We start from the raw sequence: 49,216 nt of genomic DNA on the forward strand, positions 1-49,216 counted from the left end.
ACCCTCGCCTCCTATAATGCCGGCCTCGGTCATGTATACGATGCGCAGGATCTGGCGGAAGAAAAGGGCTGGGATCGCAGGGTCTGGTTCGACAACGTCGAGAAGGCGATGCTGTTGCTGTCGGAAAAGAAATATTATGAAAAAGCCCGCTACGGTTATGCCCGGGGGCAAGAGCCATACGATTACGTGCGCAAGATTCAGGCGCGTTTCCGCACTTATGTCGCGCTACTGGAGGACTATAAGCGCAGAGACGCCATCGAAACCGGATACCTGCTGGATTTCCTTTACCCGGAATTCCTGCAAACCGCGCCCCGGTTTACGGTTATACAGCTTCCGGGCAACACCTGACGGATAAAACCCGAATGCTGACAGGTTAAGAGGCGGGCGGTGCACAGGCACCACCCGCCCATCCATCAGCTGCAGTTACCGGGCATGGAGGCAATCCAGGCTTTCAACAGCTCGGTGCCCTCCTCATGGGTAAGACTGCGTCCGAGCTCCGGCATCATCGCGCCGGGATCCTTCGACTCCACACGGAAGTTCAGGATCGACTCTTCCGGGCTACCCGGCACAATGGCAAACAGGCGATCACCCGAGCCAGTACCCGCAGCCACCGGGGGCTTGCAGACCCCGAGTTTACGCATATCCTCTTCCGCGCTGTACAGCATCAACCCTGAGGTATCCGCTGCCCCACTTGGGTTGTGGCAGTGTCCGCAATTGATATCCAGATAGGAGCGCGCACGCTCGTCCAGGGATGCACTGGCATCGTTATAGCTGGCATTGTGTGGCACGTCCGCCAGTTCCGGCAAACCACTCAGGTAGCCGACCTGTTGCCAGTAGGCCAGCTGGTTTTCGCTGCCACCTTCATAGGCGTATGACTTGTTCAGGTGACGGGCGCGCGGGCCAATGGGGCGTACGGCTTTTTGTGTGTGGTTGTCCGCATGGCAACCGGCACACTGGTTTGAATCTGGCACCACATAGGTGAAGGCTTCACTGGAGCCATCGTCACTGACCAGTTGCAGTCGTTTTGCCTCGCCTGCGATTTCCAGTACCGCATCGGTCTGGGCGTCGTTCCAGACATAGGGAAGCGCCTGCCAGCCATCCGCACGTTTGACCAGTATACGGGTCTCGATCAGCTTAACCTTGCTCAGGTTCAGGCCACTGCCGGCGAAGTCCCGGGAGTAGTCATCGGTACGCAAAACAGAACCGTCTTCAGCCAATGGATAGTAGAAGGTCTTGCTGATTACGGTACCCACCGGGTAATTGAAATCTTCATCCCCGTATTCGGCACTGGTACCTTGCGGCATCCATACCGTTCGCAGCTTGTGGGCATAGTCGGTAAACAGCGCGGTGTTGAGGTCGTAGGGTACGACGCCGTCGTTCAGCGAGAGCTCGCCGTTGAGAGCTTCGACCACATGCCACTGACTCAGGTTATCCGGTACCGAACTTCTTTCGTGCAGGGTGACCGGTTCGCGGGATGTACCACAGCCCGCGAGGGTAAGGGCCACCGCGGCGGCCCCCAACCATTTGGACAAAAACAGCTTACGCATCGACTACCTCATTGATTGCGTGTTGCTCTTCCTGAGGTTTCTCCTGTTCGCCGTCAAAGTCCAGGACGATTTGCGGCAGCTTTTTCAGGCTGCAACTGTGTGCAGCAATGTCCGTCGAGATATTCTTGAAATCGTTCTGGACATCGATATTGATGATGCCAACCCCTTCGTTCTCGATACACAGCTTGAGTGCTTCTGGCAGTTCGCCATCCACCATTTTCTTGCTGTCGATAGCGCCGTCCCACAACACATCCGGCAGGCTGCCGGTCAACCCGAACTTCGCGACCTTCAGGGCCTTCAGCTCCAGGTGATCCGGCGAAGAGCCGCCACCGGTGAAGGTGTTATCGTAGATATAAATACCTTCCGGGTAAGGGTCGAAGTTTTCCTGGGTGGATTTGTCGCTGTAATAGCCGGCTGCGAAATAGCTGCTGACGATCACGTTCGCGGTATCGTTATCCGAGATTTCGTTGTTGAAGATCTCCACGAAATCATTCGAGTTGATCACCACACCAGAGCCCGCAGGTACCGCTGCCACCGGGGTGCCCTCGTGGCCAAAGTTCTCGGTATTGTTCTTGTACACCTTGTTGTTATACACCCGGGTGCTGTGGCCCGGTTGCGGCAGGTTCGGCATGTTGAATACTAGGATACCGCCGGTGTTGTTGGTCGCCACGTTGTCGTACACATCGGCACCAATGGTGTTCTCGATCTCAATGCCCGCCACATTGAATTCCGCACGGTTGTTCCGCACGATCACATTGCGAGACTGCCCGACATAGATGCCGGCGTCGGATGCGCCGATGGCAACGGTACCTTCCACCAGGGTATTTTCCGTCTGTACCGGGTAAATCCCATAAGCGCCATTTTCTGTGGCCGGCCCATTGGTCCACTCCACGCGAATGTCGCGGATGATGATGTTCTTGCCTTCGTTCACCTTCAGCGCATCGCCGATCGTGTCTTCGATCGCGAGACCTTCAATGGTGAAATCGCTGGCGTTGACCAGCAGGCCTTCCGCGCCCTGAATCTGGTTTTTGAACGACAGGATGGTTTTGTCCATACCCGCACCACGGATGGTAACGCCATCGACATTCAGCGAAAGACTGCGATTCAACTCGTAGCGCCCTGCCGGAATTTCAATGACATCGCCGGACTGCGCCTGAATCAGCTGCTTGAGGAGTTGCTTTTGAAAATCCGCGGTAGCCGCCGCGGTCTCCGCGCTGGCACCGGCATCGTGACTGTTTGGGGCATTGTCCTGGGAACAGGCGGCTGCCATCGCGGCAAGTAAAAATACACCCAGTTTGGCTGGTGTTTTCATGGAATCTCCCGATTTCCTTTGTCGTTTTTATCGCGGTTTTTAGTTATTCAACCTCGGCCCCAACCTCGCACTACAACGGCCTGTATCAAGGTCAGCACTGTCAGATAGAGCCTGAAGATCGGTATTGGAATCGAATATAAGGTGACCCAAAATCCCAAACCGTTATTAATTGGTACGCTTGTACCAACTATAAAGCGCAGATTACGTCGACTGGCTTTGGCTGGATAGTATCCAATGCCCCGCGGTGGAACAACGGGAAAAATGGAATTGTGTCTCGTATTAACCAGTTAATAGATGACCTGGCGGTCGCAGTTTCGAATAAATCTCACGCATCACAGACTGCGGCGAGTCACCGCAGGTAATACAGAGGAATAACGTCTCGAAGCACTGTCGCAGGATTGAGGTGCGAAACAGGGACAGGAAATGGAAGGAATAATTTTGGGGGGACCCAGCCTGCCGCCCGCTGGACGTTAACCACAGTTGGCGGCAGGCGAGGAATGCTAGCGCTGATTACTCCTGGCTGAGCTGCGCTATGCCGCTGCTCAATGTTGGAATACCGGAGCCGCGACATAGCTCCAGAAAAGCACGGTTGCCACCATCACGACCACGGCCATTACCAGACAGACGGTAACTACGGCACTGGCGAACAGGAAGCCGCGCTCTTCATTAACATCCAGCACAATGGGAATACCCACATACAGCAGGTATACCGCGTATGCCACGGCCAGGGTGGCAAGCAGAATATCCAGCCAAAGGATCGGGTAAAGACCGGCAGCACCGGCGACAAAAATCGGCGTGGCGGTAAAGCTCGCAATCACTATGCCCTTCATCGGGTGCGTCTTGGCGCCGTAGGTTTTTGCCATCCAGTGAATAAAATAACCGACAGCGACCACCGCCAGGATCATGGTGACGTAGAACACGGCAACCAGTGAAAGGGCACTGTTACTGGTCAGGGTGCGTACTTGACCGCCACTGCCAATATTCCAGCCGATTTCTGTTGTCCCGAAGTACCAGCAGAGCGCCGGTAACAGAGCCAGAACAACGACGTAAGGGATCTGACGGTTGAATCCTTTTTCAGACAAACCGGCAATTTCATGCCACTGCCTGCGCGGTTGTACCATCAGGCCGTAGAGATGATTCAGCATTCCCATTCTCCTCACTCGCGAGGAACCGCACGGCTTGTGACCGTGGGGGAGAGCCTTCTAAGGAGTCACAGACGTAACCCGACTCCTGTGTCTCAAATTGATCTGGATACTACTTGTCAAAGTGAGGGATACCGCCAAAGGCTTTTCCCAAAAGTTCCAGTTTCTTATTGTTGACACTGCCGGTAACAAACCGCCAGCGTATTGCCCGCGCAGGGCGCGAACTCCAGCCGAGAAACCTGCGGTACTGCGTTCATTGCAGCGCTAGCAGGTTTTTTTCAGGGCACCCTAACGTTGTAACACCCCGGTCATTCAAGTCAACGCAACCGTAGTAATTTACGCAAAAAAAAAGCGGCCGTTTCCACAGGAAACAACCGCATTTCTGCGAGTGCTACTTAAACACTCGATCGCCCGAGATTGACACTTCCAGACTCTGAAAGAAAAGGAATCCCGCCAGGCTGATTTCCCTCCCAAAGAAAATCGCGTCAGTAAGCCGCCACCTGCACCATTTGCATCCAGCCAAAACGATCTTCCGCCCTCCCCTCCTGGATATCCAGTAACGCGCGCCGCAGTTGCTCAGCGACTGGCCCCGGAGCCTGGTCTAAGCGGTAACGCTTATCGCCATCCCCAAGCTCGCTGATAGGGCTGACAATGGCAGCAGTACCGCAAGCGAAAGCCTCACTGCAGGTCCCGGATGCCACGAGCGCCAACAGGTCATCAATGTCCATTTCCCGCTCATGTACCTCGAGTCCCATATCGCGGGCCAGGGTCAGCATGGAATCCCGGGTAACCCCTTCGAGGATGGAACCGTTCAACGCGGGTGTATGCAGACTACCATCCATTACAGCAAAGAAGTTCATCCCGGACAGTTCATCAATGGAGTGACGGTTGCCCGGGTTGAGCCACAAGGACTGGTCATATCCCCGTTCCTTGAGGCGGGCAATACTGAGCAATGACGCCGCGTAGTTGCCCCCCACCTTGGCATCGCCGGTGCCGCCCACAGCCGCGCGACTGTCTTCACGCTCCACCCACAGGCGCATGTTGCCCGCATGGTAGGCCTCGGAGGGGCTGGCAATCACGTAGAATTCGTAATCTCGGCTAGCGGTAACCGAGAGGTCCGGCTGGGTGCCCATCAGGAAGGGGCGAATATACAGGGACTCACCGCTGTTGCCCGGAATCAGGGTTGCACAATGCGCCGCCACGGTACGAACCGCGTCCATAAATAGTGCTTCAGGCACCGGAGGCATGCACAGGCGACGTGCTGAGTGTGCCATGCGCTGGGCATTGCGTTCGGGGCGGAACAGACCGACGCCACTGCCACAGCGATAGGCCTTGAGTCCCTCAAAGCAGGACTGGGCGTAGTGCAGCACCTTAGCCGCGGGATCCAGGGCCAGGGGGCCATAGGGGACCAGTTCGCCGTCGCTCCAGCGCCCGTCCTGATAGCGGGCTCGGAACATCACCGGGGCCATGACGGTGCCAAAACCAAGGCGCTCCGGCATTTCAAATCCCCGCAGGCTGGCGATGGCTTCAGGTTGTATTGTTATGCTCACAAAGCGCTCCCACTGAAATTCCACAGTTACGGTCAATCCAGCGGATTATGGCTCTATCCGCCGCACTTTCCAAATGTCACAACCAATATATCGTTAGACTGCGCAATAAATAAGCCATTTCAAACTCACCCTTAGGACAGAAATCTCGCCACCAGGCTATTCGTCCACGGAACCGACCGGAGCACCTTCCCCGTAAAGATCCGCACTCACGGCGGCAGCAAGGAAGCCTCAACCGACAAGCTAGCCCTCCCCCAGCGGTACAGGAGTCACCAGCCGACAGAATTTTCCCCACTACGAAATTTTTGGCACCCGCTTTTGTGAGAATTCCCCCCCACCTCACCCCCTGCTGCCAGACTCAAGAAACCTCTGAACAGGTCGTCTTTGCGCCTAACTTCTCCACTGGGTACACAACGTCTTCAACGGTAAAAATCTTTTGACGCATCAGCGAACAGCGCCGACAAGACAGTACAAATCGCCGCTGGCGCGCCACCCCACCCGGGGAAGCAAAGGACGAAAATTCGTTGGCTATACTCAAAATACATGGACGGTGAACAGCAAATGCAAGGGAAACCAATGCCTTTTTTCGGCTTGAGAAATTCCCTCTTCACCAGAGTCCAGTGTCGATATAGACAACACACCGGGTAACCGGCAGGAAAGCAGACGAACCACACGTCAGGGAGAGAAGTCTCGCGCAACCGGGGTTGCAGTGGCCACAAATTGGCCTGTCTAACAACCCCATCTGATCGCGGGTTTCGAGCTCGGCGGCACCTGTTTTTTAACAGTCGCCGGCGAGTCAGGCACAACATGGAATGGAAGTGGTTCAACCGTGACACAGACAGATACCAGCAACACTTTTGCTATCGGCTTGATGTTTACAGCCTCAGCTCTGCTGTGTGGCTCTGTTGCGGCGGAGGAAATCTCCGCACTCGACAATGCCAAGGCTCCTCCAGCGGCTTATATAGAAGCGGCCTCAAAACCACTGGAAAAACCCAAACGACAGCTACGCCCGTCAAAAGCCGCCGATGACTACCGCCAGCGCATCGAGGAGATGGAAGCAGAATTCGGTGCTTACGGTGCCGGACTGGATGAACAGCTGATGGGGCTAGGATCTGCCCTACAACGCAGCGGCGCACATGAGTTAGCGATTTCAGAGTTTCGCCGCGCCATGCTGATTAATCGCGTGAACGAAGGGCTTTATTCCCTCAACCAGGTACCGATGATCGAGCGCATGATCGAAAGCCAGATAGCGCTCAACCAGTGGGAAGAAGCCAATGACAACCACGAGTACCTTTTCTGGCTGCATGTAAAAAATTATGGGGAAAAAGACCCTCGCATGCTGCCGATCATCAATCAATTGAGCAACTGGCACCTGCAGGCCTACATCGACGAAAAAGGAGCCACCCTTTTCGAGCATCTGATCAATGCCACCAACCTGTATGCTCTCGCGGTAGATATCATTTCGCAAAACTTCGGCGCCAATGACTTGCGACTGGTTGAAGCCCTGCGCGGCCTCAAGGCCACTAACTACTACCTCGCCACTTATTCCGGCGAGCCTCAGGAAGCCATTGTGGTGAACACCAGCTTCGGCGGAGGCAATATGGACCAGCAGCGCCGTGCGCAACTGGACCACTACCGTATCAACAGTTTCAGTTCAGGTAAAACCGCGATCACCAAGATCATGGATGTTTACCAGAAAAACCCGAGTTCGCCACCGGCCGCTTCTGCGAAAGCAAAAGTGGAACTGGGCGACTGGTACATGATGTTCAACAAGTGGCACTCCGCGCGTGAAACCTACGGTGAGGCCTACCAGGCGCTATGGGACAACGGCGCTACCAATCAGGAGATCGATGAGATCTTCGGTCGTCCTGCGGCACTGCCAACTCTGCCGCTGTTGGATGAAGACCGAGAAGCGCTCGCGAATAGCTATGTAACCGTGTCGTATGACGTCACCGCATTCGGTAAGGCGCGCAATATCCAGATCCTGAGTGCGCGCCCGGAAAGTAAGGTAAGCATCCGTTCTCGGGTACGCAATGTTCTTAAAAAGGCGAAGTTCCGGCCGCGGTTTGAGAACGGCGAGCCGGTGGAAACTACCGGCATCGTGCAGAGATTTGTATTCGACTGAAGACAGCAGGAAGGAAAGAGGAATTATCGTGTTCGACTGATGTAGCGAGGTTGGTTTGCGTCCGCCGGGACTCAGGAAATGTTTCAGGTAGCCACAATACGCAGTGTAAAAACTGGCACCAGAAATACTCAATTCTGCAAACCCCGAGGGACAAAAACTGTCGAACAGACAAGGAGCAAAACGGGTCGCCGCGATTTCGCTGCGGCCCGTGAACGCATCAGGAGAAAGCTCATGGCATTACGGAAGATTGCACACTACTTTAACCGCAACGCGGCACACAAATCGGCATCCGATTTTTTCGGCCTGCGCTGGCAAGCCCTCGCCTCTGTCGTGGTTCTGGCCGCGGTAATCAGTGGCTGCAAAAACCAGCAGACACAACAGCAGCCACCGGCACAACCGCAGCAGAAATCCCCGTCGAGCCCGTCCAGTTCGTCGCAATCCCAATCCCAGTCGCAATCATCCAGCTCATCGTCGAGCCAGTCGAAGTCCAGTCCTTCGACAGCCAGCAGTATGCCGTCACCCAGCTCGCCCAGCAGCAGCCGGAGCAGTCCGAGCATATCGACGTCGAGCAGTCCTTCACAGCCGAACACCTCCATGCCGAGTATCGAGTCTGGTGACCGCTCCAGCCAACAAGCATCCACCGCGTCCAACAGCGGCCCGGAATCCGAGCGGCGTTCGCGCTCGTCCAGCAGCAGCGCACAGGACCCCAGCGCCAGCGGCAATCCGTCGACCCCGGTATACAGCGATTCCGACCAGCGCCCGGAAGATTCCCGCATGCCACCGGATCCATCATCCAATAGCGAGGGCGAGCCACCAGATGAAATCGACTTCTCGGAGGAGGAAAAGACCGCGAGCGCCTCTTCGTCCAGCAGCTCTTCCTCTAGCAGCTCTTCGTCCAGTAGTGCCTCTTCGAGCAGCAGTGCCAGCGCTTCGGCGAGTGCTTCCAGCAGTGCACCAAGTAGCGCATCCAGCAGTTCACCGTCGAGCAGTTCTCCTGCCGGGGCCCAGGGCGGCGGAGGTCAGAGCGGGGGGCAACAGAGTACCGCGCAAGCCAGTACTGCCGCCGGTGGCCAGCCGGGCGGGGGCAATCAGGCGCCCAACGAAGCCCCGATGGGCTCTGCCGAGCGTGTTGCCGAGCTTGAGGGCCAGTTCGAATCCACCATGGCCAGTTATGACGGCATGATCCTGCGCGAGCGGGATTACGTCCGTAATCGCCCTGCTTCGCCGGAAGAGGAAGCAGCGGCGGAAGACGAGGTCCCCGCGGGTGAATCTCTGGAGGACCTGATCAAAACCGCCGAAGAAGAGTTCGGTGGTGCCCCACCCGCTGGCAGCGGTGAGGAAGGCAGCGGGCCAGAACAGAATAACTCCAGCGGCCAGGCGACCGGCCCCGGGCTGCCTACCAAGGGACGCAAGGGAGAGTACAACCACACCGGATCATCCGCAGTGGTTCCCGCAGATATCCCCAGTGGCGATGACGATGATGTGGTCGCCCGGCAGATTCGCGAAGCTGCCATGCGCGAGTCCGATCCCGAATTACAGGAGCGACTCTGGGAAGAGTACCGGAAATATAAAAAATCACAGAAATGAAGATGAGTATTCATCAGGGAGAGTAGTGATATGTTTTTCTCGCACACACGCACAACCCTGTGCAGCCTGGCACTGAGTTTACTGGTGCTTGCCGGCTGTACCACAACCGAGGTCCGCACTACCGCCTACACCCCGCTGACGGTAGAGGACGCGGCGATCGCGGAAAATCGCCTGCTGGATGTGGGCATCGTGCAATTCAATGCGGGCCTCGAACAGGACGAGGAGCCCGAAGAAGACGAGCTGGTATTCCCGGAATTGCGCCGCGCAGAATCCCGCTATATCGCGGTTACACTGGCGGACGCACTTCAATCCAGCCAAGGCTGGGGCGCTGTCCGGGTAATCCCCAGTGAACGCACCAATATTGACGTGACCGTGACCGGAACCATTGTTCAGTCCGACGGCGAGACGCTGACCGTGGAAGTCACCGTCACCGACTCCCGCGGCCAGTTATGGTTTACCAGGGAATACACCGAGCAGGCTTCCCACTATGCGTACGACCGCAAGCATCCCACCGAAGGAGACGCTTTCCAGGGAATCTATAACCGGGTTTCCAACGACATGCTCACATACCGACAAGGCCTGTCGAGTGAATACATCGCAGAGCTGCGCACCATTTCCGAAATCAAATTTGCGCGTAGTTTCTCTCCCGGTGCCTTCGATCGGTATCTGGTGCAGGACGATCAGGGGTTATACCAGCTCACCGCCCTGCCCGCCGCCAACGATCCGATGCTGATGCGGGTACGCCAGATTCGCGAGCGCGATTACCTGTTCGTGGATACCCTCCAGGGCTACTACGACACCTTCGTCAAAACCATGGAAACGCCCTATCAGGAGTGGCGCGCCATGAGCTATGAAGAGGTGAAACAGATGCGCGAGCTGAAGCGCAAAGCGCGTAATAACACCATCATGGGAGTCGCAGCCATTGTCGGCGGTATCGCTGCCGCTGGCGCCGGCGGCGGTGCCGCCCGCCAGGCGGGTAATGTGGCAGTGGCCGGCGGCGGCTATCTTGTAAAAAGCGGTTTTGATCGACGCTCCGAAGCCAAGATGCATATCGAGGCACTGCAAGAACTGGGGGATTCCATGGAGGCGGAAGTGGAGCCCCGGATCGTGGAACTGGAAGACCGCACCGTAACCCTGTCGGGATCGGTGGAAAACCAGTACCGCCAGTGGCGCGAACTACTCAAGGAAATTTACGAGGTAGAAACCGGTGGCATGAGTGACATCTGAGTCGCCGGCCAGCCAGTAACTTGTCCGACCGGCCTGCGGGAGCCAGACACTGCGGGTCGGCGAGCGAAAATAACAGCGAATATAGCGGGAATACTATGCAACACCGCGATCCATCATCGGACGATCAGTCATTCATTCAGCCCGCCGATTTTTCATTCGGTGGCGAATCCTCAAACGGCGACGCCGTCAAAGCCGGCCCGCACCCGAATACAACAGCAGAAAAAAAAACCGGCAATGGAAAACTGGTTCCGGTCCTGCTGGGCAGCGGTATGCTCGCCGCCCTGGTGGGCGTATTCTGGGTGTTGCCGCAAGTCGTTGAAAAGCCGACGGTAGCCAGGGTCGCCAGCCCGGTACAGCAGGAGCGTGCATCGAAAACCGCGGTACCAAAGGTCACAGAATCCCCGTATACCGAAGCGGAGATCACCGCACAGCGCCGGGAAGTGCAGCAAGTTCTTCAGGAAATATTGCAACTGCAAGAGGAATTGCTGGAACGGAAAGTGGAGACCTGGGCTGCGGAAGAATACTTTGCCGCACGCACCCTGGCCGAAGAAGCGGACGGTATCTATCGTCAGCGAAAATTCATGCAGGCACTGGAGCAGTATCGGCAGGCCCTGGCCGGGATGCAGCAGCTTCGAGACAGTATTCCCCAGCGAATTGAGCAACATCTCGCGGAAGGGAACAATGCCCTCGATAGCGGAGATGCCGAAGCGGCAAACAAGGCTTTTGATCTGGTACTCACCATATCCGAAGAACATCCACGCGGGCTAAAGGGAAAGGCGCGTGCCGAGCTGTTACCTGAAGTGTGGCCACACTTTACCGCGGGTAAGGAAGCTTTCGGGGAAAACGTCCTGGATACAGCAAAGACCGAACTGGAAAAAGCCCTGGAGCTGGATGGAGACACGACACCCGCCAAAACTTTACTGCCGGAAGTGAATGCCGCAATTCTGGAACGAGACTACAGCGAGGCGATGTCGGCAGGGTATGCGGCCATTGCCAAAGATGACTTTGACAAGGCCAAGTCATTCTTCGTAACGGCGCGAAAACTCAAGCCGAATGCGTCCGACCCTGGTGTGGGCATTGCACAGGCAGAGAACGGTATCGCGCAGGCCCGCATCGATCGTTTGTTCGCAAGTGCCGGCGATAGCGAACGACAGGAACAGTGGCACAAGGCTGTAGAAAAATACGCAAAACTGGTTGCGGAAGACAGCAGTCTGGTAGAGGCCATCACTGGCAAGGCGCGCTCACAGGCGCGCGCCAAACTGGATGATCAGCTGCAGGAATTACTCGGTGACCCACTACTCCTTGGTCAAAGCAAGCGCAATCAGTATGCCCGCAAGGTGCTCGCAGAAGCGCGCGCGTTAAACACCAGCACACCTAGGTTACAGGGGCAGATAGAACAGCTGGAAACCGCACTCACCAAATCCCTGATTCCGATCACTGTATTGTTACAGTCGGATGCCAGTACCCATGTCACCATTTATCATGTGGGCAAACTAGGGAACTTTTCCGAGCGTGAGATCGCGCTAAAGCCCGGGCGCTACACCGCAGTCGGCACCCGCCACGGGTACCGCGATGTGCGCCAGGAGTTTATTGTCGACCCATCTGCCGAATCGCCAGTGGTTACCATCGAGTGCGCAGAGAAAATTAACAGCGCCAATAAATCCTGAAACCTGAAACCCTTTTTCCGCGGGCAGATCAAAAGCTGTAGGACATTGAAGTCACCCAGATTTTGACGTAACTGCCCGCGGGCCCTCTCAGAATTTCTGACTGCCCGCCCATTTCCTGAAGCTAAATACCGCGCCAATAGAGGCCCTGAGCGATCGCCCTGGGGATGGACGAAATTGTCGTCCTGGTGTCGGCAAAACAGGAAAACGCACGCCAAAAACGCCGGACCACAGCCTGCAACCCTCAGAGCGGACTAAGCTGAAATGCGCGGCTTTGTCTCTGGTAGCAAGCCCGGTGCCGAAAGGAGATTGGCATCAAGACCGCGATCCGGAAGGCAATCAAGCAGCGTCGTTAAAATCAATAAGTACGCAGTAACAGGAAATCATAAATGACAGCCAAGGAAGCGGTACCCGTTCGTGATAGCGAACCGGAGAATGAAGATGTATCGGTCATCCAGCCGATCGGATTCACCCCGGCCCCGGTTTCCTCCGGCGGCAAGAAACTACTGCTTTCTCCCAAGGCCATCACCATCGCCGTCTGCTTGCTAGTCGGTGCTTTGATGCTGGTTTATCTACTGGTGGCCCGATCCCTGATTTTCGAAACGCAACCCGCAGATGCGGATGTATCCGTCAGCGGCCTGGCCCTCCCCCTTGGCGACGGCCACCTGGTACTACCCGGGCATTACAACTACACCATCAGCGCAACCGGTTATATCCCGCAGAGCGGAAAGGTGGAAGTCAGCAGTGACAGCAATAGCCGACACGCGGTCAATCTCGAACGCCTACCAGGCCACCTGCAGGTAGTTACCGATCCCCAGGTGCCTGTGCGGGTACTCGTGAATGGAACCGAAGTCACCAGTAGTGGCGGTCTCGCCGAGTCCATACCGGCGGGTCGCAAGCGCATCACTATCCTCACCGATCGCTACCTGCCATTCAGCAAGGAAATCGAAATCGAGGGACTGGATAATACCCAGACGCTCACTGCCAAGTTGCGCCCTGCCTGGGCAAACGTACACATCACCAGTAATCCGGCAGGCGCGACGGTGAGTGTCGAAGGAAAAATTCTGGGTACCACCCCGCTTACTGCAGAACTGGTGCAGGGAGATCGGCTGGTAGATATTTCGCTGCCGCAATACAAAAGCGCGCAGGTACCAGTGCCGGTAACCGCGGGGGTCGACCAGACACTGGAGACCGTGGACCTGAACGCTGCCGACGGCACCGTGCGTGTGGTGAGCACCCCCCCCGGAGCCAGTGTTACTGTCAACGGCGAGTACCGTGGCCAAACCCCCATGGATCTCGAACTGGCATCCAACAGTCGCCACGAATTGCGCTTTTTTCTGGACGGTTACAGTACAGTGGAGCGCAGCGTGGATGTGCGCGCTGGAGACCTGCGGGATATGAACGTGCAGCTCACTGCGGTATTCGGCAAGGTCTCCATCTCCAGCAGTCCTGAGGATGCCCAGGTATTCATCGATGGCAAACTCGCCGGCAGAGCCGGCCAGACCTTCACCCTGCCGACCCGCAGCCACACGATTACGGTACGCAAATCCGGCTACGAGGATTACCAGACCACCATTGTGCCCTCGAGCAAACTCAAGCAGACAGTGCGCGCGGTGTTACTGACGGGTGAACAGGCGCGCTGGAGCAATGTCGCAGCGGAAATCACCCACGGCGCCGGCGGGAAGATGCTGCTAATGCGGCCAAATGCACAGTTCACAATGGGTTCCTCCCGTCGAGAGCAGGGCCGCCGCGCCAACGAGGTACTGCGCAAGATCGCTCTCACGCGCCCGTTTTATATCGGTGCTACCGAAGTGACCAATCGCGAGTTTCGCCGTTACAAACGCATGCACAGCTCCAGCCATACCAACGGCATCAGTCTCGATAACGATAGCCTCCCGGTGGTAAACATCAGCTGGAATGATGCGGCACTCTTCTGCAATTGGCTCAGCGCACGCGACGGCCTCAAAGAGGTGTATCGCAGCGAGCGCGGCCGGGTGGTCGGATTCGATGCAAGCGCCAACGGCTACCGCATGCCTACCGAGGCGGAATGGGCCTGGGCCGCCCGCTACGAACGCGGTGCGATGCGCAAATTCCCCTGGGGAGATTCTCTACCAGTGGGTAAAAACTCAGGTAACTACGCCGATAGCAGTGCCGGTCAGATTGTTCCCGCAGTACTACGCACTTACAACGACCGTTATGCCGCAACCGCGCCCGTAGGCAGCTTCGGTGCCAATCACATAGGTGTGTTTGACATGGGCGGCAACGTGTCCGAGTGGATTCACGATCTCTATACCATAGGCACGGGTCTCTCGCTGAAGCGGGAAGAAAACCCGGTGGGACCTCAGGACGGGGACTACCACGTGGTGCGAGGTTCCAGCTGGAAACACGCGGGACTTACCGAACTGCGGCTTTCCTACCGGGACTATGGCTCCGAGGCTCGTGACGACATCGGGTTTCGTGTGGCGCGCTGGGTAAACTGAGTAACTGCGAAAAAAGCGAAGGGATAATCATTGAGGCAGTGTTATGTACACACAAGAAATCAGTGAAAAGGCGAATAAACCGGTGATAACGCTAATCCGTGCTGGTGCAATTGCATCCTTGGTACTGGCGGTCATGGCGGCGCCCGGCTTTGCACAGACCACAGAAACTGAAAGCTCCGCCGAGGCGGAGACATCACAACAAGCCGAACAACCGTCACAAGTAAAAAGTAACGCTGCGGTCAGTGAAAAATCGACACCGGCCAAGCCGACCAAGATAAGGGCGCAGAGCGCACAGAGCGCGGATAACTACGAGGCGTCGGAAGAAATTTCAGAGGACCTTTCGGTCTCCTATCCAGTGGATATTTAACAGGTCACCACAGAACGCAAGCAACACGCGATTGAACGGACACAATCAGAGCACTACCCGGGCCCTTTGCCAAAGGAATGGCCCCACAAAAAACGGGAACACCCATGAAATTCAAGTCTTCAGATTTTGTATTCCAGCTGTTTGCCCTACTTGGGGCGATCATTCTGGTCCACGCAATTTATGTGGCCATCATCCGACCCAACGCCGACGCGCTGATCGAAGAACAGATGGCCCGCGAAGAGGCCGGGGAGACCTACATCCAGCAGCGATCCATTTACATCGTGATGCGCGACTACGAACAGGAAGCCTGTTTCGTACTGATGCTGTGGGCCATGGCCATCATGGGCCTGAAGGCGCGACGCAGTATGCGCGAACGAAAGCTACTGGACCAGGCGCTGCTGAATGTCAGCGAGGGCACCCCAATCCTGCCTGAGGATGCGCGGGATTTATCCCGCCCGATACAGGCGTTACCAGAGGAAGAGCGCAACTTCCTGCTTCCCCGTGCATTGCTCACTGCACTGCAACGCTTTGGATCGACCCGCAACGTGGCCGCCGTATCCAACTCGGTAAAAGAAGTGTGTGAAACGGAAGGTGATCGACTGGATTCTGAACTGGCCATGGTGCGCTATATCACCTGGGCGATTCCCTCGATCGGGTTTATCGGCACGGTGCGCGGTATCGGTGAAGCACTGGCGCAGGCGCATCGCGCCGTGGAAGGCGATATCGCAGGGGTAACGGTAAGCCTGGGTGTGGCCTTCAACTCCACGTTTATCGCACTGGTGATCAGTATCGTAATCATGTTCTTCACCCACCAGCTACAGCTGATGCAGGAACGACTGGTACTGGACACACAGAATTATTGCGACAACAAATTATTGCGCTTCCTGAAAGTCAGCTGAGTCTATCAGGCTCCCGACCAACCGGAATAATCAGCGGGCAGCCAGGGAAACGGCTACCCGAAAAGAGAAAACAGGAGCTCCCATGAGCAAAGGTGTACTGGAAATCAACGATTGTGGCCTGCGTGTTTTCGATGGCAATAATGAGGTACTGGAAAGCCCTGGGGTCGCTATCATCAACACTCGAGAGATTCTCACCGGCACCGGCGCGCTGATGCGAGCGCGCAGTCATCCTACCCAGGTCAACCATCAGTTCTGGCGTCGGCTCAGCCTGGAGTCAGTGAAATCAGACAACCCCGGATGTCGCCACCACGCGGATCTCGCATTCTGCCACCTTCAACATATCGCGGAACTTTGCGACTTACCGGATGAAGTCGTACTCGCCGTACCGGGAAATTTCACCCGCGAGCAGCTCGCGCTGCTACTCGGGGTGATCAAGGAAAGTCCTTTCAACGCCGTATCATTGATAGATTCTGCCGCCGCCTGTATCAGCAGCTGTGCGCCGCGTGGGGTACATCTGCACATCGACCTGCACCGCCATCAGACCCTGGTAAGTCGCGTGGTGGTACACGAACAGGCCGAACTGGATATAGCGGAAACCGTTACCGATGCCGGGCTGCAGCATTTCCAGGAAGCCTGGGCACGGATATTTACCGACGCCTTCATCATGCAGTGTCGGTTTGACCCGCTGCACTCTGCCGAAGCGGAGCAGCAGCTCTACGACATGCTGCCCCAGTGGATAGCCAAGGCCATGCGCCAGGGCGAGGTCATGGCGGAACTCGATGACCGTACGGCCAAAGTCAGCCTTCGACAGCTTCAGGATGCCAGTACCCCGATTCTGTCGCGGGTGCGCGCCATGATTGAAAACCTCGGTGAAGCGAACAGTGTTGTTTTCGTATCCCACCGCTGGGCGGAGATTCCCGGTGGCGCCCAACTTGCCGAACGCATCCACCTTTTGCCGCACAACGCCGTGGCGCAATCAGCGGAAAAGCGCTGGCAGGAAATTCACAGCGACAGCGGCAACCTGCGCCTGATTACCAGCATGAGCGCCGCCCCGGCAACCGAAGTGGCAGTACAGGTCAACGCAGCGGCCGAGGCTGGCGCTACCCACTTGCTCTATGGACATCGCGCTCTGGCAGCACAGCAACCACTGTTTGTTAGCTGGCAGGAAGGCAAACTCAATGTTACCCCCACCCCGCCCAGCCACCCGGCAGCCACTATTACCAACCACGCCGGTCGTCTGGCCCTGCGGGTGGATGCAGGTGCACAACTGATGTTGAACGGTGAGGAAATTTCCGCACCGGTCAATCTCACCGCCGGCGACCGTATTGGCGCGGCCAACTTTGACGATGTAATCACTGCGATCAGCGTGGAGCATTATGGCGCGTAAAAAACGGCGGTTTACAGCTTTCAGCCTGTCGTTTCTGGACATCATGTCCTGCGGCTTCGGCGCCGTTGCATTGATCTTCCTGATCATTAAACACGGTTCCGATAACGACATTCAGGCAGAGAACGAGGACCTGTCAGCGGAAGTGAACCTGCTACAGGAAGAGGTCCAGTTTGGGCGCGAACACCTGGTGCTGGCGCGTAACACTCTGGATACCACCAGTGATGATCTCGCCAAAGCCCAGGGCCTCGCGCGGCGTATCATGGAACAGATAGAGGAGGTAAAGGGCAATATTGCCGAGGTCGACAGCAGCACCGATGAGATGGATATCGCGCGCCTGCAGGAAAAGCTGAAGAAACTCGAGCAAGCCAAGAAGCAACTGGAAGAGGAGAACAAGAAGCTTGGCAACAACGTGCGCAAGTTCGTCGGTGACGGCGATCGACAATACCTTACCGGGCTGCGCCTTGGCGGTGATCGCATTCTTATTTTGCTGGATTCTTCCGCCAGTATGCTGGGCGACGAACTGATCAAAGTCATCCGCACCCGCAATATGTCCGATGCGGTGAAGCGTGACACGGAAAAATGGCGTCGGGCTAAACAGACGGTGTCCTGGCTGGTGTCGCAGTTCCCCCAGGATAGCCAGTACCAGATCTACACTTTCAACACCGGCTTTCGAGCGGCCATTGTGGGTACCGAAGACCGCTGGCTGAATGTGGATGATCGGGATCAGATGGACGACGCGATGAAGGAGCTGGACGCCATAGTGCCGCAAAACGGCACCAGCCTGGAGCGCATTTTCAACGCGGTAAACAATATGTCGCCTCTGCCTGACAACATCATTTTGATCACCGATGGGCTGCCCACCCAGGGGATGAAGTCGCCGCGGGGCAACACGATCTCCGGCAAGGAGCGCCTGAAACTGTTCCGTAAAGCGGTGGATGCCCTGCCCAAGAGTATCCCGGTGAATGTGGTCCTGGCCCCCATGGAAGGTGACCCCTTCGCCGCCAGCGAGTTCTGGAAGCTGGCCATGGAAACCCAGGGGTCTTTCCTCGCACCATCTAAGGACTGGCCATGAGCAGACGTAACAAACGACAACAGGAAGAGTTCAGCATCTCATTTCTTGACGTAATCTGCTGCGGGTTCGGCGCCATTGTACTGCTGCTGATGATTGCGAAGACGGTGGAACCGGTCGTCCTCGAAGAAGCCGAACTCGACCTGGATGGACAGGTGCAGGAACTTCAGCAACAACTGGCGGAAATTCGCGGTGAAACCTCGGTATTGAACCGCGATCTCAATGCCAAGAAAGAGCAGCTGGATATCGAGACCAAACGTATCGCCAAGCTGAAAGGTGAACTGGAAACACTGCACGCACAGTACGCCAGAAAAACCGAAGGTGAATCCGAGGAAGGCAAGCTCAAGGGAGAGTTGACCATTGCACTGCAGAGCATGACGGATGAAATGAAGCGGCTGCTGGGAGAAAACTACCAGCGCAAGAACAATGTTATCGGGGGTATCCCGGTGGACAGCGAATACATCCTGTTCATCATCGACACCTCCGGCAGTATGTTCAATTACGGCTGGGACCGCATGATCGACGAAATGGTCAACACCCTGAATCTATATCCCAACGTAAAAGGTATCCAGGTCATGAACGATATGGGGGACTACATGTTCTCCAACTATCGCAACCGCTGGATTCCGGACACGCCGGGGCGCCGTAAAGCGGTACTTGATCGCCTGCGCTCCTGGAACCCGTTCAGTAACTCAAGCCCGGTCGAAGGTATCCAGAAAGCGGTGCGCACCTTTTACGATCCGAAAAAGAAAATCAGTATCTATGTACTCGGCGATGAATTTACCGGCAAATCCATCCGCAACGTGATGATGGCGGTAGACCGGGTCAACGCCCAACGTGGTGAGGACCAGCGGATGGTGCGGATCCACGCTATCGGCTTCCCGATCCAGTTCTCTCGTCCACTACATCTGCAGACCACCGGTCTCCGCTTTGCGGCCCTGATGCGAGAACTCACTTATAGAAATGGCGGCACGTTTGTCGGCCTGAACGACTTCCGCTGATACAGCAATGGATATGCAGAGGGTTGAGAGAAACCCGGGAGCAGCACATGAATCGGATGTTCAATGGAATCGGCGCGCTCAGGAAATTGACGCTATTCGCTACGGCTATCCTCATGACGGCCTGTGCCCACACCGTCTCGGTGGATGGAGAGTTTCCGGCTCCGGTGGGTAATCCCCACCCGCTGACGGTAGGGGTCTACCTGAGCGATGACTTTAGCGATTTTACTTACAGCGAGAATCGAGACGACCGCGACGAGTGGAATATCAATACCGGACGCGCGCAGAAAAACCTGTTTGAGACGGTACTCGGTTCCATGTTTACCGAAACGATCAACCTGGCGCAGTACCCGACTAACCTTCCCAAGGGACTCGATCTGGTGATTGTACCGGAGGTACGTGAACTCCAGTTCACCATGCCGCGGGAAACCCGGGTGAATATCTTCGAGGTATGGATCAAGTACGACATGCACGCCTATAACCAGCAGGGCGATGCAGTGGCGGAGTGGGTAATTACTGCCTATGGCAAAACTCCTACCGCGTTTCTGAAGTCACAGGAGGCCGCACTGGCCCAGGCCATCAACGTGGCACTACGCGATGCTGGCGCCACGCTGTATACCGGCTTTGAGCGGGTGCCGGAACTACAGGCTTTCATAGACAACAAGCAACGCGCCCTGAGCATGAAGCAGACGGGTGGCAATGAATAAGTTTCCTTTGCAAGTAAGGAAACCAGGTAACAGGGAAATAGGAGATTCCAGTCGCGGGGGGTTCTCAGCCGAGACACTCGCTAGAATCACAAGGAGGATGTACCGGTGAAATTCCTGAGTGTGTTTTTTTCGGTTTCTGTACTGACATTACTTTCCAGTGGCTGCACCACGGTAGTGATCGATGAGTATCGCCGCAGTACCGGTGAGCTGGCCATGGGCGATTCGGTAGTGATTCTCGGGCGGCGACACTCCAGTGACTACGAAACTGAGCCGGACCTGATCGATTGCGTGGGTAAGACACTGCATAACCCCAAGGCCGGGGTTAACGTGATTCCTGAACGCCAGTTTGTGGATGCACTCTATCCCTGGTTCGAACCGCGTACTGCGCCCATGCATATCAAGTCACTGGACCGTCTGATGGACATCCCCGATGTGCGCGACCGCATGGAAAAGTACGGAGTTAAATACATCGTGTGGATCGACGGCTCCACCGAGACCACGTCCAGTGCTGGCTCCATCGGCTGCTCTATCGGCACTGCTGGTGCGGGCTGCTTTGGCTTCGGCACCTGGGACAAAGAATCTGATTACGAGGCATCCGTGTGGGATTTCCGCGATCAGGAGCTATCCGGGAAGATCAGCGCGGACGCCCAGGGTACATCCTACATGCCCGCAATCGTGGTACCGATTCCTTTGATCGCACGCGTTCAGAATAACGCCTGTAAAGGTATGGCCGCACAGCTGCAGGAATTCCTGTTGCCGCCGCAGTCCGCCAGCCGCTGAGCGCACAACACTCGACTGCAAACAATAACGACAGGAGATCCAGATGCACACTATCAATAAACTACTGGCAGCGATCCTGCTGGCCACTGCAACCGGCTGTGCTTTCAATCCGGCCACCAACCGGCCGGACCTGGTTTTGATGTCGGAAGAAAAAGAAATCAAGATCGGGCGAGAAATGCACGAGAAGCTCGTTGCCAGCACCCCAATCTACAATGATCCGATACTCAATGCTTATGTCGAGCATGTCGGACAGAAGATCGCCAAAGCCAGCGACCGGCCCGATCTCACCTATCACTTTACCGTGATCGACAGCCAGGACATCAATGCTTTTGCCCTGCCCGGCGGTTATGTGTATATCAACCGTGGACTGCTCACCTATCTGCAGTCGGAAGCAGAAATGGCTGCAGTACTCGCACACGAAGTGGGCCATATCACAGCACGCCACGCGGTTCGGCAGAAAACAGCGGCTACCGGCGCGGGAGTGGCTTCGGTGCTCTCGGTACTGGTAACCGGCAGTGGTGTGGTCGGCGATGTCACCAACTTGTGGAGCACTGCCGCGGTAAAAGGCTACGGCCGAGACATGGAATTGGAGGCGGACAGGTTCGGCGCCCAGTACATGTACAACGCCGGCTACGATCCGCAATCGATGATCAACGTTATTGCGCTGCTCAAAGACCAGGAGACCTTTGCCCGCCGCCGCGCCCGTGTGGAGGGTAAAAAGCAGCAGACCTATCACGGCGTCTTCTCATCGCACCCACGCAACGACGTGCGCCTGCGTGAGGTGGTAGAAGCAGCAGGTGCACTGCCCGAAGACAAGAAAATTACCAAAGTCGAGTACTACCGGGAAAAGACCGAGGGCATTGTCTACGGACAGAACGCCCAGGAGAGCGAGAAAAACCGTTTCAATCACAAGAGCCTGGGTTTTTCGCTATTGTTCCCCGAGGGCTGGACAGTGGAAAACCAGCGCACCGCAATCGTGGGTATGGCACCGGACAAGTCCGCAACCCTGACAATCAAAGTCGACAAACGGGAGGGTAACCAGCCCGCGGATATGGCATTACGCGGCGTGTACGATGTGCGCAGTCTGGAGCAGGACGAGGCATTGAGCCAGTATCGCCTCGAGGGACACACCGGCAAACTGCCAGTAGCTGGCGAGAACGTACCGGATCGTGTGGCAGTACTGTTTTATGGCAGTCGCCAGTACATTCTGGAAGGGCGAGTCACGGATAAGAAGGAAGATAGCGAACAGGCCAGCGAGTACGACAACCTGTTTCTAACCAGTATCCGTAGCTTCCGTCCACTGCGCAAAACTGATGTGGTCAAGCCGGATATCAAGCGGGTTAAGTATGTACAGGCCAACGATAAAACCACATTTTCCTCCCTTGCCCGACATATGGAGATTGGAGAATACGCAGAGGAACAGCTGCGGCTGCTAAACGGGTATTACCCGCGAGGTGAGCCCAAGCCCGGCGAGTGGATCAAGATTGTGCAGTAACGTCCCTTCCCCCACGCCCGGGGTAAAACCCGGGCCCACCACAGCGAGAGTTACAACCACGATCGCTCGCTGGCAGCAATAACGCTGTATTTTTGCAGTGCCTGAATATTTCAAACGCATGACAAAATGGTCGATTCACTGGCCCGAGGTTTTCTCCGTCTACGAGTAACGGTATGTTTATGCAATACAGACTATCTGCTGGATTGCCAATGCTACCCGAACACAACAAGTCACCGCTCCTTTTCTTCCTTGTCTCGATATTCTTTACCTGCTTTCAACCACTTGAAGCATCGAGTGAGACGGACAGCACACCTATCGTCATTGCCCACCGCGGCGCCTCCGGATATCTGCCCGAACATACACTGCCGGCGAAGGCACTGGCCTATGCAATGCGCGCGGACTATATCGAGCAGGATCTGGTTCTGAGCAAAGACAATCACCTGATCGTTATGCACGATATCTATCTGGATAACGTGACGGACGTAGCGCAGAAGTTTCCCGGGCGCGCCCGTACAGATGGACACTTCTACACCATCGACTTCACACTTGCGGAACTTAAGCGGCTACAGGTCAGCGGGCCTTTTGTACCAGCGGTGAGCCGGAATTTTCCGCAATATGCAGGACGCTTTCCCCTGTGGAAATCGCATTTTGAACTGGTGACATTTGAGCAGGAGCTGGAACTGATCCAGGGATTGAATAGCTCCCTGCAATACGCTACAGGTATTTATCCCGAAATCAAAAAGCCCTATTTCCACCGCGCAGAGGGACGGGATATTTCCCACGCGGTGCTGACTACCCTTAAACGTTACGGGTATGTCAGCCGCGACCAGAAAGTATTCGTGCAGAGTTTCGACGCGGAGGAATTGCAGCATATTCACAATACGCTGATGCCGGAGCTGGAAATGGACCTTCCATTGGTACAGTTGATCGCAGAAACCGAGTGGGAGGAGAAGTGCGTACAAAAAGATGGTGAGTGGGTGAGCTACAACTACGACTGGATGCGTACGCCGGAGGGATTGAAAAAAATAGCGGGCTACGCCGATGGCATCGGCCCCTGGTTCCCTATGCTGGTAGATGAAGTACCAGGAGACGCCCCTTACGCGCCCAACCAACTCACCTCAACAGCTCACAAGCTCGGCCTTGAAGTCCACCCTTATACGTTTCGCGCTGATCCACAACAGTTGCCGGACAATATGGAGAGCTTCGACCAGTTACTGGCGCTGTATCTAAACGATATCGGCGTCGATGGGGTCTTTACTGATCACCCGGACAAGGTCCGAAAGTTCATTGACAGGCAAAGCGCGATTTCGGAAACACCGTAAAGGGCACTAAGCAAACTTACCCTCAGGCAGGCTCGGGGTTTGGAACAACCACCGTGGATTCCGTTTCAGGACCATCCACCATTTCAACGCGCGCCTGCCTCGAGGCATTGTCACCATGGGGCTCCTGCTCGGGGTGATACTCAACCACAATATTGCGCCCTCGCTCTTTGGCACAATAAAGGGCGCGATCAGCCTGTCGCAGAAGCTTTTCTACCGGATCACCAGGCGCCCCGTGGGCAACACCGATACTGGAAGTAAACTGGATAAAGCCATCCAGACAGGGCAGGCGGACGCTTGCAATATTGTCCCGAAGACGCTCGGCGGTATACAACGAGTCGGGCTTGGTTTCGGTAAGCAAAAGCGCAAACTCTTCACCGCCAAGGCGGCCAAATACGTCGGTTTCACGAATTTTCGTCTGGATCGTCTGGCTGAACAGACGCAAAGCCTCGTCACCGACACCGTGTCCGTGGTTGTCGTTAATCGACTTGAAATGATCGATGTCGAACATTAACAGGCTGATGGGGTCCCCTTTTCGCTCGGCGCGCTTGATACATAACTCTGCCTCTGCGAGAAAGCTGCGGCGATTACGAACGCCAGTGAGCGGATCGGTACGCGCCTCCATTTCCGCCTGAAGCTTGGCTTTTTCCAGCTCCTCGGTACGCGCGCGCACCTCGCCCTCCAGCTTGACCTTGGACTCTTCCAGGTGACGGCGGTACTGACGCTCCGATTCCAGCCCTTGCAAACGCACCCGACGCAACTTCAGCCCCATCGCCGCCATGATGGTGACCATCTCGATAAATGAACTCAGTGGCGGCAGGTAGTAATTGACCAGATTGTGCTCGACGAACCCGAGATCACGCAGGGCCTGGTAAAAAAGCCCCATCAACAGCAGTGTCCAGCCAACCGCAAATACCGCCGCTTCGCTGGAACCCTGCCGCCAACGCACCAGGGCGATGACAGTGGAAGCGGGATACAGCAAAAGCGCCAGGGTAATACTGATCAACGCCACGGCCTTCACCTGCAGTAGTGCACTGAATAGCAGGACGGCGGCGTTGATCATCATCAGAATGAGGATGTAATCCAGCTTGGGTGTGTATTTGCGAGTCTGTAGGAAGAGTCGGTCGAATATGACTCCGCACAGAATACTCACCGCACCCGCGGCGGACATATAACTCCAGTGAAAAGCGTCGCGCAGTAAATACTGGTGGGTAAAACCGAGGATGGTTCCCCATGCCAGGATTTTGGAAAGACCGTAGACGAAATACGCAAAGAAACTTGTTTCACCGGTCGTCATACCGACGATCAGGGAGAAGAGTGAGATAAGGGCAATTCCACCAAACAGGAATGCGACGATGGCAGTTTCCCCGGTGTGGGTCTGACTCAGTTTTTGCGGACTCCAGATCCGCATGGACGGAAACACAAAACCGGCTTCTTCCGAGTCAAAGCGCACCAGAAACTCCACCGTTTCCCCGGGGGTCAGGGTAACCGGCACCACGAAGCGGTTATGGGAGACCGGGCGGTTGGAAAACGCCTCCCCCATCTCCAGTTCGGCAATACTTTCAAAACCGCCGCTGCGGTGATCATCAAAGACCGAGCGACGCGCAAACGCCTGCAATCGGATCAACTGATGATCCACATATTCCAGGTTCAGGGGCACTGGATTACCCGTGGAATTCTCCAACGAAAAATAGGACCAGTAACTGCCCTTTTGCAGTCCTGTGGAACCCGCCCCAGGCAGTGGCTGAAAGGCACCACCTGCCAACGCTTGCCGCGCATCAACCAGCTCCGCAGCCCCGCTGATATCGTGCCAGATGACCTGCTGGCCGGTACGCTGGTCGCCGTTCTCATCGGTATCGACGGTAATCGGAGCGACCGCTGCTGGCGCAAGCGCTTCAGTATGGGCCGCAACAGATAGCAGCAGGGTAATCAGCAGAAAGGTAACCCGCGCAAGCGAAGATACAGCCTGGGGAATTAGAGATGTTGTCATCATTGTCCTGAAAGCCAGGTTGCCGCAGCATGACTGCACGCACGGAGAATCCCGGTTCATTATCGACTGTTATTCTTGAGGCCCGCCACAATGGGCCGCAAGCCGGGGGCTGCCCGACCGGGGAAATATTTGAGGAGTGTACCGATTCGTAAAATTTTTATCATGTCCCTTTCCCCCAACAGAACCGGGCGCTGCAGAAGATTTCGGGGTTTTCGGAGTTGCATCTCGCATCAATAACCCCGCTCCCAGAAAAGCAGGCCACCAAATTAGCCCTAAAGAGCCATTATTGGAGGCGCTAAAGAGAAATACGTCACACTTCCGACATAGATCACACCAAAAAAAAGGCTGCACAGAAGCAGCCTTAAGAATTAAATTCCAAATTACATTTTAAATATAAGAATAAATTCCAACCCCATAAATCTAATCGGATAAATCAATCAAACTTGGAGAAGTCTGCGGCACGTTTTTCCATAAATGCCGTGGCGGCTTCGCGAAATTCTTCCGACTGCAATCGCTCCTGGAAATACCCGGCCTCCTGTCGAATGACCGCAAGTCCGCTCTCCATGGTCCCCTGACGCAACAATTTTTTACTCAGGCGCACCGCCTCCGGTGCTTTTTGCGCAAGCTCGCGGGCGTAAATTCGCGCACGGCTGAGCGCCTCACCGGAGTACACAACTTCATTGAGAATATTTACATCGGCTGCGGTGTGCGCATCAAATTTTTTGCCCAATAGCAACAGCTCGGAGGCCTTGGCCTGCCCCATGATCCGCGGCAAAAGGAAGCTGGAGCAGTACTCTGGACACAAGCCCAGGTTGACGAAAGGCATCTGGAACACCGCGTCGTCATCGGCAATCGACAGATCGCAGTGCAACAGCATGGTGGTACCAATACCCACTGCCGGCCCGCTGACCGAGGCCACGACCGGCTTCGGGAAGTTATACAGCGCCATCATGAACTGGAATACCGGCGACTCCTCTCCTGTCGCCGAACCACCCAAGAAATCGCTTAGATCGTTACCGCTGGTGAAAGCGCCGCCGGCGCCAGTGAGGATAACCACCCGTATACCGGGGTCATCGGCAGCACTATGGAGCAGCTCCGCCATGGCCGAGTACATGGCCATGGTCAGCGCGTTCTTGCGCTCTGGCCGATTGATGGTGATTTCCAGTACCCGGTCGGATACCTGGGCCTGAATTTCTGCACATGTACTCTGCATAGCGGACTCCGCATTTTTGCTGGTTATCACAGGTTTATAGCCCCGGCGAGCAGGCGCCAGCGGGCAGGCGGTATGACCCAAATAAACAATTATGGTCACAGACCGAAAGACACTAGTTTAGCCACTCCCCCCTCCCACACGAGGTCCAATTCGACCAGTTTGGGTTACGGATTCTGAAACAACTTCGACAAACAGACTTTTCCAATCTGGACGACACAGACCTTATAATGTGACCAAACTTTGCCTAATTTATGCAATTTCAGATTCACTAGCCTGCAGAAACCGGTATAACCATTTCGGTCGCAGGGGAAGACGAGGAAAGTTCTCAATATGACCGTGACCTACAGCTCCTACCTCAAGGTAGACGATCTACTGAAGTGCCAACAGCCATTGTCGGAGGGCCCGGAGCACGATGAGCTGCTGTTTATCGTGATTCACCAGAGCTACGAGCTCTGGTTCAAACAACTGCTGCACGAATTGGACTTCCTGGTGCGCCTGTTCAATGCCGGCGAGCGCAATCGCGCCCTGCACACACTGAAACGGGTGGATGCCATCTATCGCACCCTGATCCAGCAGGTAGACATCCTGGAGACATTAACCCCACTTGAGTTCATGTCATTTCGCGACCGCCTCTCTACCGCCAGCGGCTTTCAGTCCTACCAGTTCCGCGAGCTGGAGTTCCTGTACGGCGCGAAAGATGCGAAGAAGCTGGAGAATTACGAGCCAGGTTCAGAACACTACCAGCGCCTGCAGAAGCGCCTGCAGGCACCGACCCTGTGGGATGCCTTCCTGCGCTTCCTGGCCCATGAGGGGCACGAGATTCCGACCGCTGTACTGGAGCGGGACTTCAGCCTGGTAGCAGCCCCATCCAGCGCCGTACAGAAGGTGCTGATCGACGTGTACAGGAATGACCCGCTGGTAAGCGATATCTGCGAGGCACTGGTAGATATCGATACATCCCTGCAGCAGTGGCGTTACCGACACGTAAAGATGGTGGAGCGCACCATCGGCAGCAAGATGGGCACCGGTGGTTCCAGCGGAGTTGGCTATCTGCAGAGCACTCTGTTCAAGCCCGTGTTCCCGGACCTGTGGGCCATTCGCTCGGAGTTCTGAAGACCAAGCTACAGACACAAAAAAAGCCAGCATTTGCTGGCTTTTTTATCCTGTGAGGGAGATACCGTCAGAGAGTTATCTCTTGTCGTCGAACGGTACCAATGAAACCTGAATATTCGGGTTCACCTCTTTCGCTGCATCGGCGATGGTCACGTAAGTGTCCGCGCTCGATTTGTTGTGCGCGCGTACAATCACGATGGCCTGCGGGTTTTCCGCAAACATCTGTGCGATACGGGCACGCACAGCACGGCTATCAATCCGATTCTGCCCCATCCAGATCTCGTCAGCAGAATTCACTGTAATCAGGATGTTCTGCTTATCCGGGTCCGGCGGAGTCTGTTCAGTCTGATCCGGATCAGGCACGTTCACGTCCAGCGCCTTCTCTTTTACGAAGGATGCCGTCACGATAAAGAAGATCAGCATGATAAACACAACGTCCAGCATGGGCGTCAGATCAATATCGGCCTTTTCTTCTTCTACGGCCTTACCGCGTCGTCTACTCATAAAACACCGTACTGTTTTTTAATTCGAATTCGCCGGTTACACCGGTCTAATCAGGTGGGGAAGATTGCCGGGAAATGGCCATCAATGCAAGTGCAACCTGTGCACCCTACATATACCCCTTTAGAATCAATGACTTATATCACACTAATCGAGCAAAAGCTCAAAAATCACACAGCCAATTCGTCCTTTCGCGCCGCCAGATAGCCCTGATAGTCAGGTACTTGACGGGGAAAACTGCGGGTCATCAGCTCGGAATGGATCATCATATCGGCACTGCTGGCATTGCAGGCCACCGGGATATTCCACACCGCCGCTATCCTCAGCAAGGCCTTGACGTCGGGGTCATGGGGCATCGGCTCGAAGGGATCCCAGAAAAACACCAGGATATCCACCTCGCCCTGACAAATCCTGGCGCCGAGCTGCTGATCGCCCCCCATAGGGCCGCTGAACAACTGCTCCACCGGCATGCCGGTAGCGGCCTCAATCTTGCTGCCAGTGGTCCCGGTACCCAGCAAGTGGTGCTGTTCGAGTATGCTCTTATGCTGACGACACCACTCGATCAATGCGGTCTTGCGGTTGTCATGCGCCACCAGCGCAATGCGCTTCTGCGCGGCAATCGGCTGATCAATATAATCCACATAGCCCCCAGAGGAATCTGCTCTATTCGGTTGCGCCCCCCAAATATGCCGGGGGCACTCACTGATTATGCTAAATTCCGCGTCCTGCATCCATCGCAAGAGTCCGATGCCGCTATCCGCTGGCCTGCCACAGCTAATCGGCCGGGAGACACGGCCTGACAATACTGGCTAATACCGGGTAGAGCATCCCGTCGTGGTGCGTATAATCCGCCCCACTGAGAATGCATGGCCTGTTGTGCACATGCCTACCTATATAGGAGTGATTATGAGTGTCGGTGCCTGGGAACCAGACAACCAAGCTTCCAACGATCAACCGCGTACGGAGATCGATCACGCGCTGATAAACCGCATCATCAATGCAATAAATGAAGCGGACAGTGCGGACACAGATGGGAACCGTGCACCGGAGCTCAAGTCCTTCGAGCAGGAACTACTTTCCGCCAGTTGGCTTGCGGGCCTGCCTGCCACCCAGTGGCTGGAAGAAGCATCCCGCTGGGACAGCACCCAGATCTGGGCACTGATCCGTTTCTTCACTCTGGCAGAAATGCAGTTACAGGATTGGCAGGGGGGCGCCGAGTCACCGGTCATTCCCCTGGCCAAATCTCTGCGCCAGCGCAAGACGCCGCTTCAGCGGGAGCAATTGCTGTGGATTCGCCAGCATTCCGACAACCGCTACCTGCCGTACGGACCGCTTTAGTCGGGGCAAGTTTGCTTAGTGTGCCAGCTCTTACGAGCTATTGTTTGGGAAATCCCCACAGAGCCGCAATTGATTCTGCCCAATAAAAAAGGCGTAGTGAAATATCCACTACGCCTTTTTTATTGCCACCAGCTTCCGCTTATTAACGCCGCGTCAAATTAACGCCCAGCGCAACAATGCTACTCAATCATCGATTCGAAACAGCTGCCCGCGCAGCACACCCGCACTCGCGGGAACCCGGTAATTCGTCGACAGATCCCGCCATAGGACATAGCCCTCATTATCCATCAACCAGGCACTGGGACGCGCAGCATCCCGCACCCATGGACGCAGAATGAGCGGTGCCGCAGAACGGGCAACAAATGCAGAAGCATTTTCGCCATCTACATCCAGTTGCCGCGGTGGGACCAGGTTCAAATTGCGTCCCGTACTTCCCCCAGATCCATTACCGCTTGCGCCCTTTTCCTCAGTGTCCAGCCCGCCGCCCTGCGCCGGCCACTTATGCTCAGGCTGCGTGCTAAACAGGACCAAGCCGATACCCTGTCGAACCAGGTCCTGCTGCAGCGCCCGGATCTGGTGCAACTGCACGCGACTATCAGCGCAATAACTTCCGCGCATGAATACCACCAGTACACCGCGTAACTGTCGCTCACGACAAAAGTTCTCAGCCTGCCATTTTTTGTCACCCGCAAGCGCAATTGCAGGGAACTTCGTATCAACCAAAGGCATTTGGGGATGGCCCACCGCACTCAGGTGATAAAGGTAAACCAGCAGGACGAACAGATTGCATAGCGACAGGTATATCGGTAGCCCGCGCTCCGTATCCGTCAATAAAACGATTGCGAGGCCGATCAGCACACCGGAAAAAGCCCCCGGCTCTCGCAAATCGCCGGTTAATGTTTCCGGTTTCAGGTAACGTAGCAGCATCCATACAGGTAATGCCCATGCATTAATTAACAGCCCTATCCAGGCGAATAAAGAAGAGCTCCCACCGCCGTTCGCAATCGCGTAAATAGCACCGAATCCACAGAGCAACATCCAGAAAAACGCGATAAATGTAAAAAAAACCTTAAATTTATTCATTACAGAGTAAAAACACCCTTAAAACACTTGCATTCAAGCATATAAATAAGCTGCAATTAGCGCGATGAATTCCACTCATCCAAAATAACACCTAAATACTAAATTTAGATACAGGGATATTTTATGGCCGCACGTAAATCTGCCAAAAAAGTGAATGCCGTTGCGAAGTTGGAAGCTGAACTCGCCTCGTTGAAAGCCCAGCTGGAAAAAGCGCGCAGCACCCAAGAAGCTGCCGCTAAAAAGGAAGCTGATAAGGCCTCCAAAGAAGCTGACACAGCAGCAAAGAAAGCTGCCGCAGCTGCCGCCAAGGTAAAAGCAGCACGGGCGAAAAAGAAATCCGCCGCTCAACAGAAGCAATTGAAAGCCGCCCAGACTGCCGCCGCTGCCGCTAAAAAGGCCGCCACCGCAGCCAAGTCCGCAGCTACCGATGCCAAGTCCAAGCTGGCCGTGATCAGTGCCGATAACAAGCTGGCCACCAAAATTGCCAAGGCTGTAGCCAAGGAAGAATCCGCCATCTCCAAGAAGCTGGCCGCTGCTGAGAAGAAGAAAGCTGCTGCCGCAGCCAAAAAAGCTGCCGCTGCTGCCAAGAAGAAGGCCGCTGCAGACAAGAAGAAAGCCGCTGCTGCCGCCAAGAAAGCCGCTGCCGCTGCTAAAAAGAAAGCCGCCGCCGCTAAGAAGAAGGCCGCAGCCGCAGCCAAGAAGAAGGCTGCTGCCGAGAAGCAAAAAGCTGCTGCTGCCAAAAAGAAGGCTGCTGAAAAAGCCAAGAAAACCGCTGCCAAGACCAAGGCTAAAGCCAAGACTGCAGCTAAGAAGAAGCCTGGTCGTCCGGCCAAGAAAGCTGCCACCAAAACTGCCGCTAAAAAGCCGGGGCGTCCGGCCAAGTCCGCTGCAGCCAAGAAAAAGCCGGGTCGTCCGGCCAAGTCCGGTGCAGCCAAGAAAGCACCAGCTCGTCGCGGTCGTCCGCCGAAAGCTAAAGCCTAAGCTGTCATTGCTGGCAGATAGAACGAAAAAACCCCGGCTTGCCGGGGTTTTTTCGTTTTGGATCCAAACAAGTTCAATACCTTGATCAGGTCTGGGGCTTCTCGCGTAACCGCGAAGACAGAACCCTTCGAACAATATCTGCCACTGCCGGAGGCAGTGCCAGCATCACCGGAGTCACAATCAGGGTCAGCAAGGTGGAGAATGACAGTCCATACACAATCGCGCTGGCGAGCTTTACCCAGAATGACGCAATCACGCCGTTGACAACCACCGTGCGCCCCACCATATCCACACTCACCCCCAGTGCCAGGGGTAACAAACCGAGAATGGTAGTTGCTGTGGTGAGAAACACTGGCCGCAGTCGCTGTGCAGCAGCCTTCACCGCCGCAGCGCCGTGCCCCAGTTCAGGCTCTGCCTTGCGCACATAGTTGTAGGTGTCGATCAGCACGATGTTGTTGTTAACTACAATCCCTGCCAGCGCGACGATCCCAACGCCCGTCATGATCACACTGAAGGTACTCTGTGTCAGGGTCAGGCCCAACATCACACCGGCAGTCGACATGATGACCGAAGACAAAATCAGCGCGGACTGATAGAAGCTATTGAACTGGGTTACCAGCAGGATAAACATCAGGAATAGAGAGAGCAGGAAGGCCCCCAGCAGGAACACCAGAGACTCGTTCTGATCCTCATCCGCGCCCCGGAACAACAGTTCGACCTGATCATCTACGGGGTGTTGCGCAAGCCACGCGCGGATTTGCCGCACCTTGTCGTCCGCCAGCACACCATCTTCGACGTCTGCTTTGAGCTGCATGCGGGTAATACCGTCGATGCGCTCAATCTTGTCTACCTTGGGTCCAGCCTCGGTACGCACAAAACTGCTGACCGGAACCGCACCACCGGAGGTGTTTACCTTGAGTTGATCCAGTGCGGTGATTCCTCGCGCGTAATCTGGGTAGCGGATGCGGATATCCACTTCCTCATCGGAATCATCCGGACGGTACTCTGCCATTCGCACGCCGTTGGTGACGAGCTGCACCGCACGGCCCACTCCGGTGAGGTCCGCGCCGTACAGCGCGGCCTTGGCCCTATCCACGCGGACCTCCCACTCGATTCCGGGCAATGGTGCGGTGTTGACGATGTCCCTCAGGCCACCGAACTCGGAGACCATCGCCCGATGCAGGCGCCAGGTTTCGGCCAGCAAGCGGTCGTAATCGCGGCTGCGCAACTCGAGCACAATATCCTTGCCCACCGGTGGTCCGCCCTCAAACGGGTTGGCACTGGTTTTGATCCCGGCAAAATTGGCCGTGCGCTGGCGTATATCGGCAAAAATTTCCCGACTTTTGCGTTCCCGCTCCATCGACGGCTGCAACTCCACCAGCAGGTTCGCGATCTGGTCCGGCGATTTTTCAGAATTCCCGGAAATCCCGCCGCCGCCGATGGACGAATACACTACACGTACTTCCGGCACCTCCATTAGGGCAGATTCGACCTGGGCCACCAGTGTTTTTTTCTCCTCCAGCGAAAGGTTCCCCTGAGCCCGCACCTCGACATTGCCATACTGCTCTTCTGTCTCAGTAAAGAATTCCACACCGGGATTGAATGTATTGAAAGCGATAAAAATACCGACCAACACCAGGATGGTTGCGCCAAAAGAAGCAAATGGATGACGCACCACCGGATCCAGCATGCGCGCATAGAGCCCCGTAACTCCGCGCATTTCGGTGGGGTCTCCATTTTCGAGCCGCTTAAGATCCTGCTGGATCTCTAGATCCATATTGTTTTTGCCGAAAACGGAACCCAATACCGGCGCAAAGAAGAGTGCGTAGATCAGGGATCCCGCCAGTACGGAAAATACGGTTACCGGCAAGTAGCGCATAAACTCACCGACCACACCTGGCCAGAAAATAATCGGAAGGAATGCCGCGAGGGTCGTACCCGTAGACGCCACCACCGGCCAGAACATCCGCCGCACGGCAATAGAGTACGCAACTCTCGCAGACAGCCCTTCGGCCATCTTCCGGTCCGCGAACTCGGTAATCACGATACAACCATCAATCAACATGCCCAGAGCGAGGAGCATGCCGAACATCACCATAAAGTTGAATGAGTAACCCAGATACCAGGTAATGATGGAACCGAACAGCAGCGAAAATGGAATGCCGAAGCCCACCAGAAGGCCAGAGCGAAAACCGAGCGCTGCGACCACAATGATCATTACCAGCAACATCGCCGTGAGAATATTGCCCTCCATCTCACTGACCATATCCCGCGCCACCTGAGACTGATCAAATACAAAGTTGACCTCGACCCCGCGAGGCAGATAGTCACGCTCAGCATTCACGACAGCGCGCACGGTGTCTGCAAGATCCACGGAACTTGCACCTGTGCGTTTTTCCACATTAATAGCGATTCCAGGGCGACCGTTCACACTGGTAAAGGTAGTGGCATCCTTGAAGGTGCGGCGGATATCCGTCACCTGCCCCAGGGTCACCACACCGCGCTCGGACTGCTTGAGCGGAATCTGATAAACGTCATCGGCAGACTCGATCAGCCCAGGCACCTTGACCGAAAAACGCCCCTTACTGACATCCATCTCACCGGCGGGAATCAGCAGGTTGTTACCAAGCACCGCGTTGATCAGTTCGCCGCTGGTTACCTGGTAGTGCTCCAGGCGAACCGGATCGATGATGGCCTCCACCACCTCTTCCCGGTTACCGGTGATATCCGCACTCAGAACTTCACTGATATTTTCGATCTTGCGCTTGAGCAACTGCGCACTGCGCAGTAATTCGCGCTCGCTGATACCGTCCCCCGCCAGGGTCACGACGATTGTCGGAAAAGGCTGCGCAGATGCCTCCTCGACGATCGGCTCTTCCGCATCCCGGGGTAATTCCGCCTTGGCGCGATCGACCGCGTTACGTACTTCATCTACCGCCAGATCGACATCCAGTGCCGAATCAAATTCGATTACCAGATACACCAGGCCCTCGCGGGCAGTGGCCATTACCTCCTCAACGCCCTCGATCGCCCGGATCTCCTGCTCCATGGGGCGAATCAGCAAACGAACCCCGTCTTCCGGCGAAATTCCCTCGTGCATCACCTGCACGATCACAATAGGCGGGTTTACCTCTGGGCTCGATTCCACGGTCATCGCCCCTCGGGCAGCAATGCCCACGATCACGATCAGTAGCATCAAGCTGATGCTACTGCGGAATCGGTCTACGGCACTTTCCAGTAACTTCATGGACGGGGCTCCTGGACTCGCTCTGCCGCTATGTCTGTGGCCGACTCAATCGCGGGATCAACTGAGGTATCCTTCCCATCCTCGGCGTCCAGTGCACCAGCTATCGGCGCAGGCAGGTCGCCAGCGGACTCTTCAAACTCCACCTCAACTTTTTCACCCTCGCTTACATACTCCTGCCCCACGGTAATCAGGGTTGTGCTCGACGGGAGCCCTGCGATCCACACACCCTCGTTTTCATCGCTGATCAAGCGCACGTTTACAAAGCGCACTCGCTGCTCTTCATCCAGGATCCGCACCCCCAAATCCCCCCGGTCATCGAGAGTTAGTAGAGAGGCATTGATTCGATGAGCCAGCACTTCTCCAGTAGGTAGGGCCATTCGCGCACTGATCCCACTACGCAGCGCGCTATCGGGATTACTCACCGCGACTTCCACCCGGTATGCACGGGTAACCGGGTGCGCCTCCAGGCTCACGTAACGTAAATGTCCCTCAACAAGCTGCCCCAACTGCAACTGGGCACTGGCCGTTGATCCCGGTTTCAGGTTAGCGACCTGGGACTCTGAGACCTCGCCCACCACAAGAATCGGATCCAGGTCGAGAATCGTCGCGCACTCTTCTCCGCGGCGGATGAAATCCCCCAGCTCCACTGCACGGCTGTTTACCAGACCATCAAATGGCGCACGGATTTTAAGGTTTTGCACATCTAACTGAGCGCGCTTGAGCTCCGCGCGGGCATTGGCCAGCGCCACTTCCTGCTGGGCCATGGCAGCCTCCGATTGCAGCCCGCGCCCCTTCAGTTTTTTCGCGCCGGCAAAGTCCAGTTCTGCCTTGCGCAGGGTCGCCCGCGCCCGCGTCAGCTGTTCAGGTCGATCTTCCGCAGCAATCTCACAAATGACGTCGCCTCGGGTTACCCGCTGCCCCTCTGCCACAGGCAAGGCTGCGATCACTCCGTCAAGTTCCGCCCGCAGACGCACACTGCGATTCGCCTCGGTACGGCTGTTAACCACAACCCGGGTCACATAGGGTTGCGCCTGCATTTGCCGCGCCTTGACGCGCATGGCTTCGGCAGCCCGTGTATTTTTTACACCACTCTCCCTGGCGACCATTTCGGAATCCCCAGTACCCGTCACAATGCCGCTCAGCAACCACAGTACTGCCAGAAAGGCGACGACGGCGGCAAAACGGTAATTACGCTGCCGCCAGAGATTTACCAGAAAATTCATACCTGTAATTCCTGCGAGTATCTATTTTTTGTATCCGAAGTACCGGAAGACCACGGAGAGATACGTATTTTATGTGCAAAGCGATTACAGCACAGGGGCGAATGCTGCCGAATTGCGAAATTCACAGCAGATAAGCCCGTGAAAGTCGCGAAAGAAAGGTAAATTCGGTGATAAGCCGGATTCAGAATGCGAGCAAAACAGAGAACACTAAGCGTGACCAGGCGGCCACGCTTTGCGGGGTGAGACAAATCAGGAGAGGATGGATTCGAGGAAGTCCGTCATATCAGATTCTTCCGCGGCGAGCTGGCCGCTTCCGAACTCTGCATTCCAGTCCAGCAGGATACGCGCTAAATCCCGCGCCTGTCCCGCCAGGGCCGCCAGTTCTTCCTTACTGTTTTTTGGCCCAGTGTACAGCTTGAGCCGGCGGTGGCTGTTGGCGAGCTCGTGTGTCGGGTACTTGGAGCGGTACACCTCCAGCTTCCAGCGCAGGGAGTGCACCATATTGCGGTAAAACACCAACTTGGTGGGCAGGTGCAACAGGGAGAAATCCTCCAGGTCACCAAACAGGGTACAGTCGACAGCCAATACCTGATTTTCCTGGCCTGAGGGTGCCGCAACAATGGTGGCACTGCGAGGCTCTGCTAGCAGCATCGAGAGATCCCCAAACACCTCCCCTGGACGAATCACCGCCAGTGGTCGCTCTTCCGCAGCCGCCGCGGCATTATCTACATGCACGTGCAGTTCTCCGCGCAGTAGAAAATACACCCACTGGTCCACGTCTCCCGCATGCAGCAACGCCTCTCCCGGCGCCAGCGTGGACAGACGGGAACGTTTCAGCAAAACATCGTATTGCCAATCACTGGTAGCGCGAATATCACGAAATAGATGAATGACATTCAGAAGACGATCCACGGCATCGCGTGGGTAGTCACTAAGCGGCTTGTAATTCATGAAACTCTTGGCTTAATCGTTTAGTGATTTTTGTGGTGGCACGGCCAGTTTTCGCGCTGCCCGGGAAGAAAATTGGACAGCTATAGTCCCCGCCAGTACCTGAACAGTGCATCGAAAGCCCTGCCTGTCGACGGTGCACCATCCGATGCCACATTCTAGGCGGAAAGTGACGGCTGTCTGCCCTGTCCATTCCCCGATTTGAAAAAACGAGACATTTTACCCACTTCAGGGTTGAACTCCATTGCAGTTACAGTAGAGTTGAGCAGAGCTTCGCTTATACCGTACCAGTTACCGGGGAATTTTTAACCACCGGTCTAGTGCTGAGTCTAACTGAAGCCCGCACCTTTCGGGGGGAGGGTGCTATATGAAGTCGCTGGAAATTTCTCTGGGGTATTTTGATTGATATTTCAGCACTTTATCTGCCGGTTTCTGCCCATCCGGCTTTAAATAGATACCAAAGCAAAAATGAAATCGACCAACTTCGTCATTGCCCTGCTGTTGTTCGCTACGGCCCTGACTGCAAATGCGGCCCCGCTGCTGAACGGTCTGGCTCTGGAACAACAATTCAATAAAGATCGCTATATAGCCGCCGTTTATTCTGAGCGACTCTCCGGCGATGCCAACGCACTACTCGACAACAATCTGCCACGCAGTCTGCAGGTGCGCATTATCGCCGATCGCTTGTCAGCCCGCCGATTCCGCAACCAGTGGATGGAAGGCATTGCTATCAATAACCCAGGCAGCGTACTTACCGGCCAGGCCGAGAACATGGTGACCTTCGCCAACATGTTCAAGGGTCGCCTGGTGGCGGGAGACCAGTTGCGTATCGACTACGCTGCGGACACCGGCACTACCTCCGTATCCCTCAATGACATCATGCTGGGCATGATCGAGGATCGCGAGTTTTTCAATACCCTGTTGCGCGCATGGATCGGCCCGGTGCCACCATCCACAGATTTCCGTGACGATCTCATGGGGTCCGGTCAGGTAGATTCCGGACTGCTGGCGAAGTATGAAGCCCTGCAGCCAGGCGCGGACCGAGTTGCCCAGGTTACAGCCATGGTCGATGCGCAGGAAGCCAAAGAAGAGGCCGCCGCTGAGCCTGCTCCACAGAAGGCGGAACCCAAGCCCGCCCAGGTAGCCGCCGCACCAAAACCGAAGCCGAATCTCTCCGCCGATATCCCGCCGCCATCGCTCGCCGCCATCGGCACGCCGGCTCTCGAAAAGCCCGCACCCAAGCCGGTAGCTAGCGCGCCGGTCTCGCAGCCCAAGCCTTTGAAGCCCACTACCACGCGCCCGGCCAGCCCGCTGGATGAGGAGCTGGAAGAGGAAGAAGAGGAAGCACCGCTGACTGCCGACATGATTCTGGCTCGCCAGATCTACCATTCCATGCTGCTGCGTCACACCTTCAAGCACATTCGCTATCCGAAGCGCGCCCAGGAGCGCGGTCAGGAGGGCAGTGTCCGCCTGAACGTGACTATCGACAACAAGGGCATTGTGAAAACGGTTAGCACGCTACAGGAATCCCGCTACTCGAGCCTCAACCGCGAAGCGGTAGAAGCCGTTGAACGCGCAGGGCCCTACCCGGCCACCCCAGCCCAGCTGAACATCGAAGAGTACAACTTCACGGTACCCATTACCTTCCGCCTCCCAGACTGACCCGGGACCGGCCCCAAAAACCCCGCTTTGCGGGGTTTTTTATTGCCCGAAATCCATCGCTCCTCCCCTGCAACTGACCGCATGCGCGCTTGCCCCAGCGCAATCTCGATGCATACTATGGGATTGACCCGATTTTCACCCGGTCCAATCACAGACCATATATAACAAGCCCAAAAGGCCAACTATGAAAAAACTGCTTCTTCCCCTGGCGATTGCCGGTGCTATTGCCGGAACCACCCTGACCGGCTGTTCCAAGTCCGAGACCCCGGCTGTGGATAACACCCAGAATGCCCCCGCGGCCGAGGCCAGCACCTCCCAGGTCGCAGCGCTGGGCTCCGGTATCGATCTCAGTGCCATGGACACCAGCGTCCGTCCGCAGGACGACTTCTACAGCTACGTCAATGGCAACTGGATGAAGAACACTGAGATTCCCGCGGACAAATCCCGCTGGGGCGGTTTCAGCATCCTGCGTGACAAGGCCACCGAGGAAGTTAAAGGTCTGATCATGGAAGCCGGCGAGCATGCTGAAAGCGCCGACGCCAAGCAGATTGGCGATCTCTACAACAGCTTCATGAACGAGGAACTGATCGAGAAGAAAGGTTTGGCAGCCATTTCCGGCGAGCTGGACAAGATTGATGCGATCGTCTCAATGGACGACCTGACCCGCTACTTCGCCTACGCCGATATGGCCGGCTATGACGTGCCGTTTGGAGCCACTGTTTACCAGGACCTGAAAAACGTCGAGTCCTACATGGTCTTCTTCTGGCAGGCGGGCCTCGGTCTGCCCGACCGCGACTACTACTTCGACGATTCGGAAAAGGGCCAGAAGCTGCAGCAGGCCTACAAAGACTACCTGGTAGAAGTACAGGGCATCGCCGGTCTGGATAATGCTGAAGCCAGCGCGGAAACCCTTTACCTGCTGGAGAAAAGTCTGGCGGAACACCACCGCACCCGTGTAGAAAACCGCGATCCGGACAAGTACTACAACAAAACCGCGGCCAGCGACATGGCCAAACTGATGCCCGCGATCAACTGGGACATCTACCTGGCTGACGCCATGCTGGACGGAGAGAGCCACTTTTCCGTGGGCCAGCCGGAATATCTGGAAGCCGCCAACAAGATAATCGCCGATACCGATATCGCGACCTGGAAGCGCTACCTGAAGATCAAGGTACTGACTGCCATGGCACCGTACATGCACGGCGAACTGGCGCAGGCCCGCTTTGATTTTTACGGTACCACCCTGCGCGGTACCAAGGAAATGGAACCCCGCTGGAAACGCGGTGTGCAGTTCGTAAACGGATCTGTGGGCGAGCTGGTGGGCAAGCGCTATGTAGAAAAGTACTTCCCGCCGGAAGCCAAGGCGCGCATGGTAGAGCTGGTAGATAACCTCAAGGCTGCTTACAAGAGCTCGATCGAGGAACTCACCTGGATGAGCGATACCACCAAGCAGGAAGCCCTGACCAAGCTGGCCAACTTCACCACCAAAATCGGTTATCCGGACAAGTGGCGTGATTACAGTGCGCTGGAAGTCAGTGCCGACAACCTGACCGGTAACGTGCTGGCATCCAACCTGTTCGATTCTGCACACGACCGCAGCAAGCTGGGCAAGCCCCTGGATCGCACCGAGTGGGGCATGTCTCCGCAGACCGTAAATGCCTACTACAGCCCGGCGCGCAACGAGATCGTGTTCCCGGCAGCCATCCTGCAGCCGCCGTTCTTCAACATGAACGCGGATGATGCGGTGAACTACGGTGGTATCGGCGGTGTGATTGGCCACGAAATCGGCCACGGCTTCGACGACAAGGGCAGCAAGTTTGACGGCAAGGGCTACCTGAACAACTGGTGGACCGACTCCGACCTGGAAAACTTCGAACACCTGACCGGAAAACTGGTTTCCCAGTACAACACTTTTGAGCCGCTGGAAGGCGAGCACGTGAACGGTGAACTGACCCTGGGTGAAAATATCGGTGACCTGTCTGGTCTGGGTATCGCCTACAAAGCCTACAAAATGTCCCTGGACGGTAAAGAGGCTCCAGTCATCGATGGCTTCAATGGCGACCAGCGCGTATTCCTCGGATGGGCACAGGTATGGCGCAGCAAGATGCGCGATGAGGCCCTGAGCGAGCGCCTGAAAACCGACCCGCACTCCCCGGCGGAATACCGGGTACAGGGCGTGTTGCCGAATATCGAGGCTTTCTATTCCGCGTTTGACGTGAAGGAAGGCGACGGTATGTACCTGCCGGAAGAGGAGCGTGTGGTTATCTGGTAACCCCCTCCTTCTACTGTCCTGATCCGCCTTTACACTGTTCTGGTGTATGGGCGGCACCGCTACCGGGTACAGGTTCGCGAGACACACCGTGAACCTGTACCCGGTAGCGGTACCTTCGCTCCAGACATGTGACTTCGAATTAATCTCGAGACACCTCGCCTAAATTCTCTTTCCCCTGTGCCCCTTCCTGTTTTATGGCTTACCATAGTTCGCAAAGGACTTTGGGGAGACCAATATGGCCCACGATAACCAGTTTCAGCTGCTCGGCAGCCGACGCTTCCTGCCCTTCTTCTGTACCCAGTTTCTCGGTGCCTTCAACGACAATGTGTTCAAGAATGCATTGATCGTCATGATCGCCTTCCGCCTCGCCGCCACTGAAGCGAACTTCCTGATCAACCTCGCCGCGGGTCTGTTTATCCTGCCGTTTTTCCTGTTCTCCGCCACTGCCGGCCAGGTGGCGGACAAGACCGATAAGAGCATTCTGATCCGGCGAATCAAGCTCGCGGAAATCGGTATCGGGGCTTTCGGGGTCGGGGCGCTGTTCAGTGGCAATAATTATCTGTGCCTGACAGTACTGTTTTTGCTCGGTGTGCAGTCGGCTTTTTTCGGCCCGGTGAAGTACGCCATCCTCCCCCAGCACCTGAGAAAGACCGAGTTGGTGAGCGGCAATGCACTGGTGGAAATGGGTACCTTTGTTTCCATTTTGCTCGGCACCATCGTCGGTGGCCTGCTGGCGGGTCGCACCGGGGAAGGAGAATCCGGGCTGTGGTGGATATCTGCCATCATCATGATCACCGCTTCCCTGGGCTATCTCGCCGCGCGCAATATCCCCCGCGCGGAGGCGCCTGCGCCGGATCTGAAAATCAATTACAACCCCGTCACCCAGACTCGCCGGATTCTGAAAGAGGCAGCGAAAACACCCTCGGTGTTTTACGCGATTATCGGCATTTCCTGGTTCTGGCTGCTGGGCGCGGCCTACCTTACCCAGATCCCAAGTCTCACCCGCAATGTACTGGGCGGCAGTGAATCCCTGGTTACCCTGCTGTTGTGCTGCTTTACCATCGGCGTGGCGGTCGGCTCGCTGCTTTGCGGACGGCTTTCTGGCGGACGCGTGGAGCTCGGGCTGGTTCCCATCGGTGCGGCCGGACTTACCGTGGTGGGTATTCTCCTGGCGTCCACCACCGGCAACTACCAACCACCGGTAGAGTCTACGGTTGCCGCCTTCTGGGCCAATGATGGTGCTCTGGGGATTCTGATCAACCTGACCCTGATCGGGATCTTCGGTGGGTTCTTTATCGTGCCACTGTATTCCATGATGCAGGAACGCTCGGATCCGACCATTCGCGCACGGATTATTGCGGTAAACAATGTTCTGAATGCGCTGTTTATGGTGGTGGCTGCGGTGCTCGGGATTGTGTTCCTGAATGTGCTCGATGCGACCATTCCGCAGTTTTTCCTGATCATTGCGCTGATGAATGCCGCGGTGGCAATTTTCGTGTTCAACCGGGTACCGGAATTCGCCATGCGCCTGCTGATCTGGCTGCTGTCACACACCATGTACCGGGTAAAACACCAGGGGCTCGACAAGATCCCCGCGGAAGGTGCAGCAATTATTGCGTGCAATCATGTGAGCTACGTGGATGCACTACTGTTGGCGGGTGCGGTGCGCCGCCCTATCCGCTTTATCATGTACAAGCCGATCTACGAAATCCCAGTGCTGCACTTTATTTTCAAAACCAGCCGCGCCATTCCCATCTGCTCCAAACAGCAGGATCCAGAAGGCTATGCACAGGCATTTGCGGAGATTGAACAAGGGCTGAAAGATGGGGATCTATTGTGTATTTTCCCGGAAGGCCAGCTGACCAAAGATGGCGAGTTGCAACCTTTCAAAGCAGGGATCGAGAAGATTCTGCAACGCACCCCGGTGCCGGTAATCCCTATGGCTTTGCGCGGCCTGTGGGGCAGTTTCTTCAGTCACAAGGATGGCACAGCATTCAGCACCCTGCCTCGGCGCTTCTGGTCGCGTGTCTGCGTGGTGGCCGGAAATCCGCTGGCAGCGACGGAAGTCAAAGCGGACGCGCTACAGGAAACCGTACTGGATTTGCGCGGACAGCACCGATAAAGGAACAGGATATCGCTTGTAATCCCACTAAAAAAACGCCGCGACAACTGTCGCGGCGTTTTTGTTTACCAGCATATATCTGTCAGTCGGCGATCAAAGCGCACTGATCGCCCCTTCATAGCTCGGCTCATCCGCAGTTTCTGCCACCTGTTCGGTGTAAACCACCTTGCCGTTTTCATCAATCACAACCACCGAGCGGGACAATAACCCCTTCAACGGACCGGTCTCGAACGCTACGCCGTAATCGTCACCAAAGCTCGCGCGAAACGCGGAACCCAGCTTCACATTCTCAATGCCCTCGGCGCCGCAGAAGCGGGTCATGGCAAACGGCAAATCCGCGGACACACACAGCACGACAGTGTTATCCAGGGAGGATACTTTTTCATTGAAAGTGCGTACCGAAGTGGCACAGGTCGGGGTATCCACGGACGGGAAAATATTCAGTACCACACGCTTGCCCGCGAGGTCCTGCAGGGTGATCTCGGACAGGTCCCCCTGCACCAGGGTAAACGCCGGCGCCTGGCTGCCTACGGCAGGCAGCTCACCAACGGTAGTAATCGGGTTTCCTTTCAGGGTGATATTGGCCATTGCGTATTCCTTGACTTGCCTGATGAAAGTGAAGGCAGCATGACGATGGGGTATGGCATTGTCAATCAAGTGGCGGGTAAAACGCAGACAATTTCGGAACACAAAAAAGCCCCACAATCTGCGGGGCTTTTCGTGTGCGAAGAAGCGACTTGCTTAGTGCTCGGTCGGCACCCGACCAAAGTCACCTTCCATTTCGGTCGCCAGGAACGACATCACTACCCACGCAGCAACGTTCTGCTTGAGATTGTCCGGATCCACTTTATCCAGCGTGTCATTGGGCGTGTGGTGGTAATCGAAGTAGTCGGTACCGTCCTGGTAAAGACCCATGGCCGGTACGCCCTGCGCGACAAATACACTGCTGTCCGGGCCACCGTATGACTTGTTATTACCGCGTTCAATACCCAGCGGTGCCAGCAGCTGCATCATCTGGTCGGCGATGGCGAACTTGCTCTCCGGGATACGGGTGTCAAAGCGCCAGATCTTGCCGGCACCGAAGTCGGACTCGGATACCATGATGATTTTTTCCAGGTCATTCTGATGGGCTTCCACATACTGCTTGGCACCGACAAGGCCAATTTCCTCAGCGCCAAACAGCACTACGCGCAGGGTGCGACGGGGGCGCTGCGGTAACTCAGAGATCAGACGTGCAGTTTCCATCACCACGGCAACGCCGGCACCATCATCCAGTGCGCCCGTGCCTTCGTCCCAGCTATCCAGGTGTGCACCAATCAGAACCACTTCTTCCGGCTTCTCGCGACCAACCACTTCGCCAATTACATTGAAAGAAGGGCCGTCCGCCAGTGCTTCATTATGCACGTTCAGCTTCACCTCCACTGGCTTGCCGCGCTCCAGCATGGCCTCCAGCAGGTTGGCATCCGGCGCGGACAGGGCCAACGCGGGCACCGGGTTCTCAACGCCATCGATAGACATCATGCCGGTGTGCGGGAAACGATCGGAGTCGGTACCAACGGAGCGCAGCAGCATGGCAGCAGCGCCTTTTTCTGCAGCGGCGCGCATCCCCTTGCTGCGTCCCTGAACGGCGGGACCATAGCCCTCGCCGGTGCGGGCGCGCTCCATACGCTTGTTGATAAAGGCGATCTTGCCTTTTACCTTGCGTGCCGGTGCTTTGATCAACGCTTCCACATCGGCAAATTCCACGATTTCAGCGGTAAGCCCCCTTTCCGGAGTGGAAGCGCCGTAGCCCAGGGAGGTGACCACCAGCGGCTGGGGGAAAGGTGCGGTCACTTCCGCGTGCGCATGGCCACGGGCCCAGCGCTTCACATCGATCTGTTCGGTGTAGACCCGGTCAAAACCCAGTGCTTTCATCTTTTCCTGCGCCCAGGCCACGGCGCGCTCATCCCCCTTGGTACCGGCACGACGCGGTCCCACTTCCACGGTCAGGGACTCGACGAGACTGTAGGCATCGGAGGACTCCAGCGCGCGATCGCGCAACACTTCCGCTACAGACAGATCTTCCTGCTTCAGGGGAGTCGCCTGGGCAACGACCGCCACCAGCGCGGCGGCCAGCCCGCCGGCAACACTCTTCAGGGGTTTCAACATGATTTCTCCAGTTACAGCATTGGGGTTGTTATAAAGGTTGGCTATCGGGATTTATTCGAATTCAAAGTTATTCGGATTCTTCCTGCAATGGCAGTGCCAGCAAGCGCTCCCGCAGGTCACGCAGCATGTGCAGGCCCACTTCGGTAAACAGATACGGCAGTTTACCGGTGTATTCGTCTTCTTCAATTTGCAGGCACTCGAGCCGCAGCTTTTCCAGAGGCGGGTCATGACGCATCGGGTAACCCGTCAGGATCCGCCATTCGTTTTCATCCGCCTGTCCGGCAATCACATCTTCCAGTCCACGCTGAAAGTCTGCCCTCTCCATCCGGAAACGCGGCGTCCGCATATGCATCAGCCCCCAGATAATCAGGGCAAAGATTGCAAAGGAGAGGAACAGGGTTATGACGAGTGTCACTGCTCATGCCTCCAGTAAAAGTTTGACTGCCAATACCAGCGTGGCCACGATGATCACGGGTTTCACTAGTGCCGCCCCGCGCGCGATGACCAGGTTCGAGCCCAATCTGGCCCCGACAAACTGGGCCGCGGACATGCACAGAGCCAGTGTCCACAGCAGGTGCCCGGCGGCGATGAATATACACATGGATGTGGCATTGGTGGCCAGCACCAGCGGTTTGGTGTGCGCCGTGGCCTTGCGCATGTTGTAACCCAGTAGCGCAGCGAATGCGAGCGCGTAAAAGGAGCCCATCCCCGGCCCGAAGAATCCACCGTAGAAGCCGATACCCCCACCAATCAACAGGTTGAACCAGCCATGAGTCAGTCGCGGCTTTGCATCGATATCGGCAATACGCGGCGAGAACGCAAAGTACAGCGAGATTGCGATGAGCAGTACCGGCAGCAGCGCCTGCAGCTGCGCTCCCCCAAGCCGGGTTACCGACCAGGTGCCCAGACAGGACCCGACCGTAGCCGCCAGCAAACCCGGCCACAGGGGGCGAAAATCCAGGTGCCCCTTGCGGAAGAAATTCAGGGTCGAAGACAGGGTGCCGAATACGCTCTGGAATTTGTTGGTACCCAGCGCATCCAGTGGTGGCATGCCGGCCCACAGCAGTGCCGGCAGGGTGATCATGCCACCAGCGCCGGCTATAGAGCTGATAAAGCCGGCGGCAAAGGCGACGATGGTAAGAATCAGATAAACAGCTGGTGTCAGATCACCGGCAAGTTGAATCACGTATTCTCCGGTCTGGTTCAGGCCGCTTCGTCAAAATCCGTCTGGTATTGCGGGTTGCGACCTTTGTATTTATGGAAACGTCTCTGGATTTCACGCATGTCGGTTTCCAGTTCACCGGTGGGTCGGTAAACGGAGTCCACGCAGATTTGCTTGCTGGGGAAGTCCCACGCAATCAGAACCACCGGTACATTGGCCGCATAGGCTATACGCAGAAAACCGTTTTTCCATTTTGCGGTCTTCTTGCGGGTTCCCTCCGGGGTGATGGCAACCCACATTTTCTCATTTTGTCGAAACTGACTCGCCACCTGCTTGGCCATACCACCAGCGGCAGAACGATCGGTGGGAATACCTCCAAGCCATTTGAACAGGTTTTTAAACGGGAAGAAAAACGCTTCCTTCTTCATCAACCAGGACGCCTTGAGACCCAGCGCCATAATAAACGGCATTGCCACCACAAAGTCCCAGTTGGACGTGTGCGGCGCGAGTGCCACCATCACCTTCTTTTCTTTCGGGAACTCACCATGGATACGCCAGCCCAGTGCTTTCACGATCAGCAGGCCAGTGCCACGGGTAAACCAGTTGCCGTTACGTGGCATTTCTTCTGGCAATTGCGTGGGAATGGTCGTTTTCTTGGCAACAGTCACGGTCATCGTCTCTTCTCAATGGTTACAGCGTAAGTACTGCTAAAGACACACAATCATGCCGAGGAATCAAAACTCCAGGGAATAATACCGGGAATCAGTGTTCCCGCGTCGCGTAGAAGCGCACATCCGGGTAACGCTCTTCCGCCAGGTGCAGGTTCACCCGCGTCGGCGCCAGATAGGTCAGATGACCAGATCCATCCAGAGCCAGGTTGATGCTGGCCTTGCGCTTGAAGTTCTCCAGCTCCTTGGCACTTTCACTATCGACCCAGCGCGCGGTGTTTACATTTACATTTTCGTAAATGGCTTCCACCTTGTACTCGTCTTTCAGGCGATACGCGACCACCTCAAACTGCAGCACCCCCACCGCGCCGACAATAATGTCGTTGTTGTCGAGCGGGAAGAAAACCTGGGTAGAGCCCTCTTCGGACAACTGCTGCAGACCTTTCTGCAGCTGTTTCAGCTTAAGCGGGTCTTTCAGGCGAATTCGACGGAATAGCTCCGGCGCAAAGTTGGGGATACCGGTAAATTTCAGGCTCTCGCCCTCGGTAAAGGTATCGCCGATCTGGATGGTGCCGTGGTTGTGCAGGCCGATAATATCGCCCGCAATCGCCTCTTCCACGTGGGTGCGGTCACCGGCCATAAAGGTTACCGCATCGGCGATTTTTACATCCTTACCAAGACGCACATGCTTCATTTTCATACCACGGCTATAGGTGCCGGAGCACACACGCATGAACGCAATCCGGTCGCGGTGTTTGGGATCCATATTTGCCTGGATTTTGAAAACAAAGCCGGAAAACTTGTCCTCATTGGGCTGCACTTCGCGGTCGTTAGTGGCGCGCGACTGCGGACCCGGCGCCCACTCCACAAAACCGTCGAGCATCTCGCGCACGCCAAAGTTACCCAGCGCCGTACCAAAGAACACCGGTGTCAGCTCGCCCGCGCGGTAAGCTTCCAGGTCGAACTCGTGGGTCGCGCCGCGCACCAGATCGATTTCCTCGCGAATCTCGTCCGCGTCCTCACCCAGAAGTGCCGTCGCTTCGTCAGAATCCAGCCCTTTGATCTGGATGTCTTCCGGAATGGTGTGGCCCTGCCCCTGCTTGAACACGTGAATGGTGTCGGTATAGAGGTTGTACACACCCTTGAACTGCTTACCGGAGCCCAGCGGCCAGTTGATCGGCGCCGCCTGGATATTCAGGACTTCCTCGATCTCGTCCATCACCTCAATGGGATCCCGGATATCCCGGTCCAGCTTGTTGATAAACGACAGGATCGGCGTGGTGCGCAGACGGCACACGTTCATCAGCTTGATGGTGCGATCCTCGACACCCTTGGCGCCATCGATCACCATCAATGCGGAGTCCACCGCGGTCAGTACCCGGTAGGTATCCTCGGAGAAGTCCTCGTGCCCCGGGGTGTCCAGCAGGTTCACCACCCGCTCCTTGTAGGGGAACTGCATCACGGAGGAGGTCACGGAAATACCCCGCTCCTGCTCCATGGTCATCCAGTCAGAGCGCGCGTGGGGGCCCTTCTTGCCCTTGACCGACCCCGCCAGCTGGATCGCATTTCCGAACAACAGCAGCTTCTCGGTCACCGTGGTTTTACCGGCGTCCGGGTGGGAGATGATGGCAAAGGTACGGCGGCCATTGATGCCCGCCAAGTTTGAAGACTGACCCATAATGCAACTTGAGACTGGATAAAAAACAGGCGCGCATTATACACGTCTGGCGCACCGGAATCGCTGGAAATGGCGAATTGGGGGACCTAGACTGCGGCTAAATTTGGCTGGCTCTCCTTCCAGTGACAACAATATGCGATATGAAGGATCCAATGACCGGGGACAACTTGCGGGACCGTCTGCGGCCTGCATGGCCGCAGCCGAGCCCCCAGGGA

Annotated in this window: 40 protein-coding genes and 1 pseudogene; 22 read left to right on the forward strand and 19 right to left on the reverse strand. The window is 56.1% G+C overall.

The features are described 5' to 3' along the window. Nucleotides 1–348, forward strand: a 348-nt coding sequence (locus B4U49_RS13650) for a lysozyme family protein (protein WP_476703369.1), incomplete at its 5' end; no start/stop codon positions are given. A gap of 65 nt (nucleotides 349–413) precedes the next feature. On the opposite strand, the gene B4U49_RS13655 is transcribed toward B4U49_RS13650, so the two are convergent. The 4 genes from B4U49_RS13655 to B4U49_RS13670 form a co-directional block, all read right to left on the reverse strand. Continuing rightward, entirely contained in the window at nucleotides 414–1,547 is a 1,134-nt protein-coding gene (locus tag B4U49_RS13655; protein ID WP_078085162.1) for an SO2930 family diheme c-type cytochrome, read from the reverse strand. Continuing rightward, the gene (locus B4U49_RS13660) at nucleotides 1,540–2,859 is read right to left on the reverse strand and encodes a parallel beta-helix domain-containing protein (protein WP_193432849.1); all 1,320 of its coding nucleotides are present in this window, start codon (nucleotides 2,857–2,859) and stop codon (nucleotides 1,540–1,542) included. Before B4U49_RS13660 ends, B4U49_RS13655 begins: the two co-directional genes overlap by 8 nt. A 542-nt stretch (nucleotides 2,860–3,401) precedes the next feature. Then, nucleotides 3,402–4,004, reverse strand: coding sequence for a Yip1 family protein (locus B4U49_RS13665; protein WP_078085163.1), 603 nt, complete (start codon nucleotides 4,002–4,004; stop codon nucleotides 3,402–3,404). Nucleotides 4,005–4,486: 482 nt separating this feature from the next. Further along, nucleotides 4,487–5,551 (reverse strand): branched-chain amino acid aminotransferase, encoded by a 1,065-nt coding sequence (locus B4U49_RS13670; protein WP_078085195.1) that lies wholly within the window; start codon nucleotides 5,549–5,551, stop codon nucleotides 4,487–4,489. Nucleotides 5,552–6,377: 826 nt separating this feature from the next. Here B4U49_RS13670 and B4U49_RS13675 point away from each other — a divergent pair. Next, complete coding sequence (locus tag B4U49_RS13675) at nucleotides 6,378–7,673, forward strand: hypothetical protein (protein WP_078085164.1); 1,296 nt, start codon at nucleotides 6,378–6,380, stop codon at nucleotides 7,671–7,673. A gap of 254 nt (nucleotides 7,674–7,927) precedes the next feature. Here the strand turns inward: B4U49_RS13675 and B4U49_RS13680 are convergent, their stop codons facing one another. Continuing rightward, nucleotides 7,928–8,449, reverse strand: coding sequence for a hypothetical protein (locus B4U49_RS13680; protein WP_143735671.1), 522 nt, complete (start codon nucleotides 8,447–8,449; stop codon nucleotides 7,928–7,930). Between B4U49_RS13680 and B4U49_RS13685 the strand changes: the two genes are divergently transcribed. The 13 genes from B4U49_RS13685 (at nucleotide 8,448) to glpQ (ending at nucleotide 23,655) form a co-directional block, all read left to right on the forward strand. Then, nucleotides 8,448–9,260, forward strand: coding sequence for a hypothetical protein (locus B4U49_RS13685; RefSeq protein WP_143735672.1), 813 nt, complete (start codon nucleotides 8,448–8,450; stop codon nucleotides 9,258–9,260). The genes B4U49_RS13680 and B4U49_RS13685 overlap by 2 nt on opposite strands. Before the next feature lie 30 nt (nucleotides 9,261–9,290). After that, a complete protein-coding gene (locus B4U49_RS13690; protein WP_078085167.1) occupies nucleotides 9,291–10,487 on the forward strand; it encodes a hypothetical protein in 1,197 nt (398 codons plus the stop codon). Between the two features lie 95 nt (nucleotides 10,488–10,582). Continuing rightward, complete coding sequence (locus B4U49_RS13695; protein WP_078085168.1) at nucleotides 10,583–12,154, forward strand: tetratricopeptide repeat protein; 1,572 nt, start codon at nucleotides 10,583–10,585, stop codon at nucleotides 12,152–12,154. A gap of 386 nt (nucleotides 12,155–12,540) precedes the next feature. Beyond that, nucleotides 12,541–14,631 (forward strand): PEGA domain-containing protein, encoded by a 2,091-nt coding sequence (locus tag B4U49_RS13700; RefSeq protein ID WP_078085169.1) that lies wholly within the window; start codon nucleotides 12,541–12,543, stop codon nucleotides 14,629–14,631. A 43-nt stretch (nucleotides 14,632–14,674) separates the two neighbouring features. Next, nucleotides 14,675–14,998: a hypothetical protein gene (locus B4U49_RS13705; protein ID WP_078085170.1), complete on the forward strand. Its 324-nt coding sequence runs from the start codon at nucleotides 14,675–14,677 to the stop codon at nucleotides 14,996–14,998. Between the two features lie 104 nt (nucleotides 14,999–15,102). Further along, nucleotides 15,103–15,897 carry a MotA/TolQ/ExbB proton channel family protein gene (locus tag B4U49_RS13710; RefSeq protein WP_078085171.1) on the forward strand — a complete coding sequence of 265 codons (795 nt, stop codon included), beginning with the start codon at nucleotides 15,103–15,105 and terminating at the stop codon, nucleotides 15,895–15,897. A gap of 82 nt (nucleotides 15,898–15,979) precedes the next feature. Continuing rightward, nucleotides 15,980–17,284, forward strand: coding sequence for a hypothetical protein (locus B4U49_RS13715; protein WP_078085172.1), 1,305 nt, complete (start codon nucleotides 15,980–15,982; stop codon nucleotides 17,282–17,284). Next, nucleotides 17,274–18,356, forward strand: a complete 1,083-nt coding sequence (locus B4U49_RS13720; RefSeq protein WP_078085173.1) for a vWA domain-containing protein — start codon at nucleotides 17,274–17,276, stop codon at nucleotides 18,354–18,356. Before B4U49_RS13715 ends, B4U49_RS13720 begins: the two co-directional genes overlap by 11 nt. Further along, nucleotides 18,353–19,354, forward strand: a complete 1,002-nt coding sequence (locus B4U49_RS13725) for a vWA domain-containing protein (RefSeq protein WP_078085174.1) — start codon at nucleotides 18,353–18,355, stop codon at nucleotides 19,352–19,354. The genes B4U49_RS13720 and B4U49_RS13725 overlap by 4 nt, the downstream gene beginning before the upstream one ends. A 47-nt stretch (nucleotides 19,355–19,401) precedes the next feature. Next, nucleotides 19,402–20,058, forward strand: coding sequence for a hypothetical protein (locus B4U49_RS13730; RefSeq protein ID WP_239692633.1), 657 nt, complete (start codon nucleotides 19,402–19,404; stop codon nucleotides 20,056–20,058). Nucleotides 20,059–20,163: 105 nt separating this feature from the next. Then, nucleotides 20,164–20,838, forward strand: coding sequence for a hypothetical protein (locus tag B4U49_RS13735; RefSeq protein ID WP_239692634.1), 675 nt, complete (start codon nucleotides 20,164–20,166; stop codon nucleotides 20,836–20,838). A gap of 43 nt (nucleotides 20,839–20,881) precedes the next feature. Continuing rightward, nucleotides 20,882–22,333 (forward strand): M48 family metalloprotease, encoded by a 1,452-nt coding sequence (locus tag B4U49_RS13740; protein ID WP_078085175.1) that lies wholly within the window; start codon nucleotides 20,882–20,884, stop codon nucleotides 22,331–22,333. Between the two features lie 179 nt (nucleotides 22,334–22,512). Next, nucleotides 22,513–23,655, forward strand: a complete 1,143-nt coding sequence (gene glpQ / locus B4U49_RS13745) for a glycerophosphodiester phosphodiesterase (RefSeq protein WP_239692635.1) — start codon at nucleotides 22,513–22,515, stop codon at nucleotides 23,653–23,655. 22 nt (nucleotides 23,656–23,677) lie between these two features. Here glpQ and B4U49_RS13750 read toward each other — a convergent pair whose 3' ends face one another. Then, nucleotides 23,678–25,642, reverse strand: coding sequence for a sensor domain-containing diguanylate cyclase (locus B4U49_RS13750; protein ID WP_078085198.1), 1,965 nt, complete (start codon nucleotides 25,640–25,642; stop codon nucleotides 23,678–23,680). A 433-nt stretch (nucleotides 25,643–26,075) separates the two neighbouring features. Beyond that, nucleotides 26,076–26,855 (reverse strand): enoyl-CoA hydratase, encoded by a 780-nt coding sequence (locus B4U49_RS13755; RefSeq protein ID WP_078085199.1) that lies wholly within the window; start codon nucleotides 26,853–26,855, stop codon nucleotides 26,076–26,078. Between the two features lie 324 nt (nucleotides 26,856–27,179). Here B4U49_RS13755 and B4U49_RS19490 point away from each other — a divergent pair. Both B4U49_RS19490 and B4U49_RS19495 read left to right on the forward strand, forming a co-directional pair. Next, nucleotides 27,180–27,560, forward strand: a pseudogene (locus B4U49_RS19490) (tryptophan 2,3-dioxygenase family protein); the annotation flags it as partial. An 84-nt stretch (nucleotides 27,561–27,644) separates the two neighbouring features. Further along, entirely contained in the window at nucleotides 27,645–27,968 is a 324-nt protein-coding gene (locus B4U49_RS19495) for a tryptophan 2,3-dioxygenase family protein (RefSeq protein WP_275078289.1), read from the forward strand. Nucleotides 27,969–28,043: 75 nt separating this feature from the next. Here B4U49_RS19495 and B4U49_RS13765 read toward each other — a convergent pair whose 3' ends face one another. Together B4U49_RS13765 and B4U49_RS13770 are read right to left on the reverse strand one after the other, a co-directional pair. Beyond that, on the reverse strand, nucleotides 28,044–28,472 hold the full coding sequence (locus B4U49_RS13765; RefSeq protein WP_078085178.1) for an ExbD/TolR family protein: 429 nt from the start codon (nucleotides 28,470–28,472) through the stop codon (nucleotides 28,044–28,046). Nucleotides 28,473–28,639: 167 nt separating this feature from the next. Then, the gene (locus B4U49_RS13770) at nucleotides 28,640–29,110 is read right to left on the reverse strand and encodes a methylglyoxal synthase (RefSeq protein WP_078085179.1); all 471 of its coding nucleotides are present in this window, start codon (nucleotides 29,108–29,110) and stop codon (nucleotides 28,640–28,642) included. A gap of 265 nt (nucleotides 29,111–29,375) precedes the next feature. On the opposite strand from B4U49_RS13770, the gene B4U49_RS13775 reads away from it, so the two are divergent. Continuing rightward, a complete protein-coding gene (locus tag B4U49_RS13775) occupies nucleotides 29,376–29,807 on the forward strand; it encodes a hypothetical protein (RefSeq protein ID WP_078085180.1) in 432 nt (143 codons plus the stop codon). Nucleotides 29,808–29,990: 183 nt separating this feature from the next. Here B4U49_RS13775 and B4U49_RS13780 read toward each other — a convergent pair whose 3' ends face one another. Then, nucleotides 29,991–30,890: a hypothetical protein gene (locus B4U49_RS13780; protein WP_078085181.1), complete on the reverse strand. Its 900-nt coding sequence runs from the start codon at nucleotides 30,888–30,890 to the stop codon at nucleotides 29,991–29,993. 123 nt (nucleotides 30,891–31,013) lie between these two features. Here B4U49_RS13780 and B4U49_RS13785 point away from each other — a divergent pair, with 123 nt between their 5' ends. Next, on the forward strand, nucleotides 31,014–31,871 hold the full coding sequence (locus tag B4U49_RS13785) for a hypothetical protein (RefSeq protein WP_078085182.1): 858 nt from the start codon (nucleotides 31,014–31,016) through the stop codon (nucleotides 31,869–31,871). An 85-nt stretch (nucleotides 31,872–31,956) separates the two neighbouring features. On the opposite strand, the gene B4U49_RS13790 is transcribed toward B4U49_RS13785, so the two are convergent. The 3 genes from B4U49_RS13790 to B4U49_RS13800 all read right to left on the reverse strand — a co-directional run bounded on the left by B4U49_RS13790 (nucleotide 31,957) and on the right by B4U49_RS13800 (nucleotide 37,292). Beyond that, on the reverse strand, nucleotides 31,957–35,118 hold the full coding sequence (locus tag B4U49_RS13790) for an efflux RND transporter permease subunit (RefSeq protein WP_078085183.1): 3,162 nt from the start codon (nucleotides 35,116–35,118) through the stop codon (nucleotides 31,957–31,959). After that, nucleotides 35,115–36,341 carry an efflux RND transporter periplasmic adaptor subunit gene (locus B4U49_RS13795; protein WP_078085184.1) on the reverse strand — a complete coding sequence of 409 codons (1,227 nt, stop codon included), beginning with the start codon at nucleotides 36,339–36,341 and terminating at the stop codon, nucleotides 35,115–35,117. Before B4U49_RS13795 ends, B4U49_RS13790 begins: the two co-directional genes overlap by 4 nt. A 249-nt stretch (nucleotides 36,342–36,590) precedes the next feature. Then, a complete protein-coding gene (locus tag B4U49_RS13800; protein ID WP_078085185.1) occupies nucleotides 36,591–37,292 on the reverse strand; it encodes a Crp/Fnr family transcriptional regulator in 702 nt (233 codons plus the stop codon). 465 nt (nucleotides 37,293–37,757) lie between these two features. Between B4U49_RS13800 and B4U49_RS13805 the strand changes: the two genes are divergently transcribed. From B4U49_RS13805 to B4U49_RS13815, 3 genes are all read left to right on the forward strand, one after another. Next, nucleotides 37,758–38,951 (forward strand): TonB family protein, encoded by a 1,194-nt coding sequence (locus B4U49_RS13805; RefSeq protein WP_078085186.1) that lies wholly within the window; start codon nucleotides 37,758–37,760, stop codon nucleotides 38,949–38,951. A gap of 184 nt (nucleotides 38,952–39,135) precedes the next feature. Continuing rightward, a complete protein-coding gene (locus tag B4U49_RS13810) occupies nucleotides 39,136–41,223 on the forward strand; it encodes a M13 family metallopeptidase (RefSeq protein WP_078085187.1) in 2,088 nt (695 codons plus the stop codon). Between the two features lie 235 nt (nucleotides 41,224–41,458). Further along, nucleotides 41,459–43,345, forward strand: coding sequence for an MFS transporter (locus tag B4U49_RS13815; RefSeq protein WP_078085188.1), 1,887 nt, complete (start codon nucleotides 41,459–41,461; stop codon nucleotides 43,343–43,345). A gap of 93 nt (nucleotides 43,346–43,438) precedes the next feature. Here the strand turns inward: B4U49_RS13815 and tpx are convergent, their stop codons facing one another. From tpx to prfC, 6 genes are all read right to left on the reverse strand, one after another. After that, complete coding sequence (gene tpx, locus B4U49_RS13820) at nucleotides 43,439–43,933, reverse strand: thiol peroxidase (RefSeq protein WP_078085189.1); 495 nt, start codon at nucleotides 43,931–43,933, stop codon at nucleotides 43,439–43,441. Nucleotides 43,934–44,086: 153 nt separating this feature from the next. Next, nucleotides 44,087–45,493: a M20/M25/M40 family metallo-hydrolase gene (locus B4U49_RS13825; protein ID WP_078085190.1), complete on the reverse strand. Its 1,407-nt coding sequence runs from the start codon at nucleotides 45,491–45,493 to the stop codon at nucleotides 44,087–44,089. 67 nt (nucleotides 45,494–45,560) lie between these two features. Continuing rightward, the gene (locus B4U49_RS13830; protein ID WP_078085191.1) at nucleotides 45,561–45,908 is read right to left on the reverse strand and encodes a hypothetical protein; all 348 of its coding nucleotides are present in this window, start codon (nucleotides 45,906–45,908) and stop codon (nucleotides 45,561–45,563) included. Between the two features lie 3 nt (nucleotides 45,909–45,911). Beyond that, entirely contained in the window at nucleotides 45,912–46,679 is a 768-nt protein-coding gene (locus B4U49_RS13835; protein WP_078085192.1) for a TSUP family transporter, read from the reverse strand. A gap of 17 nt (nucleotides 46,680–46,696) precedes the next feature. Beyond that, nucleotides 46,697–47,329 carry a 1-acyl-sn-glycerol-3-phosphate acyltransferase gene (locus B4U49_RS13840; RefSeq protein WP_239692636.1) on the reverse strand — a complete coding sequence of 211 codons (633 nt, stop codon included), beginning with the start codon at nucleotides 47,327–47,329 and terminating at the stop codon, nucleotides 46,697–46,699. Nucleotides 47,330–47,417: 88 nt separating this feature from the next. Next, nucleotides 47,418–49,001: a peptide chain release factor 3 gene (prfC, locus tag B4U49_RS13845; protein WP_078085193.1), complete on the reverse strand. Its 1,584-nt coding sequence runs from the start codon at nucleotides 48,999–49,001 to the stop codon at nucleotides 47,418–47,420. Between the last annotated feature and the right edge of the window lie 215 nt (nucleotides 49,002–49,216).

This window comes from Microbulbifer mangrovi (genome assembly GCF_002009015.1).
In the GTDB taxonomy this organism is placed as follows: Bacteria; Pseudomonadota; Gammaproteobacteria; order Pseudomonadales; family Cellvibrionaceae; genus Microbulbifer; species Microbulbifer mangrovi.

Bases quoted from the DNA above. Each gene is read 5' to 3' on its own strand.
- B4U49_RS13720 (WP_078085173.1), top strand. From the start codon at position 17,274: ATGGCGCGTAAAAAACGGCGGTTTACAGCTTTCAGCCTGTCGTTTCTG.
- tpx (WP_078085189.1), bottom strand. From the start codon at position 43,933: ATGGCCAATATCACCCTGAAAGGAAACCCGATTACTACCGTTGGTGAG.
- B4U49_RS13690 (WP_078085167.1), top strand. From the start codon at position 9,291: ATGTTTTTCTCGCACACACGCACAACCCTGTGCAGCCTGGCACTGAGT.
- B4U49_RS13780 (WP_078085181.1), bottom strand. From the start codon at position 30,890: ATGAATAAATTTAAGGTTTTTTTTACATTTATCGCGTTTTTCTGGATG.
- B4U49_RS13700 (WP_078085169.1), top strand. From the start codon at position 12,541: ATGACAGCCAAGGAAGCGGTACCCGTTCGTGATAGCGAACCGGAGAAT.
- B4U49_RS13705 (WP_078085170.1), top strand. From the start codon at position 14,675: ATGTACACACAAGAAATCAGTGAAAAGGCGAATAAACCGGTGATAACG.
- B4U49_RS13715 (WP_078085172.1), top strand. From the start codon at position 15,980: ATGAGCAAAGGTGTACTGGAAATCAACGATTGTGGCCTGCGTGTTTTC.
- B4U49_RS13680 (WP_143735671.1), bottom strand. From the start codon at position 8,449: ATGCGGGAATCTTCCGGGCGCTGGTCGGAATCGCTGTATACCGGGGTC.
- glpQ (WP_239692635.1), top strand. From the start codon at position 22,513: ATGCAATACAGACTATCTGCTGGATTGCCAATGCTACCCGAACACAAC.
- B4U49_RS13730 (WP_239692633.1), top strand. From the start codon at position 19,402: ATGAATCGGATGTTCAATGGAATCGGCGCGCTCAGGAAATTGACGCTA.
- B4U49_RS13725 (WP_078085174.1), top strand. From the start codon at position 18,353: ATGAGCAGACGTAACAAACGACAACAGGAAGAGTTCAGCATCTCATTT.
- B4U49_RS13685 (WP_143735672.1), top strand. From the start codon at position 8,448: ATGCCACCGGATCCATCATCCAATAGCGAGGGCGAGCCACCAGATGAA.
- B4U49_RS13660 (WP_193432849.1), bottom strand. From the start codon at position 2,859: ATGAAAACACCAGCCAAACTGGGTGTATTTTTACTTGCCGCGATGGCA.
- B4U49_RS13800 (WP_078085185.1), bottom strand. From the start codon at position 37,292: ATGAATTACAAGCCGCTTAGTGACTACCCACGCGATGCCGTGGATCGT.
- B4U49_RS13665 (WP_078085163.1), bottom strand. From the start codon at position 4,004: ATGCTGAATCATCTCTACGGCCTGATGGTACAACCGCGCAGGCAGTGG.
- B4U49_RS13710 (WP_078085171.1), top strand. From the start codon at position 15,103: ATGAAATTCAAGTCTTCAGATTTTGTATTCCAGCTGTTTGCCCTACTT.
- B4U49_RS13750 (WP_078085198.1), bottom strand. From the start codon at position 25,642: ATGACAACATCTCTAATTCCCCAGGCTGTATCTTCGCTTGCGCGGGTT.
- B4U49_RS13695 (WP_078085168.1), top strand. From the start codon at position 10,583: ATGCAACACCGCGATCCATCATCGGACGATCAGTCATTCATTCAGCCC.
- B4U49_RS13785 (WP_078085182.1), top strand. From the start codon at position 31,014: ATGGCCGCACGTAAATCTGCCAAAAAAGTGAATGCCGTTGCGAAGTTG.
- B4U49_RS13810 (WP_078085187.1), top strand. From the start codon at position 39,136: ATGAAAAAACTGCTTCTTCCCCTGGCGATTGCCGGTGCTATTGCCGGA.
- B4U49_RS13795 (WP_078085184.1), bottom strand. From the start codon at position 36,341: ATGAATTTTCTGGTAAATCTCTGGCGGCAGCGTAATTACCGTTTTGCC.
- B4U49_RS13655 (WP_078085162.1), bottom strand. From the start codon at position 1,547: ATGCGTAAGCTGTTTTTGTCCAAATGGTTGGGGGCCGCCGCGGTGGCC.
- B4U49_RS13765 (WP_078085178.1), bottom strand. From the start codon at position 28,472: ATGAGTAGACGACGCGGTAAGGCCGTAGAAGAAGAAAAGGCCGATATT.
- B4U49_RS13755 (WP_078085199.1), bottom strand. From the start codon at position 26,855: ATGCAGAGTACATGTGCAGAAATTCAGGCCCAGGTATCCGACCGGGTA.
- B4U49_RS13840 (WP_239692636.1), bottom strand. From the start codon at position 47,329: ATGACCGTGACTGTTGCCAAGAAAACGACCATTCCCACGCAATTGCCA.
- prfC (WP_078085193.1), bottom strand. From the start codon at position 49,001: ATGGGTCAGTCTTCAAACTTGGCGGGCATCAATGGCCGCCGTACCTTT.
- B4U49_RS13740 (WP_078085175.1), top strand. From the start codon at position 20,882: ATGCACACTATCAATAAACTACTGGCAGCGATCCTGCTGGCCACTGCA.
- B4U49_RS13790 (WP_078085183.1), bottom strand. From the start codon at position 35,118: ATGAAGTTACTGGAAAGTGCCGTAGACCGATTCCGCAGTAGCATCAGC.
- B4U49_RS13775 (WP_078085180.1), top strand. From the start codon at position 29,376: ATGAGTGTCGGTGCCTGGGAACCAGACAACCAAGCTTCCAACGATCAA.
- B4U49_RS13815 (WP_078085188.1), top strand. From the start codon at position 41,459: ATGGCCCACGATAACCAGTTTCAGCTGCTCGGCAGCCGACGCTTCCTG.
- B4U49_RS13825 (WP_078085190.1), bottom strand. From the start codon at position 45,493: ATGTTGAAACCCCTGAAGAGTGTTGCCGGCGGGCTGGCCGCCGCGCTG.
- B4U49_RS13805 (WP_078085186.1), top strand. From the start codon at position 37,758: ATGAAATCGACCAACTTCGTCATTGCCCTGCTGTTGTTCGCTACGGCC.